Here is a 57,671-nt window from a genome sequence, read left to right on the forward strand (position 1 = left end):
GCTGATGTATCCATCTATGAGCGTACTTTTCGCCGTATATTTGAAGATTTTTACGGACCAACTACAGATATCGCTATTTTAGCCCTGCTGCCATCCTACCTGGAAAGAAGTGGTTCCTCCTTGATCTATATGATCGATGACTTGATGAAACAGAGCAAACAAGCAGAAAGCAATTATTTCCTTTATAATCATCAGGAGCTATACGATACACTGATACAACTTAAAAATAAAGGAACCAAAACCATCCTTTTTGGCGTTACTTATGCCCTGCTTGATTTTATTGAGCAATATGCTTTTGAGTTTCCAGAATTGATTATTATGGAAACTGGCGGCATGAAAGGTAAACGTAAAGAAATGGTTAAACAGGAAATTCACCAACTGCTTGAAGATGCTTTTAAGGTCAATGGGATCCATTCGGAATATGGCATGACCGAATTACTGTCGCAGGGCTACTCTTGGGGTCAAGGGATTTTCCATTTGCCTAAATGGATGAAAGTACTGATACGTGATACAAATGATCCACTGAGTTTAATCTCTTCCAATAGCACAGGCGGCATTAATGTCATCGACCTGGCCAATCGGTATTCCTGCTCATTTATTGCGACACAGGATTTGGGGAAAATATATCAAGATGGCTCATTTGAGATATTGGGCCGCTTTGACCAAAGTGATATTCGGGGCTGCAATTTATTGGTTCAATAAAAACACCCCAAAAGTTGAATAAAACTTTTAGGGTGCAGTTCAAGTATAGCGCTTCTTTTATTTATAAATACAACTGTCGAAAACCTATCCTTTATTATCTCAGACTTGGATCTTCGAATGTATTTCCAGCGCGCATATCGCCAGAGTCATACCCCTTCTTAAACCAGGCCATACGTTGGGCTGAGGTTCCATGGGTAAAAGATTCTGGCACAGCATACCCCTGTGCAGCAGTCTGTAACTTATCGTCTCCTACTGCTTCTGCTGCTTTCATTCCATCCATAATATCATTATAATCTATCTTTATATCCGTATATTCATTGAGATAATGTGCCCATACTCCAGCATAGAAATCAGCTTGAAGCTCTGTCATAACCGACATCTTATTATTTTCGCTCTCAGTTAGTTTTCCCCTGGCTTGATTCGTTTTAGGTAAAAGTCCCACCAGTTGCTGAATATGATGCCCTACCTCATGCGCTATCACATAGGCCATGGCAAATTCGCCCTTAGCCCCGAACTTATCAGAAAGTTCACGGTTAAAAGTCAGGTCCAAATAGATTTTCTGATCTCCAGGGCAATAAAATGGTCCATATGAAGCCTGCCCCATTCCACAACCATCTGTTTGCGTACCGCCATCATAAAAAACCAGCGTAGTCGGTGTATAATTTTGCTGCATTTGTTCCTTAAATAATTTGGCCCAGACATCCTCTGTACTCTGAAGCACGGTCAGGGAAAACTCTGTCAGTCTCTTTTCTTCAGTATTCAGTTCGCGCGGCTGTCCGGACTGCTCCGTTTGCGTTCCCATGTTTTGCGCTTGTTGCAACAACTGCATGGGATCTCCACCCATCAGAAAACCAATGACCAATACGATGATCCCCCCAATACCTCCTAATGCAATCTTTCCTCCACCAGACATCCCTCTACGATCCTCAAAATTGCCACTTTGTTTACCTCCTTGCCATTTCATATGATATATTTTATTTCAGTTAATAATCTTTTCCAATCTCGTTAGCGTACAAATTCAATACCAATATAGCAGTATGTCCTTATTTTTTTTCCAAAAAATAAGCTTTATTTTAGCAGTTAAGACTTACTACAATTTATATTCTTATTTTTGGGCTTTTATAGAAACAGATATGAAATTAGAAGAACAATTACTCGCGCGGGCTGGAGGAAAATGTGAGCTAACAGGCGCTGAAACGGATGTAGTAACCTATATTTTACCACCGGAAACCAGTTCGAATTTGGATAACACCCTACTGATTTCAGCAACCTTGGCCAACCAGCTCAACAAAACGGAACAATTAAATCCGGAAGACTGGAAATTTTTGCCTAACGCCATGTGGTCAGAAATCCCCGCTGTACAAATTGTCTGCTGGCGTATGTTAAGCCGTCTGAAAAATGAAGGCTGGGCTTCCGAAGCACTCGATATCCTCTATCTTGATGATGAAACATTAACAGAGGCAAAGAAAACCGGTGATCATGAAAACGATGGTTATGTTTCCTTTCATGAAGATAGCATTGGTCAAAGACTATTGGAAGGCGATACCGTTGTATTGACAAAAACGCTGGATGTAAAAGGTTCTTCACTCAAAGCAACCTTAGGCACCGTGGTTAAAAATATCCGTCTAGTAGCGGATAATATTGAGCAGATCGAAGGAAAAATAGAAGGCCAGACAATTGTCATATTGACAAAATATCTGCGCAAACAAAATTAAGAAGGATCAACCTTCCTCTTATAAATTTAGCCCCAAACTAATAGTCTATCGAAACTAGTTTGGGGCTAAATAATAATAAATAGCACAAATGCCCTACTTTGGATAATTACGCATAAACTCAAAACGATAGTTTGGATGCTGTTTTAAGCTGTCAATCAAATCTGACAATAATTTTTGCCCTTTTTTTGTTTGGTACATATTATCGTGCGTCAAAAGTACGACGTTATTTTTCGTATAGGATGTCCCTTTACGAAGTAAGTTTTTCATCTGTGTATATAGCTGATTAACTGTTAAATCTGGCTTACCGGTCACACCATTAATTTTCCATTCACAGTCCCAGCCCATAATTTTATAACCGTTTTGATGTAATAGCTCAGCAGTGGAAGCACCGCTTTTCAGATCAACCTTTTTACGGTTACCTACATACCAGATATTTCTTCCGGGAAGCCGGACAATTTTATGTTCCAACTCCATGGACTTCTCTGCCAATTCAAAATCTTCAAAAGCAGTCTGTGGATTTGAGTAAAATGTACTGTACTTATTGTGTGCATGCCAATAGCTGTGATTATAGCAATCTACCAACGGATTATTCTTATACCGTTCAGTATAGCCGTGTAATTTTTTACTCATTTTATCGTGCTCACCGATCAAAAATGCATTGATTTTAATGCCCTTCGCTGTAGCGATAGAATCCAAATATTGGCTACCATTAAGGGGGCCGTCATCAAAAGTAAGGTAAATGTAACGTGGTGAAATCGAGTCCGTGAGTAGAACCGTAGTATCCTTAACGCCAATATAAGAGCTGTTCTCCTCCATTTTGGTGATAGAATCTTTGCGTAGTGAATCCACTTTGGTAATGGAATCCTGCACGACAACCAGACTATCTTTCTTGTGTTGTACAGAATCGACAGAAACTTTTTCTTCTTTTTTACCGCTATTTTGATTACAAGACTGTAGTCCCAAACCAACAATTCCCAAGCTCATCCATATCAAGCTTGATTTAATTACTTTTTCCATTACAAAAATTAACTTACACGCCACATTCTACCCCAAACATACAATATCCACATCTTTCGCGAATATTTAGCATGATCGTGCGGCAAAATTAAGATAATTTTCGCGAATCAACGATTTAAATTCTTTGGTTTATTCCCTACACTTTATTTTATTGAACACATTGTTATAAAATTTTAGCATTGAAGCCCCAGGGAGGTGGAAAAGATAAAGCTACTACATAAATCATAAAAAAGCCCACCATAGGGTAGGCTCTTTTTTATTAAACGATTATGATACTCAAATTGGACATCTTCATCCAACTAATCTCTGTGCCTTCCTCCATGTCCATGATCATGTCCACGTCCATGCCCTCTACCTCCGTCATGATGTCTTCTATTTTCTTGCCAAGAATGACTACGTTTGACCCTACGCTCACTCGCAAAAGAATACCCGCCGTGGCTATGATGACTGTCACGGATAGACACCTGTCTACCACGCGAGTGACCATATCTGCTTCTATAACGATCATGATGACGCCAAGGATTGCGATCATTGATTACGACTTTATGTGCTCTATAAAAATCATAATGCCGATATCTTCTTGGTAGGCTTGCTCTTCTTACCCAGCCGCCATGGTCATAATAAACGTAACATCTCGCAGGCACATCGTAATACATATTATATTCTGGGATATAATAATAACGGGCATAATCATAACCAACTGGCCCCCAGCTTGGTTGACTTCCAATATTCACACTGATGCTGACCTGCGCATCTGCCGTCCTCGCCAAAAAAAGTCCAGCAGTAATAGCAGCGATGTAAAACAATTTCTTCATAAGTAGCTCCTCCCTTAGTCTTTGTATTTTCTCTTTCCATTATGACAACAAACTGCATGCAAAAGATTAAAATATAAATGTTAATTTTTGTTAACAAATACTTAATCTATTCTGCACGAATAGCTTAGTTTTAGTTCAACATTCATTAACAGAGAAACTTTTTACGGCACTAATTGTTCAATCCTTAGTACTTATCATACTTTAATTGAATTTTGGAATGAATACTTACAACATTGGAATCATTGTCGGAAGCTTAAGGAAACAATCTTATAATAAAAAGATAGCGACGTTTATTTGTGAACAACCGACTAACAGGTTTAACTACCACGTGATCGAAATCGGGGACCTTCCCTTATACAACCAGGATTTTGATGATGAGGGCAACCCGCCTGAAAGTTATGTCCGATTTCGCAAAGAAATCGCAGCACTTGATGCTGTTCTTTTCATTACAGCAGAATACAATCGCTCTGTACCCGCTGTCCTGAAAAATGCTATAGATGTGGGCTCGCGACCTTACGGCAAAAATAAGTGGGATGGCAAACCTGGTGCAATCATCTCCTCTTCAACAGGAGCCTATGGTGCTTTCGGCGCAAATCACCATATTCGACAATCTTTAGTGTTTGTTAACATTTATCCAATGCAACAGCCCGAAGCCTATCTCGGAAATATAAAAGATTGTATCGGGGAAAGCGGGAAAGTCGAACTCCAAAAAACAAAAGACTTTCTACTCGACTTCAAAAAAGCTTTTGAACATTGGATCATCAGAATAGCGCATACAAAAGGCCAAGATTAATCCCTTGGCCTTTTGCATGTTAGCGTTTATACCCTGCAATAGATTTACTCCTCGTTCGAATCATAATTCCAAGTAGATAGTTTGTCCTGCATTATGCGTGAGATCTTATTGAAATAGCGTTTTTGTTTGTAACCCATGACCCATTGCACCCCCTGTACTGCATTGGTACAGAAAATTTCATCTGCTCTTTTCATGATCTCAGGGCTAATTTGCGCTTCTACAACTTCAATTCCCTCTGCCCTGGCCATATCCATCACAACACGACGCAGGACACCTTCAATACAGCCTTCGGAAAGCGCGGGTGTATAAAGTATCTTTTCATAATACACAAAGATATTGGAAGTCAAAGACTCACAAAGGTAGCCCTCCTGATTTAAAATTAATACATCATCAAAGGCCATCTTTTTCTTGTATATACCCGCCAGCACATAAATTTGGGAATTGAGCGATTTTAATTTCGACAAATCACTATAAGGCTTTTTGAACTCACTATATAAACCTACGATCAAGCCGACTTTCTTATCCCTTAGATTGGGTTCTATGCGTTGTACTTGCAAGACAAATCCCGGTTTGTTTGTCGTTGGGCTATATAGTCCCCCACCCATTCGGAATACAATCAGCCGAATGCGAACCTGTTGCCCCAACATATTATTCTTGCGAATCAGCTCTTCTGATCTTGAACGAATAAAAAATTCATCGAAAAGATTTGAATCATCAAGATGTATCAATTCCATTCCCTGCTGTAAGCGCGCTACGTGAAAATTCAGGAAACGGATATCACCATCTTTATACAACATGGTCTCAAACAACCCATCACCATAGCGAAAGCCTCTATTTTCTATGCTAAATATTTCCTGTTCTTCCGGCACTACATTGCCATTAAAATTGATATAGTTTGTCGGCATCTTTATTTATTTTCTAAATTTTAATCATTTTCTACAGCCATGGAGTTTGCGGCGTAACCGCGCCACTTTTCTAAAGCTAAACGAAAATCTTCGGGATATGGTACCTCAAAATACATATTTTCTTTTGTAGTTGGATGAATAAATCCCAGTACCTGCGCATGAAGCGCCTGACGCGGAAGTAATGCGAAACAATTATCCACAAATTGTTTATACTTAGAGAAAACAGTCCCTTTTAGTATCTTATCGCCACCATACATTGCATCATTAAACAATGGATGACCAATAGATTGCATGTGGGTGCGGATTTGATGCGTACGCCCCGTCTCCAGCTGACATTCGATCAAAGTTACATAGCCTAATCGTTCCAACACTTTATAATGTGTCACAGACCATCTTCCCTTATCTTCACTTTCGTACATGGCCATAATACGTCGATCTTTCAAGTGTCGGCCAATGTAACCTGTAATCGTTCCATCTTCCTTCAGATCCCCCCACACCAGGGCAATATATTTACGGGTAATACTATGATCAAAAAATTGTTTGGCCAAAAATGCCATCGATTTTTCATTTTTAGCAATCACCAATAAACCGGATGTATCTTTGTCTATTCGATGTACCAATCCAGGCCGGTCTGAATTCCCCGGTAATTGCGGCAGCTGTTGGATATGAAAAGTCAATGCATTCACCAAGGTCCCGGTGTAATTATTATAGCCCGGATGGACAACCATCCCCGCTTCCTTATTGACGATGAGTACATCATCGTCCTCGTATTTTATGTCCAACGGAATATTTTCCGGATAGACTTCATTGTCCCGCGGTGGATCAGGCAATACCAACGTAATGACATCATCGGGTCTGACTTTATAGCTCGCCTTGATCTCTTTACCATTGACCATGACAGAACCCGCTTCAATGGCATGCTGAATTTTACTTCTTGTCGCATTTTCCACTCTATTCATCAGATATTTATCAATACGGAGTAAAGCTTGCCCCTTATCCACTTCAATTCGTAGATGTTCAAATAACTCCTGTTCTTCTTGATCTTGCGATCCCATTTGTTCTGTCATGCTACAAAAATAAACCAAATGAAACAATTTTTGTTAAATTTGTTTTCATTAAATATTATGCTCCCATTCAAAATCCATAGCCCCGAAACAGAAGTCACTTTACCTTTATGGGAAAAAAAGCACATTAAAGTGACCCTCAAGCGTGATGATCTGATCCACCCTTTTATTTCAGGCAATAAATGGCGAAAATTGAAGTATAATCTTCAGGAGGCATTACAACTTAATAAAAATCATATCGTTACTTTTGGAGGTGCATGGAGCAACCATTTACTGGCGACTGCTTGCGCTGGAGCTACTTTCCGGTTCAAAACAACAGCTTTTGTCAGAGGTGATGAACAGGCTAACAACCCTGTCCTGACCATGTGTCAGTTATTTGGAATGCAACTTATTTATGTGGATCGCGATTCCTATCGGGACAAAGAGGAGCTTTATCGTATGTATTTCGATCAGGATCCAACAACTTTCTATATCCACGAAGGCGGTTATGGCCTCCTAGGCGCCAAAGGATGTGCCGAACTTGTCGGTGAACTCCAACAGGACTATCAACATATCTTTACCGCCTGCGGTACCGGAACCACTCTCGCCGGAATTGCCAGTGCAATTGACAAGAAGGATCTCTTCACCCAAATACATGGCGTTCCCGTGTTAAAGAATGGCAGCTTTATCAATGATGAAGTCGCTCAGCTTTACCCCCACCTTCCGCCACCTATTTTGCATCTGGACTATCATTTTGGTGGTTATGCCAAAACAACACCGGAACTCCTCGCATTCACCCAACATTTTATGACCAACACGGGCATCATGATCGAACCCACTTATACCGGGAAACTGCTCTACGCAGTAGATGATCTCATCAGAAAAGACTATTTCACACCCGCGGATCAGCTCCTGGTTGTTCATACAGGTGGACTCACTGGACTCCTGGGGATGTATCAGCGGTTTGTTTTTAATTGACCTAGGTCAATAAATGCAATATTATGCCCCTAGTAGACATTTGACTGACATTTTTTTTATGATTATGTTGTAAGTTTGACCAGTTTAAAAATTAAAACTTATACACAGATGAAAATATTAGCATTTGCAGGAACAAGTAATAAAAACTCTATCAACAAAATCTTTGTAACGAGTACCTCGAAATATTATAAAGAAGCGGATGACAGCATAGAGCTCCTTGATCTCAATCATTTTGAAATGCCTATTTATTCTTATGATAAGGAAGTAGAATTGGGTATTCCACAGTTGGCCCATGATTTTGCTGCAAAGATGGATGCTGCAGATTTCCTACTCATTTCATTGGCAGAACACAATGGATCCTACACTTCAGCCTACAAAAATATTATAGACTGGGTTTCCCGTATCCCAAATCGCAAAACGTTCAATGGCAAACCAGTTTTCTTATTGGCAACTGCTCCCGGTCCAATGGGCGGATCAACTGTATTAAATGCAGCAGTCAATAGAATCACATGGGATGGTGCTGAAATTCTGGATTCATTCTCCCTTCCTGAATTCCATAAAAACTTTGAAGAAGGAAAAGGAATTATCAATCCGGCTTTGAGAAGTCAACTGGAGGCTAAGGTCCGTAAGACTAAACGTGCACTTGCAGAGAAATTAGTCGTTCAAGGTTAACAAAAGATTAACAAATAATCGTTGTAAAAGCCTCTTTTAATACGTAAATTCAAAGCCTATTAAAAGAGGTTTTTGATATGGCAAAGAAAATATTATTACTTGTTGGAGACTTTGTAGAAGATTACGAAGCAATGGTTCCATTTCAAGCCATGGGATCAATAGGAATAGCAGTTGATGCCATTGCCCCTGACCGAAAAAAGGGCGATGTGGTACCTACCGCGGTACATGATTTTACAGGTGACCAAACGTATAAGGAACTGCGGGGACATAATTTTGCGATCAATAAGGATTTTGATCAGGTCAATCCCGAAGAATATGATGGGCTCTATATTGCGGGTGGTCGTTCGGCGGAATATATCCGTCTTAACCAACGTGTATTGGAAATTACCAGGCATTTCTTTGAAAAGAATAAGCCTGTTGCAGCAATATGTCACGGGATTCAGGTATTGACAGCAGCAAAGGTTCTGACTGGGCGTACATTAACGGCGTATGTCGCCGTAGGGCCGGATATTGAATTGGCAGGCGGTATCTGGAAAAATATTCCAGCTGATCAGGCGGTTGTGGATGGAAACCTCGTTACATCTCCTGCTTGGCCAGGACATCAAGCTATTCTAAAAGAATTCTATAAATTATTGGATATAAACATTACAATTTAAGCGTATTTTAATGAAGAAGAATAAAAAGGTGTGGCTTTTAGTCATCCCAATTTTAGTGTTGTTGGGTTTTATTTTAAAAGATACTTTCAATCAGAAAAGTATAGAAGATCTTCCCGGCGGATTTAAAGAGGTAGCTTTTGTCCGGAATGAACAAAATAAAGGTGGAATTATACGAATCTATGCAGTGACAGTGGGTGATGTATTGAATGCAGACTATGCAGGTTGTTTGGAACTTTTGCCAGTCAATGATTATGGCAGTACCACGACTGTATACTATTTCGATCGTACGGCTCCTTATCCAACAAGCCTGACAATTGATACCCCACATTTTGACGGCAGCAAATATAAGGCGATTCAGATTTCCAAAAAATACGGAAAAAAGAAATAATCAGGCACAAGAATGCTATTTACCCCAAAAGTTTCACACTTTTTGGGGTATTTTTTTTAGACTAGATGAAGAGAAAATAAATTAATAATTCTTTAACACGAAAAAGTTCGTTTATCGCACCCATAGCTCTAGTTTTGCATCTTAAATTTATGTATATTTAGCTATGGCGAAAAAATTTATTCCTAGAGATATCAGTTGGTTAAGCTTTAATGGCAGGGTATTGCAAGAGGCTGCAGATGAGACTGTTCCTTTACCCCTAAGGATCAAATTTTTGGGTATATTTTCCAATAACCTAGATGAATTTTTTCGGGTGCGGGTCGCCGGACTCAAACGTGCAATTGACCTCAAAGACAAAAGTGCTAATCAATCTTTTTATGAAGATCCGCAGTTGATTTTGGAAGAACTCAATGTCCGGGTTATCAAACAGCAAAAGAAATTTGACAATACCTGGAACCGAATCCAAAAGGAAATGGCCAAGCAAAATGTCTTTATCAAAACAAGTGAAGAACTAAGCCCGGAACAACAACAATTTGTAAGCGAGTATTATCAGGATGATGTAGAATCAAATGTCATCCCTTTGATCCTCGACGATGTCCGTCCAATGCCCTATATTCGTGATAAGAGCCTCTATCTCGGTATTGCCATGGGAAAAAGTGAATGGCAATATGAAACTAAGTTTGCTTTAATTGAAATCCCTACAAGCCAAAACGGACGTTTTGTCCAATTACCTGCCCCCAAGGATGAGAAACATATTATTCTTCTCGAAGATGTTATTAAATTCAATCTGCCATTGATATTCTCCTATTTTGGGTTTGATGTATTCCATGCCCATGTTTTTAAGGTTACGAAGGATGCTGAGTTTGACATCGACAATGACGTCAATACAACACTGGTCGAGAAGATAAGCAAAGGGGTCAAGAATAGACGGAAAGGAAAACCGACACGCTTCATTTTTGATCAGGATATGAATCTAAAGCTTGTGGAGTTTTTGATCAAAAAACTTAATCTATCCAAAAAAGACAGTATTATACCAGGACAAAAAATCCATAATTTTAAACATTTTATGGACTTTCCGAACGTATTTAAATCCTATCATCAGCCGCAGGAACGAACTTCATTTCCACATCCCAATTTTCAAAATTATGAACGAGTCACCGATACTGTATTAAAAAAGGATGTACTGCTGTCATTTCCTTATCATGAGTTTCGGCCAATCATCGATTTATTACGTGAAGCAGCAATGGATCCAGATGTAAAAACAATACAGATCACTGCCTACCGCTTGGCTTCGAATTCCAAGGTCGCCAATGCATTGATCAATGCAGCACGCAATGGCAAGGAAGTAACTGTCATGCTTGAACTACGTGCACGATTTGATGAGGAGAATAATCTGGATTGGAAAGAAAAACTAGAACTTGAAGGTATCAAAGTCCTTACAGGGATTCCGAATAAAAAAGTACACGCCAAGCTTTGTGTCATCAAAAAGCGAACAGGTACTAAAACCATTCAATATGGTTTTGTCAGTACGGGTAATATCAATGAAAAAACTGCTAAATTATATGGAGATTATTGTCTCTTGACAAGCAATAGAGATGTCATTGCTGACATCAACAAAGTGTTCAACTACCTCAGAAGGCCTAAATCAAATCCAACAGAGATGATCAAAAACTGCAAAAGTTTATTGATCTGCCCCATCGATATGCGCAGGGAACTATTACATTTTATTGATCAGGAGATAACAGAGGCTAAAGCAGGCCGAAAAGCATCTATCATTATCAAAGTAAATTCTCTTAGCGACAAAGATATGATTAAAAAGCTCTATGATGCAGCGACTGCTGGTGTTAAAATAGATCTTATTATTCGGGGGATATATTGCGCAACAAACCAGAAAACATTCAAATTCCCAATAAATGCGATTTCTATTGTTGATGAATACCTAGAACATGCCCGGGTCATGTATTTTTATAATGCTGGCAAAGAGCTGATGTATATCTCTTCGGCAGACTGGATGACCCGTAATCTAGATCACCGTATCGAAGCCGCTGTAAAGATCACGAGTAAAAAGATTAAGGAAGATTTAAAAGAAATGCTCCACATACAGCTGGACGACAATGTCAAAGCGCGTATGCTGAACAATTCCCTCAGCAATCATTATATTGAGAATAAAAAGGAGGCTTGCCGCTCACAGATCGAAATCTACAAATACTTAAAAAGGAAAATAACCGAACATTAAAATAATTTCTGACAAAGCTCAGGCCCTCATTCCCTGAGCTTTGCTAATTCATTTTCTAATTATCGTCAATAACGGCCATCCAGCATCTATTTTCATACTAGAATTGAACATCTAAAGTTGTATCTTCATCCTATGAAACTCAACTTTTGTTTGTCAATTGGCTTTGCAATTTTTGCCTTCCAAGCGAAAGCTCAACAGGATATGCCGCACAACTTCGTCTATCTAAAAGAGTTTATTCCAACAATTATCCTGGATATGCGTTATTTTGGAAGTCATAATTTTACGGGCCGGCCTATACAGGGATACGAAAAACCAGTTGCCATCTTGACCAAACGTGCCGCATTAGCCTTACGGCAAGTCGAGAACTATCTGAACAAACGAGGTCTGGCACTAAAAATTTTTGATGCTTACCGGCCCCAGCGCGCTGTTGATCATTTCAAAGCCTGGTCACTGGCCACGAAAGATACCATCGCTAAACGTGAGTTCTATCCACTGCTGGATAAAAAAAACTTATTTAAGCTGGGCTTTATTGCCAGCAAATCTGGCCATAGCCGTGGCAGCACTGTTGACTTGACATTGATCGATCTTACTAATAATAGAGAACTTGATATGGGCGGCCCCTTTGATTTCTTCGGTGACATCTCCCACCACAACTATTCAAAACTTACAGCAAAACAAAAAGAAAATCGTAAAATACTGCGCGAGACCATGGCCAAATTTGGATTTAAAGCCTATGATAAAGAATGGTGGCACTACACCCTACAAGATGAACCTTATCGAAAAACCTATTTTGATTTTATTGTAAAATAAGTATGGCGTTTATAGATCAACAGGATGATGATAAAGATTTTTTCGTTTTTCATATCAAGGGAAACAAATCTAAACCAGTATTTAGCCCCCAGCAGCAGCTTATATTGGCAACAAAAAATTTCTACTCACTCTGTTTAATAAAAAAAGGGGAAACATCTTTTATCATTAATGACGAACGGATACAAGTCGGACAGCATCATTTACTGTTAACAAGTCCTTCATCAAAAGTCAATGGTACCTCCGTCATCAAATCTTGGGACTGTGAGATTTACCTGATTTTCTTCAATATAGATTTCACCTTCAAATTGAACTTTCGAAAAGATTTCTTTGATCTTACAAAAAAGTCACTTGCCTTGAATAACAGTCACATCTTCTCCCTTTCGGTGCAAGATGCGACAAATCTGTCCAATCTATTTAAACAGTTTATCCATTACGAGAAACAGGGACATGATTACGTTTTCAGATCACAGATTATCAGATCCCTGACCGAGGTCCTATTTTGTGAGATTGCTCGCCTGGCTAATCAACACGTCAATAAAATTCCTTTCGTACCATCACGGAAAAGAGAGATCCTAGCTAATTTCTACCTGCTGCTAAAGCAATCCTTCCGCCGGGAACATAAGGTGCAATTTTATGCCCTTGAACTTGGCATTACACCAAAACATCTCTCGGTGATCATCAAAGAATTTACGGGAAAATCAGCAATAGAATTAATACAGAATGTATTAGTGGAAGAGGCTAAATGTTTGCTCCGTCAGGGACTTTCGATCGGAGAAATCGCGAAGCAACTGCATTTCTCAGATCAGTCTTTTTTTGGAAAATTCTTTAAGCGAAATGTAGGCATATCGCCTAAAGAATTTCGTCAAAAGCCCGATTAAACAAAATCCTGGAGATCAAAGATGGTATTAAATTGTTTATCCGCAGCAGAAGTATCCTGCAGCTTATCTTCTCCCCAGGTTTGTCCTTTCAACCAAAGTGTCTGACAACCTACAGCCTTAGCAGGAGCCATATCTTTGCTATAAGAATCACCAACGACTAGGATCTCCGCAGCAGGCAACCCCATTGCTTCGACACCGAGGGCATAAATCGCGGGGTCTGGTTTACGTACGCCCACTACAGCTGACTCAACAACCGCCTTAAAATAAGATAAAACACCAAAATCAGCCAGCACAGCCTTTAGATTGCCGTAGAAGTTGGAAACCATTACAATAGGATATTGTTTACCTAGCGCAACCAATAATGGCTTTACCTGTGCAACCGTATCTTTGGCAAGAGAATAACCGTCAAACGCAATTTTGTTGGCCAATTCCCTATCCAGATCATAGCCAGCAGCTATAAGGTACTCAAACTGCACTTTCAATTTTGCTTCAAGCACTTCCAAGAAGTTAAACTCCGGTTTGATGATCGGCTGAATCGCCATCTGCCTTTCCGCGTAAGCATATGCTTCTTGAAATGAACTTAGGTTGACCGGAACTTGATACTTTTCGTAGCCAGACCATATTACAGCGCCCCAGTGTCCCCCATTTGTATCCAACGTTCCGCCGTAATCAAAAATAATTCCCTTAATTATAAACTTATCCATTGTTATTTCTTTTTAACTAAACTCATCCAGCCTAAACCGATAATGATCCAGACGATTTCCCGGATCCTGGTCACAATCCCCATAAAAATACCGACAGAAGCCGGAAGGCCTATGCTCATCACTGCCATCGCCAACCCGCCTTCGCGTGTCCCCAATTGCATAGGAAAGAAAAATACCAAATTGGCAAATAGAGAAGATCCAGAACTAATGATCATGGCATCGATAAAGTCTATATTGATATCCAGCGCCAGGCCTATAAAATAAATCTCCAGACAACCGACTACCCTGGCAACAAATTCCCAGAAGAGAGCTGTATAAAAGCGGCCTCTACGATTCTGGAATAAATTTTTGACCTGTTGATCCACATCGTTCAGGGTTTCAAACTTTGCCTCCAGCAGGCTATTGATTTTCTTTCCAACGAAAGGCAGCCTTGATAAAGCCCTTAATAACGAAACTGTAATTCCCTTTTTATAGAATTTAGTAAACAGCCAGGTACATACGATAGCCATCACAAAAATTACCGCACAGGCAACATCTACTAACGTGCTGGCAGGTACAAACCAAAGAATCAGAAAAACGGAAACTACCCAAAATAAAATATGGGATAGAATGTGCATAACACCATACAATAGAACGGATGAACCTGCCTTTGACCCACCAACATAATTTTTCAGCTCAATAATTCGGTAGGGCTCTCCCCCCAAAGCCACAAATGGCGTGATATAATTGATGGCGTAACCCGAAACAGTCAACTGCAATACTTTCCAGAAAGGAACATTGGTCTGCGGTAATTCCGGTTCCTGAATAATCGCTTTAAAAGCCATGGCATTCATCCAATAAAGAACAGCCCAACTACCCAATACCGGCAAAAACCACCAGCCGATTTTCTCCAGATTCGTCCAAATCTCTTGAACTCCCATTGCATGAATCATATAAGCTAAAGTGCCTATACCAATCAGCATAAAGAGTACCTTATAGATTTTACTCCCCATACGTTGGATCGTTTGTTAACTTATCAACAAAATAACCACTTACCTTTTCCTGTCTATTGCACATATAGACTAAGATCGGATTTAATACAAACATGTCAAAGAAAAAGTAAATCCATGGTTGACCGATAAACAACCAAACAAAGAGAAAGATAACCCTGGTATTGAACTGTACAATATTAGTGTATTTCATCAATGGTTTATTTTTTATTCTAAAATCAACCATCAATTGTTTTGGTAAATCATCTTCATAGCGAGATTTGACAATATGTAATAACTTCTGTAATCTTGGTGACAACTTCTCCTGATTTCGGGTGTAGCCCATGTAACCGTTCAACACAAATTTGCTGAAAAAATTCTTCTTCCAGGACAGCGCATCGTAATCAATTTTTAGATCCCGCGTATTATCTAACTCACTGCCAGCTTTACCTTTGATAAAAAAGAGGTGAACATTACGATAATAATCAGCCATCGCAGATTGTATCATATGAGACACACCGGCAAGGATACAAAATATCCACAGCCAGTCTGGCCAGCCTTCATTTATACTACGCAAACAAATGGCTATATGAATGGAAGCAAACCAAAAATCACCAGCAAAACCATCCAAAATACGACCAAAACGGCTTTTATTATCTGTCATTCGCGCCAATTGCCCGTCTGCGCTATCCAATGAGTTCGCGAAGATTAACAGCAACATCCCGATCACATTGATCCATAAATCTCCGTAATAAAATAGTATACCTGCCGCAACACCAAAGAAAATACTTATGATAGTCACTGCATTGGGTGTAATCCCGATTTTAGCGCATATTTGTGCAATACGAAATCCAATTGGCCTGTAAAACCAGATGTCTATTTTCTCCTCTGTATCGTTGGATTTTAACGATTGTTCGAACGCACTCAAATTCTCTTCGTCAACTACATTAACTTGTTCTCTCTGCATTTTGGTTCTTTTCAGTAAATTTATGGTAAACCATTTGCGCAATGGCTTCGGCTGCTTCAGCCCGACATGGCGCGAAGCTCGGCCAATCATTTAGATCAATAATATGAAAATCGCCGTTTGAATCGATAATCACATCACCGCCATAGATATGGACATCCAATACTTCTGCTGCGCGATTCGCCGCTTGCTTTAAGCTGGCCAAATCAAATGGGAAATGGACAACTTCATCATTAATTTGTTCATACAGATCATACTTATGATGATTATGTTCATAGGGATAAAAGTGAAAAAAGAAATCGGTATCCCTAACCGCATAAAACTTTAATAAATCTCCGGCCAAATGTTCGGAGATCACCGCCTCCTTAATCCCCCGAAGCGCATATTCGTTTAAGATATGCTGGGCTTCTTTGAGACTGGCCGCAAAGGTCACGTCTTCTTTATGGATAGCATGGAAATCACCACGTTTGATCCAGACGCCTTTTCCTTTCAATTTTTCAAATATTGACTGAATATCCGCGACTGTAGAGATCACAATACTTTTGGGATAAGGAACTCCGCCATCCAACAACTTGAGTGTCATGTTTTTTCGAAAACAGTTTTCAATACCAAAACCCGAATTCAATACATGAACACCATTATTTTGAAGAGATTGCAACTTCTTAACCAATGTTTTTGTTCTTCCCATAGTCAGGATATTTTCTTGTTTGACAGAATCAGAAGCCAAGAATTCATCCTCATTACAAATTTCAACTGCCGCGCCTTTTTCGGTCAATTTTAGCACAACTTCATTAAATATTGCAGCATCATTACCCACGTGATTGGGTGAAAAGCGGTTTTTGCGCGTCACGCCTAAAATAGAAATCATTTCGCTCATCTTACTAACTAACTTCCTCACTCAAAAATTGTTCCGCTACAATACGGTCTTTTAAGTGGTCGATATCCACTACTTTCTCAAATACAAACGCTTTAACGCGCAAATCGTTTTCCAAAAGCGCACGTTGAAAGTTACGCATTCTGGAGTTCCCTGCAGCAACAGAACGGAGTGCACAGTCCAGCGCAGCTTTGCGAAAGCAATAAATACCACCCGAAACAAATTTTGTTTCCGCTGTCGCCTTATCCAAAAATGCTTCTACGTTTAGTTCATTGTCTGTATTTACATAAAGTGGGCTTTCGTCATCTACAAATGGCGTGACAGCCATAAAAGCGTCTGCCTCCACCCTCTGATGAAAAGCCATTAGGTATCCATGAAATTCATGAGGTCTAAAAACAGTATCTGTGGTCGTCAGACAACAGGAAGTCCAAGCCGGATTGCTTTTGACTAATAAAGCAAAACTGTGCAAAGAACTAGGTGTATCCTCCTCGATCAGGATGATGGGAAGTTCAAATGCTGTATGCGTTAAAAATGTCTTCAATTCGGGTGATTGTCTGTTGATAATAACATGCACTTGCCGCGCACCTTCTTTAGCAAAAACGCGAATCAATCGTTCAATTAATGGAACTCCATGTAAGGGTAGCAAGGGTTTAGGTAAATTAAACCCCTCTTTTCGCAATCGAGATCCTTCTCCCGCCGCAATGATAGCAAATTCCATTCCTTCTAATTGCAAAATAAAATCATTCATTAAAAAAGTAAAACCCCCGTCACCATCTTAGCGTTTGCAAACGCAAAAGTTTACAGAGGTTATTGCCAGACAATTATTTAACAGCATCTCTACGCTATTTTTTTTCAATAGAGAGAATCTGTATCCAAGAAATAATTATCAGGAATAAAAAGGGGAAGAATTACTAAAGCAATTGTTCCCCTTTTTTTTAAAGGTAATTTATTGAATACTATCGACTAACTCTTGGTAATAATCTAATCCCAAGTGCGTAATCAAGTCCTCACCCATAATGTGGCGCAAGGTATTTTGTAACTTCATTAATTGTTTGAAGATATCATGTTCAGGAGGTAAACCTGGTGCAGTTTGTGGCGATTTCAAATAGAAAGACAACCACTCCTGGATACCTGACATACCAGCACGTTGTGCCAAATCAATAAATAACGCCAAATCTAAAGCAACTGGAGCTGCCAAAATTGAATCACGGCACAAGAAATTGATTTTGATTTGCATTTTGTAACCTAACCACCCAAAGATATCGATATTATCCCAAGACTCTTTGTTATCTCCGTGAGGTGGGTAATAATTGATCCGTACTTTATGGTATAAATCACCATATAATTCTGGATTCTTTTTCGCATCTAAGATTTCTTCCAATACAGATAATTTAGAAACCTCTTTTGTTTTGAAATTTTCTGGATCATCCAATACTAACCCATCGCGGTTACCCAAAATGTTTGTAGAGAACCAACCTTCGACTCCAAGTGCTCTTGCTTGAAGACCAGGAGCCACGATTGTTTTCATTAATGTTTGACCTGTTTTGAAATCTTTCCCAGCAATTGCGACGCCGTGTTCATGAGCTAATTCCACAATAGCAGGAACATCACATGTTAAGTTTGGCGCACCATTGACATAAGGAGCCCCTTCTTTGATAGCCGCATAGCAATAAATCATGCTTGGTGGAATGCGTTGATCGTCATTATCCAAAGCTTCCTCTAATTTTGCAATTGTTGAAAAAGCTTCGTTCGTTTCGATATAACGTTCAGTTGAACCACACCAGACTATTACCACACGGTCTAAGCCGTTTTTCTCTTTAAATTCACGGATATCACGTTGTACAGCATCAGCCAGTTCACGTCGCGTTTTCTCCGTTTTGATGTGTGTTCCATCTAAATTTTTTACAAAATTGCGATCAAAGACAGCTTTCATTGGCTGAATAGCTTCCAATTCAGCTTTTACAGCATCAAGTTGACCTTGCTCCAATACCTGTGCTTTTGACGCTGCCTCATAGACATTATCCTCATAGACATCCCAACCACCAAAAACCACATCTTCTAACTTTGCCAAAGGGACAAAATCCTTGATTAATGGATTTCTATTCTCTGTGCGCTTACCCAAACGAATTCTGCTCAATTGAGAAACAGATCCTATCGGTTTTGAAAAACCTTTGTTTATAGATGCCACACCAGCGATCAATGTTGTAGCCACAGCACCCAATCCTGGAATAAGAATACCCAATTTACCATTGGCATCTTTCACTTGTTGTCCCATATTAATTCTATATACTTAATTTGTTATTTAATTGATGTTTTATGATAAAATAATTCTTAAAATTAGCTTAAAAAAACATATTTCATATCGCTCGTCACTTAATTTATAAAATCGTGACAATTGCTTTTTCAAAACTCATTATGAGATAAAATAAATTAAGATAAATAAATGAGTAAACTAAACGAAGATCACCCATCTAATTGAAATTTAAGCTATTTGACCACTCCTTCAAAAATGAAATATAACTATAACTAATTTTACTCAATATATTAACATTAAAAAACTAATCCAAATACATTTCAAAAAAAGTTATTCTTTCTAAAAAATTGGTCAATTTTTCTTTTTCCATTCTATATAAATATGACAATAAAATTGGAAAATGGTTTCGGGAGCATTACCTTTAGGCTGATAATTGATGGAACCATCGTGAGCTCAATCAGCTAACAAACCGAAAATAATTTGCTCATGACAGCTACATCCTCATTAAAAACAAACTGAGTGTAATAAATTCATGTATACCATGATCAATCAACATTCCTAAATAACTATTTAAATGAAAACTACAGTTTCGTTTCTGGCTTTAGCCGTATTAACTGGAAGCCAATTACATGCACAGACGACTGCAGATTCTGCTTATGTTCGGGATCATTATGAAAAAAACGAAGTAACGGTTCCGATGAGAGATGGCAAGAAATTGTTTACCGTGATCTACAGTCCCAAAGACAAATCCAGGAAATATCCTCTTCTGCTGAATCGCACTCCTTACACGGTAAGCCCCTATGGACAAAACGAATACAAAAAGAGTTTGGGTAACTTTCCTGCAATGATGCGGGATGGATATATCTTTGTCTACCAAGATGTTCGTGGAAAATGGATGAGTGAAGGTGATTTTGAAGATGTTCGTCCCACAAATCTCAGTAAAGATAAAAAAGCGATTGATGAAAGCACAGACACTTATGACGCATTGGAATGGCTACAGAAGAACCTGAAGAACTACAATGGTAAAGCAGGTCTTTATGGTATCTCTTATCCAGGATTCTACTCTACGGTCGGATTAGTCAAGACACACCCAAGCCTCAAAGCTGTTTCGCCACAGGCTCCAGTAACCGATTGGTTTATCGGTGATGATTTTCACCACAATGGTGTCTTATTCTTACAGGATGCTTTCACATTTATGTCGACCTTTGGTGTTCCACGCCCCAAACCAATTACGCCGGATCAATTTAATAGTAAGATTCAGATCAACGAAGTGGATAAATATAATTTTTTCCTTGAAGCCGGAACTGCCAGAGAACTCAAAGAAAAATATTTTGGAGACTCTGTCCAATTCTGGAATAACCTCTTTAAGCATCCTAATTACGATGACTTCTGGAAAACCCGTGTCATCACCAATTATCTACAAGACGTGAAACCGGCGGTCATGGTTGTTGGCGGATTTTTCGATGCAGAGGATGCTTATGGAACATTTAAAACCTATCAATCCATTGAAGAAAAGAGCAAAACAAACAATTCAATTCTGGTTGCGGGTCCCTGGTATCATGGTGGTTGGGTACGTGCAGCAGGAGATTACCTGGGTGACATCCAATTTGAGAAAAAAACAAGTATCACCTATCAGGAAAAATTTGAACAGCCATTTTTCAGTCATTATTTAAAACAAGAAGGCAGTTTTTCTCCTGCCGAGGCCAATATCTTTATTTCCGGAAGTAATGAATGGAAACAATTCGAACAATGGCCACCGAAGAACGTTGAGACCAAAAAACTCTATTTTCAGCCGCAGGGTAAACTTGGTTTTGAGAAAGTCCAACGCACAGATTCATGGGATGAATATGTAACGGATCCCAACAAACCGGTTCCGCACCAAGGCGGATTAATCCAGAATCGCACCCGCGAGTATATGGTCGATGATCAGCGCTTTGCAGCCAGTCGTCCAGACGTCATGGTCTATCAGACAGCACCATTGACGGAAGATATCACCATTGTCGGGCCAATCAAGAATTTTCTAAAAGTAGCTTCAACAGGCACCGATGCGGATTATATTGTTAAACTCATCGATGTGTACCCCAAGGATGCGCCGAGTTTTGATGGGAAACCGATGGCGGGATACCAGATGATGGTCAGAGGAGAGATCATGGCTGGGAAATATCGAAATGGCTTTGACAAACCGCAGCCATTGACACCGGGCATGGTGGAAAAAGTAGATTTCGTTATGCCCGATGTTGCCCACACCTTTAAAAAGGGACATCGTATCATGGTGCAGGTGCAAAACTCATGGTTCCCATTGGCTGAACGAAATCCGCAAGTATTTATGGAACCCTATACAGCGACCAAAGCCGATTTCCGTAAAGCGACACAACGCATTTTTCATGATGTCAACAATGCGACGTACATCGAATTTGATATCTTAAAAGATTAAGGATAACTGATCACTGGATCCATTTATGGCGAAAATAAGCCAATCGCAAAGACGTGGGGCCCGATATTTTAAGATATCGGNNCGAAGCACTGTTTTTGCTGTCTCAAGATTCTTCCACGAATTTGTTCTCCCCTGCTTTTACCCCTGTAATCAACAGGAGGATAATGCTACCGGCAAGAAAATAAAAAGAGTAATTCCAGGAGGGGTCAACCTCGTGCAGTTTTCCAAAAATCGGTGGGCCAAATGCTGCAATCAGATAACCGACCGACTGTGCCATCCCCGAAATTTTAATTGCATTTGCCGTAGTTTTTGCCCTTAAGCTAAAAAAGAGAATGGACAGGCTAAAAGACAAGCCATTGGAAAGTCCCAGCAACACAGCCGCGACATAAATTCCCTCAAGCTTAAATGAAAAGAAGATCACTATACTACCTAGCATGCCAGCGGCAACAGCAACAGCCATCAACCGCTGGTCTTTCATCCGGTGTGCGATAATAGGTCCGACAAACATAATGGGAATCATTGCAATCTGGATCAAAAATAACAACCAACCGGTATCTTTGGAAGCCATACCATAGTCGATCAACACCTTAGGTAACCAGGAAATCAGGCTATAATAAACCAATGATTGAATACCCATAAATATACTGATATACCAAGCCAATCTCGATCTGAAAATATGCCCAACTCCAGTCTGCGATTGCTGTTTTTGGATAACAGCGACATCTTTAGATTTATCTAATTGATCAAAAAAGACAGCAATAATAGCCAATACGGCCAACACAACCCACAGTCCCAAGGAACCTCTCCATCCTATTCCTGTCCATTCCCCAATACGTAGACTAAAGCCCGATGCAAATGCCGCGGTCAGATTCATTGCTACGGCAAAAATTCCCGTCATCAGTCCGATATAATTCGGAAAACTGGTTTTAATATAACCCGGAGCCACCACATTGCCCACACAGATCCCTAATCCGATCATAACAGAACCCACAAATAAAGAGCCTAGATCCCCCCATACCCTGGCAATGACGCCAAGGGCAAGAATAATCAACCCAAACAACAAAAAACGATGCATCCCCTGAACATGGGAAAACTTACTCACGGCTACCGAGCAAGTCGCAAACATAAAAAGAGGAATCGCAGTCAACAGGCTGCTTTGAAAACTATCCAATGCGAGACTGTCACTGATCTGTCCCAATACTGGCCCTACAGCTGTGATCGGTGACCTAAGATTCGTAGATACCAAAATAACGACCATTACAGATAGCCAACTCCAGGGAGCCGCGTTTGACTTTTGCATATTACTATTCATAGAAATTACTTAATTCTTGTGCATAAAGCACCATTTTTAATAGATGAAACCAATCCGCAGTTAAGCAGCAATAAATCTTTGTAGATCTCTCTACAGTGATAATCTGTCGCAAAGATATATTCAGTTATTTAATTAAATTTGCCATTGATTTAATTCATAACGACATGGGCTGTTCGAATCACATTGAAACAATTGAGAGGATAAAAAAATCAAATTTTGTCTGGTTTGAAGAAAACTGGATTCATGATGACGCATTACATACGCATCGAAAAGCGCAGCTGATTTATGTAGAGCAAGGTTTTCAATACCTTACCGTGGCAGGAAAAATGTACCTACTTCCCCAAAATCACGTAGCGTGGGTTCCCTCAAATGCTTTACATAAGACCAATTCGCATTCGGAAAGCATTAAGCTAATGATCCTTTTTTTTGATATCGACGAAGAAGAAGATTCATTTTTTGATAAGGTCCAAATATTCGCGGCTCCAAGGGTATTAAGGGAAATGATTCTGTATGCGGAAAAATGGTCAAAATTGACGGAAGAAAATGAACACAAAAGAATTTTCCTCCGTGCACTCCTCAACGAACTACCTGCTTTTGGAGCCCGATTATTGCATTTAGAAATTACGCTACCCAGTGAAAATAGACTACAGACAGTTTTAGACCACCTCCATGATCACTATACCCACGCCATCAAGATGGAGGACATTGCATTATTATCCAATCTATCCTTGCGTACCATAGAGCGTCTATTTAAAAAAGAAACGGGAATGACACTTGTCAAATACCAACAATTGCTTCGGATCATTAAAAGCCTTGAGCTTTTAAGTATGGGCGAACTGACAATATCCCAAATCGCCTATAAAGTAGGTTATCAAAGTCTGCAGGCATTTACCAATAGTTTCTATGCTGTCCTGGGCTACCGGCCATCTGCATTTATTCAACATTAATCACTTATTTATACTATCCTGGGGGGCGAGTCTTGTGTCGTTTTAAATTTCATTCTATTTTTTCAAACTTTCGAGGACCATAATCTGCTCTATTGTAGAATCGCCTTTACCATATTTGGTAAAGGTTCATACCTGATTGATACCAACTTTTATAATAGTAGAGTAATTACAGGGAGTTAACAGGCTAAATAGGGTCTTATTTCAGCTCCAAGTACGACTTTGGTCTGATCTTGGTATAAAGCTAGATACCAGTAATCACCAACAAAAAAAGAAACCGTTATAAATTTTATAAAATGGTGGCCTCGGATCACAAAAGAACTGACACTATGGTCAATTTTCGCTTTGAAATGATACACTTGCAATAGCGAAATAGCGTACCTTATATAATCATTATCTTTAAAATCAGGATGACAACAAGAATATTGTAGCTTTTTAGCTACAAAAATAATTGCTCAATAAAAAAAATATTAAACAACACTTGCAGAAGTGTAAAAAACACACTATCTTTGTATCATCATAATTTAGGTTTATAATTGGTTATTTAAGGTTTTCATTCTCCCCGTTTGAAAACCTTTTTTTGTTACTATACATCATATTAAACATTATATGATGTTCCTCTTCCAATGCACCTGTTATAATATCATACATAAATTAAGATAGGAAATCTTTCAAAATAGCGTCCTTCAGAAAATCATTATTCAAATTAAATTCTTAAAAAATTCAATAATTCTTCAACAATAACGTATTTTTAACCGTATGTTCAAAAAATAGGAAAATCCTATTGGAGGCGTACACATAAAAATACATCGAAATATAACTAAACATATATGGCAGAACATGGGGATTTACAAATCGCAATATTAATCGATGCGGATAATGTTTCTTATCGAAAGATCGAAGAAATTCTGAACGAAGTCAAACGCTACGGTATTCCTACGATCAAACGGATCTACGGTGACTGGACCAATCCTTATGTCGAAAAATGGAAGGATAAGCTTCTTACCCATGCGATCACCCCGATTCAGCAGTACAGTTACACACAAGGCAAAAACTCCACGGACTCGGCACTCATTATTGATGCAATGGACATCCTCCACTCTGACAGGGTCGATGGATTCTGTATTGTATCAAGTGACAGCGATTTTACAAGATTGGCAACCCGTCTAAGAGAATCGGGCAAGTTAGTTATCGGTATTGGAGAGAAAAAAACGCCGAAACCTTTCATTGCCTCTTGCGACAAATTTATTTATGTTGAAATCTTTGAAAAGAATCCAAAGAAAGAATCTAACACAAAGAAAAAACAGCAGAATCAGCCCAAACCGGCACCTGTTGACAATCCAACCAGTATAGCAGTTCTTGACGAAGAGACACTGGAATTATTAAAAGATACTGTTGATGACACCGCAGATGAAAATGGATGGGCATTTTTAGGGGAAATTGGCAGTCTTTTCAATAAAAGAAAACCAGATTTTGATGCGCGAAATTATGGTTACGATAAGATGTCCCACCTTTTTAAAGCCTATACAGAAGATTTTGAAATTGAAGAACGTAATACGGACAAATCGAGAATAAAACATTATTACATTCGAAATATTATCAAAAGACCTTTATCAGCCGTCGCCCCTTCACCAACAGCTGAAGACAAAAAAACAGTATCGACTACTGATGCAAAATCGCAGGAAGTTTCGGCAAAACCTGTCAATCAAAATGCACGAAAAAAAGGCCGGCAAAATAAAAAGCCTCAAGATACAGTGGCAGCGGAAAATCCTCCGAAAGATGTTGCAGGAGTTCAACAGAAAGATGAACAACAAGTAGTAGAAAACATAGCTCAAAATGATTCTCCCAATCGTATGTTATTTCCAGCAGCAGGAAATAAAATTACAGCGGATGATGCAAAAAAATCGCAAATCAGAATTACGAAAGATTTTAAACCTTTATTTCCAGCGAAATCACAAAAGCTCCGGATCGTTATTGATTCCAATGAGTATGAATGCAATTTCACTTACCGTGGCCGTGGATTCCATGTCCTTAAACTAGGGAAAGAAGCAGCTACACAACTTGGACTCGCAGAAGGAATTCAACTGGAAATAACGAAACTCAACGAGCATACCTATGCACTCCAAAATCAACCGAGCTAGGATCACATTTTATTGAGCAAAAAAGGACATGATTGCTGATCGAAGAAAAGATAATTGTTCGGTCAGCGATCAATATAGGTTCTCTTTCCCCTCTCGCTCTCCGTTAAAATTCCCTGAAAACAGCTAGAATATCCTTACTATTTCCAGTTATATTTGTAACTATCCAAGGGGGCTCCATTTTTTTGGGAGGGATATCGATGGTCTAAAAAGAATCCTTTACGAACTAGATCGTTGGTCTGATTGCCGACATGTAAATCTTCAATGATGAAAATGAGTATATATTTTGTAATAACAATGTTTTTATCTATTCTTCTGTTGCTAGCCTGTGATCCTGTACGTACGATCCAGATTGAAGCAAAGAAAAAGGACACACATATTTTAGTATACTTGAAATCAACTAACAGCAAGCACGTCGGAATTTCTGCGAAAACAAATCCCATTGAAGTATCCCTGCATACGAATCCGCAATTCAGGCAGCATTTTTCAATTGGAAAATGGGATGGAACCTCGATTAAATACTTATTGGTCGATCAAATTGATTCGATAGTCATTCTAAACAGACAGCAAAAACAAGCTTATACAACGCCGATATGTATGCAGCAATATTTAATATCCAGAAGAAAGACATTTTCAAAGCATGTGATCCAGATAAAATAATCTGTCTATCTCCAATAAAATCGTCTATCTCGCACATGGACAAGCTGGTTCGCTGATGAATTTCCAACTAAACCAGCGTTTCGAAAACGGTGACCATCAAGCCTACTAACTGCTAAAAAGCTATCTTCCACCAGCAAATTCCATCGTAAAATGGTAATTTTCATCGATCGGAACAACTTTTCTATCAACCTTCCGAAAATCGCGGGCCTGTTCTGTCCACAGAAAAGGATAAAATGAAAACACTTGGTTGCCATCTAATTTCCGTACATCTTCAGCCCAATCCTTCCATTTGAATATTTCATAAAATTGACGGATATCCCCCTTCAGTGTCCAATAAATAAAATCAGAATAGCCACACTCTAAGCTTTCCCATTGCAAGGTATCCTGTGCAAAATAATAGACATGTCCTATGCCCTCGCCCAAAGCGCCGGCATTAATCGCAAAATAGCCACCTAAAACATCATCGGCAATTAACAAAAAACCACCTTTCTCCCCTTCTTTGTCAAAACTCTTTCCTTTGTTCCACTCCATAATACCCCGATTCAATTTAACTGACCCCGAACCCAAGATCCGTAGCCAACCGCCATCAATGAGTATTCCACCGGTTTGATGAATAATAGCGCCCATAGGTGATTTTGTAGTAATCTGAGCTCTTAAGAGCTCCTCATCTGCGCGTTTCGGATTTCTGGCCAGTACCTCATAGGAATTGCTAGCTCCCTTCATCCATTCTTCGACCAGATTCCATCCCGAATCTGTCGGATTAATCAACTCATTTAGACTCTTCATTCCTTGTGCTTTATGTTCAAAACACACCGTCCTTACCTGTTTTCCTAGCTCATCGATTATAGAAAAAAATAAAGTCATGCATCTCGAATTGCCGAAATTACCATAATTCTTCCTGTCATCCAAATCACATAAGTACGTTTGTTAAAGCCCAAAAGATGATCTGACCGTTACTTTACACATAAAAGATACGAACCTTCAAGCAATTTTCGTTAAATTTAATCCATGCAACATGAATTAGAAAAACTTCGGTATCCCATAGGCCGCTTTGCCGTACCAGATCATATTAACAAGCAATTATTGAGCGATTGGATAAAAACAATTGCAGACTTCCCGACCCGCCTAAAATCCGAAGTCATTGACTTGCCGGATAGCTCATTGGAAAAACGATATCGTCCTGATGGGTGGACGATCAGACAAGTGGTACATCACTGCGCAGATAGCCATATGAATAGCTTTGTCCGTTTCAAATTGGCCCTGACTGAAGATGATCCTACCATAAAACTTTATGAAGAAAATCGTTGGGCAGAACTGCCGGACGCAAAATACATTCCAATAGAAAGTTCAATTTCCTTATTGGAAGGGTTACATCAACGTTGGGAGATTCTTTTGAAAAGTCTAAGTGATGAGCAACTTGAACGGGCCTTTATTCATCCCGTTACCAAAAGATATATTTCCCTTAAAATAAATATTGGTTTATACGCCTGGCACTGCAACCACCATCTGATGCATATCGTCAATGCAAAAAATAGGTCGGTCTAACCGTGAATATATGTTTTCAGGAGCAGAGTCTACCCAACGACAAAAGCTCCTGAATCAAGTTGTGTGCGAACTACAATGATTGTACCCACATCATAACGATTAAAGCGCCCAATGCAAGACCTATAATCCCCGAAATCAAAAATGTCCGTAGATAGTAGCCAAACGTTTGGGTCTTTTTCTGGATGATATGGATTATCCCCACGATCAGGGAATAACCTAAACCTACGCCAAAAAACAGCATAAAGGCTAGATCGATCAGCATACCGGTGAAATCTAAATTCGCAGAAGATAACATCGTGCAGGTTATTTTTTCTTTTTAAACAGTTTACTAAAAAAGGATGAACTACTATTTCCCTTAGGTTCGTCCTGTGCGCCTGCTCCCCCACTTTTCTCATTCGCCCAAATCAACAATTCGGGTTCAATATCCAATTCGTGTTGTTGGGCGAAGTCCGACCAGTAGGCATGTTTTTCCTGGTCCATAAAGTTGGGATCATTTTTATAATAATCCAATAAGCTTTCTGTAGCAGACTCATAGACACTATAACGATTTGCCCGCTCAAAATAATGAATGGCTTTTTTACTGTCCTTTTTAAATTTTAAACCCGCATCATACATCAAACCGTAATAAATATTGGAATAGCTATCCGCTTTATCTTTCTTCAGATAAACAAGCAGACGGTCATAGTCATCTAAACTATAATAAATCGAAGCGATATTGCCATTATTCTCGACTAGTTTCAACTCCGCCTTTTTGTAATAATCCAACGCTTTTTCAAGATCTTCTTCCACATAGGTCCCACTAAAATAAAAATAACCCAGATTGGATAATGCATAGCCATCCCCAAGATCAGCCGCTTTGTTATAGGCCTCAAAAGCCTTTTTTAGATCCGATGTATAGCCTATTCCATGCTGGTAAAGATAACCGATGCTATTCCAAGAAGCTGCATACCCCTTTCCGGCGGACCGCTCATAGTATGCAATTCCTTTTTTCAGGTCCAGAAAACGCTTATTTTCATTATCGGTATCCGTATAGATATTACCAAGTTCATACATACTGCTTTCATTGTCTTGATCAGCTGAAAATGTAAAGTAACGGATAGCATTTTCTACGTCTCCATTTCTGCAGCAATCCATGGCCATGTGATACAATGTATAGCTATCATAAGTAGATTCAAAATCTACGCCCCGATCCGATTTCCACTGAGTGAAAAAATGGTCAAAAACCTCAAGTTCCTTTCCTTCCAGCTTGTCCAATGCCTTGATATAATATCCATATTGATCTTGGGACACCTCTTCCAATCCCTCATATCCTTTATTAAACAGTTTGCCGTCGCGCAACATCATTAGATCTTGATAATGTCTTACACTACCACAGATAAAATCGAAGGATTCACTTAGTTCTTTGCTATCAGTATCGTAGTAATAATACCCGCCCACCTGATCTTGCAGGATAAAATAGTCCATCAGCGCATAGCTGATTGTGGCATAATGTGCTGACAATGGAAGCAGCCAGCTTTTAGTCTCTGTGTGATAGATTCCTCTTTCCGATTCGGTTTCAATGATATAACAATTATAGGCACCATTACCAAAATCTGCACCTCCCTGTATAGATTTAATCGTCAGATCTTGCAGAAGAAAATTCCTGCTAGCGAGGTCATACAGAAAATATTTGCCCGCTGTAAGGTAATACAATGCACTGAGCCCATTCATGGCATTTAGCACAGCCACATCTTTTACCAAAAGGGAACCGTCTGCTGCATGGACTGATTTCTTTTTTTTATTGTTTAAATTGACCGCATAAAAATCAAACAACAATTCGTTCAAAACTCCTTCTGGATATTCGCCCAATAGAACACCCTGATTGGAATAATATTTACGTAGTTTGCTGTTCGCTATTGGTTGATAAATAAAGCCCTCGTAGTCTATTTCAAAAGGCTCATCAGAACCCGTCGTATTCAAGCCCTTACCTTCAGCATCGATAATGCCATATTTTCCATCCTGCTGTCCCTGGTAGAATCCATAAGCAAAATCGTCCAAAACCGCATAGTTCAAGGGAATAATTGTAGCTCCAGTCTCCACGTCCACCAAGCCATATTTGCCTGCTAAACTCACTTTTCCTACAATCGTACAACGGCCGCTCTGTACAGGCTCTGCAGAGGCGTACATACAAGGGATGGTCTCTTCGCCCTTTCTATTTATATAGCCAAACAAGCCTTCTTTCTCAACAACTGCAAAGCCATTATAATCAAAGTCTCCGATCTCGTCATAACAGGGTTCGACTTTCACCTCACCCTTCGCATTCCGGATCCCCCAACATCCGTTTTCTTCAAAAAACTGGTTATCAAGGCTATCAATCGCCTCCCTATTCCACCAGCCCAATCCATAGTTGCTCCACTCAGCTTGTAACATCGCTAAAAAGGAATCATAACCTGAGCGGCTCAAAATAGGATAAAGCTCTGATAACGACTGCCTCTCTATTGCTTTTTCGTAATACAGGTTCTTCTCATGAATTTCAAATGCAAAATCCTTTGCTTGTTGGCTATGTTTAACCTCAGACATATTAAAAACATCGCGCGCATTGATCTGGAAGTATTCAAATGGAAGTCCATGCAGAAAATCGAACATTTTTTCGATGGTCAACAGGACAGCAGCATTGGATATCAAGTTATACTCCTGCATAAGCAGATCGTAGAATTTCCTTAATTTTAAAACACCCGTTTCTTTTTCGGTATACACCAAAGTACCTTTTGCTTTTGGGTTTGCAGCAAACAAAGGGAGCAACAAATCTGGAATGACATAGTTCCATTCACCCAAATAAGCATGGAAATACTCCTGATCTTTTTTATCTGTGTTATAAATATAAATGCGATGTGCCATATTCTTTTTTATCCTTCAATATCAACCGCATTGTTTTTGGCGAAATCCAACCAAAAGTTGTATTTAGCTGCATCTGCAAACGCTCCATTTTTGTAGTAATACAAGAGACGATTGACGGCATAAGCATAGGCCGCGTTTTCATTTGCCTGTTCGTAGTAACGCAGGGCCTTTACCGTACTCTGTTTTACGCCCCAGCCCTCCTCATACAAAATACCATAATAAATTGCGGCATATTGTCCGTCTTTATCCTTTTTCAGATAGCGTAATAAATTGGCGTAATCTTTCTGTTGGTAATAAATTTCGGCTACCTGTGCATCGTTATTGATACCGTCTTTTTCAGCCAGCCTAAAATAGTGCAAGGCCTTTACATAATCCTGCTCCAAGTATTCTCCCTCATAATACCAATTGCCAAGATTGCTCATCGCCTGTGATTCCCCCAATGCCGCGGCTTTTTGATAGGCTTCCAAGGCTTTAGGAATATCAGGGGGCAGGCCGAGGCCCGTCGCATATATGAAACCCAAGTTCGTCCACGCCTGCGCATGATCCTGTGCTATGGCTTGTTTGTAGAAGCCGATTGCTTTGGGAATATCCAGGAAATCTTCATGATCTATATCGCTATGGATATTGCCAATAAGGCATTGGCAGTCGGCGCTCCCTCGCGAGGCACCGATAGTCAACAAAGGTATAGCTTCGGTTATCTTACCGGCCCAATTTAGTTTCCGTGCTTTTTCATATAACGTCTCGTTATCGAGATAAGATTCGTAGCCCGCCCCCTTTCGTTTTGTCCACGCTTGATAAAATTGTACAAAATAATTCTGGTCAGCTCCCTGCAAATTATATTTTTCGGCATACAAACGGCCAAATGCTGTTTCGGGGAATTCAGCGATATTTCGTTTTAGATCTACATAAAACAGTTTTTCTCCTTTAAATAAGAGTAAGAATTCGCCTTCGCTTCGCTCCGGATGCGGATCATGAATCGGCGCACTGACATAATCGTAAAGTTCGCTACAGAAATTTACTTTTGTATCAAAATAGCGCATCCCTTCGGATTGCTGGATACGCATAAAGTCCATATAGCAATATTCGATTTTTAGATAAGCCGGATCAGGTTCGAGTAGCCATTGATCAAGATATGCCTCATATATCCCCTGCCCTTCGGCACAGGCGACAACAAAGACATCTTTTCGAAAGTTTTTAATACTATCGACCAAGATTTTATCAATAGATCGATCGACTAAACGGAATAGATCATGCGCGAGTGAGTAAATCTGCCATTGTTTATTTTTCAGGTAAGCGATACTGCGATAATCATCCAGGACGATGATACGATCAATCTCTTCATCAAGCACATTGCCATTAGGTTTGATGATTGAAATCTTTCGCTGCAACTTATTGGGTTTGATCCAAAAATAGGCATTGGGAATAGCCTGTAGGCTATCTTCCAGAAAACTGCCCAAATAGTGACCATCCACACGAAAGTATTTCCGCTTCATGGTACCTTTTTGCCGCTTATAAAAAAGCTTAATGTAATCGTATCCAAAAGGTTCATCCGCGGATTCGGTAATAACCTGTGTTCCATCAACAGCAAAAAGAAAATAGTTATCACCTTGCTTTGCATTCAAAAAACCACGGGCAAACCAGTCCAAATCATCATAGGCAGCGGGTAATGAAAGTTGTTTGTTTGCAATATTCAATATACCACGTTTCCCTTCTATTTCAACCTCAGCATAATTAACCCCATCGATAACACGCGCGTCAAATGCCTCAACGTACTGACAGGATACGATCTCCTCTCCCCGCTCATTGATGTACCCAAATAGATGATCCAGTTCAACCACAGCAATCCCCGCTTCATTGAACTCAAATATCTCATCATATTTCGCAGCGACCAGAATATTTCCAAGAGCATCCTTTAATCCTTGTTTTCCATTTTCTTCAAAGACTTCGGTTCCCTCCTGCTTAAAAGCATGTTCTTCCCACAAGCCCAAACCATAGTTAATCCAGTCTGTCTCGAGCATTTCCAGAAAAGTGTCATAGCCTGATAATTGCAAGATCTTCTGAAGAGGATCCAAACTCTGCTTCTCAAAGGCCTGTGTATATAAAGCTCCCGTCGTCCTGATCTCATCAACCCAGTCACTTGCCTGTTCTGTATGTTTTTCTACATTCATATTGAAGACATCCCGTCCATCGATTTGAAAGGTATCGAATGGCAAACTTTCCAAAAATTCAAACATCTTGTTGACCGGTTCAGCATACTTCTTTTTGTAATGCAATTGATAAACATCAGCAAGCAGCGCATAAAAATAGCGTAACCTTGCAATACCGTCCTCCTTATTGGCATAGAGCTGTGTTCCTTGGGAACGGATACCCGAAGAAAATAGTGGGAACATCAGGGCAGGAATTTCATAATTCCATTCGGCCAGATGTGCTTCAAATGTTTCTTTTGTTTTAGGATTTACGTTATATATATAAATGCGATGCGCCATAACCTTATTGCTCGATAGTCTTAAAATAGATCGTGCTTACCTCAATACGATGACAACGGCAAGCACTGTACCTGATGCAGTAAAAATACAGCTATTATTAAAGATTCTGCTTAGCGGAAAACAGGGATTTTTCCTTTTTCGAATTTGGTTTGGGTTTTATGATGCCCTTGTGTATCCTACTTGCAGGAGCATCTTACCAAGAAAAGCAATTTGCGATTCGATGCATTCCTATTGATGACATCAATTTTCGGAAATAATATCCAGTCTATAGAAACCCGCTCGCTTATCATGCGGTGCTCCATAGAAAAAATTTCGAAAGTATACCTGCTGATCTCCTTTCCAAAAGATTTCTTTTAGGGTACATAGTTCAAAGTTATCGTTCCAGTCCAAGGGAATCTGTGCATAGGTCAGATAGACCTCATTTTCCTTTTTTTGCAAAAAGTAACTGGAACATTCCTGTCCGTTAAACATGCCATTCAATCTATATTTCTTATGCTTAGAGAAATAGACATAGTCTAAATTACCGATTTCTTCAACATCCCATTTCCCCTGGCGCAAATCAAGTGCCTGATCTGTTGTATGCCCTCCTTCCAACAACAAAATCTCTTCAGATGGAAAATATTTTACAAACATATTCTCCAACAGATCAATGGCACCTTCTGTTTTTCCCGCCGTTAGTAAGCGACCATCATTAAGTCGTACCTGAGCAATTAGATTTCCATCCACGAGTGTATCAATTTCCATGTCCTTACCTGGAATATAGTCTCCAAATACGACACGGCCTTGCAATAATTTTCTCGCAACTTTTACATCGCTGATTGAAGCGATGGTATCTCTCCTATAATCGGCCTGTTGCTGTTCCTTAAAAAAGCTGATGGAATCTATCTTATAAATTCTGATCATTTTATCCTGAAAGACAAGCGAATCGACGGTTGGCTTTTCGCTTACTATAGCCTCCTTTATTGGAGAAGAAACAGGATCTTTCACCTTGTTTTGTTGACATGCCATACATAGTGACAAAACAAGACCAGCGCAATAAAGTACTTTATTCATATTAACAGATAATTCACTATTAAGATATTTCAATCTAATATCGTATTTCAGTCACATAATAGGAAAGGTAAGTCAATTTAAGCGCTGTGACAATCGATATTCGACTTGTAAACGCTAAATATTGAAATTGATAAAGGCCCATGTTGTTTCATGAACCTGATGGATAAGGTAAATTGTCATATTTCGAAGTAAAATCCTGTTTCTTTGAGTTCTTCGTATTTTTCTTTATCAAAACTATAGATTTTTGCTGCTCTGGCATGTCTATCCTTTTGCATGTCGCTATGGTCGACCAACAGATCCATGCTCAATATCTTTTTGCGAAAATTACCGCGATCTATCGAACGCTGCAGAATTGTTTCATACAATTTGTGCAGTTCAGGCAAGGTAAAGTGTGCTGGCAGCAGTTCAAATCCGATGGGCTGGTAACGGATTTTACCTTTCAAGCGTTCGACCGCAACAGACAAGATCTGTTGATGATCGAAAGCCAAATCATCTACCTCCTCCAAACTAAACCATTGCACCGCATCGATATCAAGTCCGGCCTCCAGGGTATATTCGTTAGGTTTAACTAAGGCATAATAGGCAATACTGATGACTCGGCCCCGGGGATCACGGTTTAAATCCGAAAAGGTATAGAGCTGCTCAAGAAAGATATTGCTGAGCCCAGCTTCTTCGGACAGTTTACGTAGCGCACATTCATCCGCAGTTTCATCCTCCTGAATAAAGCCACCGGGAAATGCCCATTTCCCTAAGTAGGGTTCTATCGCCCGTTTGGTTAATAACAGTTTAAGCTGATTTTTTTCAAAACCAAAGATCACACAATCGACTGTAACTGCGGGCCTGGGGTATTCGTAGTTATATGTTTTTAGAGTACTGACCATCTTGTTATAAAATTACGTCGGTGGACTTTTTGATCTGTATGCCGTATTTTTCACGCAGTGATTCAAAAGCCTGCAGTGTAGACTCTTCGAAACCAGCAATAGGTGACATACAGTCGATCAGTAGGGTAATGCGGGACGTAATCGTTTTATCCTCCCCAAAATATTCCACTATCTGCATTGCAGATGCCAATACACAGTGACTTGATGCCTGTCCGGCAATATAAATGGCATCGTAGGCCTGTATAGCCTCGAGCACGGCATTATTGACAAATTTATTGTCGTCGTATTCAGCTTTAATGATACCGTACATTTCTGTGTAGGGATCCTGTCCTTTATAGACCAATATGGGTTTGACTTGACGTACAGCGCTGTGAAAATAGAGCATATTGGTAAATTGACTTTCCAATTGCGCCCCCGAGCTGCCCTCTAAACAATGATAGGGCCAGATGCAAAGCTCTTTTTTCCCTTCGGCCTCTAAATTTTTAAGATAAGCTAGAGATTGTTCAGCTGTGTCCGCATTAGCGACAGTCCAGGTTCCAGCCATAAGATCCCCGTGACGGATGACCGTAAAAGGTTTGGGCTGATTTCCTTGCTTATCCACCCACCAGTCTGCATGGAAAATCTGCAGCAGTGAATGACAGTCAAGGCTGCACATGACCTGCGTCAAAGAAGCCATATTGTTGTATATCCATTGGGTCAGCCGTTGTACATCAGCACGCGAACCAGCTACTGGTAGACTGCCAATGGATTCCATAAAATCGTTTTGTACATCAATCGCCAAAAGCAGCGTACGCTTTTTATCCGATGCAACAGGCAGGATTTGCTCCTGCCCTGCCAATGACAGTATGGACGGAATATGATCCCTTTTTTCGGATGCGATCTCTCTTACATCAACGATCTGTTCATATCTTGTTTTCATCTTCAATAATTATGTATTGTGTGTGTCCTAAACCTAACCTTTTCCTATCAGCTCTACTTTTTACTAGCCTTTGAAAGTTGGAATCGCAGCAAACTTATGAGCAGACTGTTGTTGACGTCTACGGATCAGTTCATCTATCGTTGAATCGCCGGATGTTCCGGTCAGAATAAATCCGTCAATCTGTGCATAGCTCATGCCCAATTCTTCTTCATCTGTCTGTCCTTCCCATAGACCTGCTGAAGGACTCTTATATTGAATGGATTCGGGGACACCTAGGTATTTTGCCAGTGTATATACTTCCTGCTTGGTCACCATGGCCAAGGGATTAAGATCATAAGCGCCATCTCCCCATTTGGTAAAGTAACCTACGGTCGCTTCGGCCATATTGCCGGTACCGATCACAAAACGGCTTCCCAATTGTGCAAATTGATAGAGGTAAGTCATGCGGACCCGAGGCCGGATATTGGCTAAGCTCAAGACACGGTTGGATTCGCTTGAAGCAGTAATATAAGCTTCGTTATTGATCGTCAACGCATCCACCGCTGGCTTGATATCAAAGATATGGTACGGGAAATCAAATTTTTCAATAAGCTCCATACCATGCGCATGGCTTTTACTATTGTTCATGTCACTACCGTAGGGCATCATGACCAAATGGACATCTACTTTTGCTAAATGGCATAGGCAAGCAACCACACTACAATCAATCCCACCGCTCATGCCAAGTACCAAACCTTGACGGTTTGCCCCATTCACTTGTCCCGCAATCCATGATGCCATTTGTTGTGCATACTGTTCAACGTTTTCATCATTGATGAAAAACGGTTTTCTTAGGTTATTTTCCATATACTCTTATTGATTCTGTTTGTAATCTATTTCTTATTTCCTTAAAACTAGCCGTACTGACAAAGGTCCCATTCACAAAACATTCTTTGAGCAAATTGCTATCATTCAATTGTTCGATAGTCGTTGGATTGAGATCGTCTATCAAGCGAAAATCATTGTTTTCAAATACAACGGCAACCATGCCCTTTTGGGATTTTTTAAAATTACCGGTATCTGTGGCCGGTCTTTTTTGAATAGCTTTAAACTGACCGTCAACGATTTCGGCCGTTCCCTTTAAAGCGAAGCCAAAGGTATCTCTTGTAACATACTGATAGGTATAGGATCCTATTCCAAGTATTGTGTTGGTCGAGGCAAAGCCTTTCGCCATCAAACCTTCACAGATCTTAGTTGCCCGTTCCACGGTGATGGAATCGCCATACACAACGCCAATATGTGGATCAAGTTCTTTGAAGCCTTTCGCATTGACCGTCCCGCCAAAGAGTTCAAATAAACGTTCGACAATCCCTTTTTGAACTGTTTCGTGGTCAGCCTCCGGATCACCACAAATAATCTTAACAGGATCGCCACTATCCGGCCGAATGACAACTTTACCTTCCCGTCCCATGATCAAATCTTTCAGTTGTGGCAATACATGATCCACAACATGCCATAGGTCATAGGTATCGGACACAATAGAAATGTTTCCGCTGGGATAAACCTCTGAAATCAAATGCCGAAAAGCTTCAACCTCCTGTTCACCGTAAGAACACATCACACTATGCTCTGTTGAAGGCGTGTACATCATGATATCACCTGTGGCGTCGTAATAGGTCTTTAGGTAATCCCGAACTGAGAGTGTTGCCGAAACACCGAAACTCAGTAAATGCCCGCCGGCATTGCGATAAGCCGTTTCAGGCGATCCCATACCGCGCATAGAGAAGTCTCCAGCTTGGGTGAATACTTTATTGACATCGCCCGTTTTTTCAGCAAAACCTGTCAACAATCTCTTGTATTGATCGGCGATAGTTGCAGCGGTCATTGGTGACCAGATATAAGCGGAGAGTTGCGTTTCAAGATAACCTGGCAACCAGAAGAAATCTGGATGGGTATTCTCGATCGTAAACATAGGCACCCCTATCGGCACGAGACACCCCTCTTTCAAGGCTTTCACCTTAATCGGAAGATAACCCAAACGATGTAAAGCGCGTATGTGTTGTGACTGATGTGTGCTGGCAAAATTGCTATTGGTCATCGCAAACACTTCACGAATGGCTTCTTCATACTGCGCAACAACTGTATCTTCAGGTTGGGCGAAAAAATATTCATCGAAAGAATTACTGATCTCCGCCAGAGCACCCTGCAATCCAAAGAAGGCAACATGGCTTATTCCTGCGATCCGAGACATCCGGGGAGTCCAGGTCTCGTATACCCATTCTGTATGTGCTGGATATTGATCCTTATGACACAGTTTGTAACCGTCCGTCCAGAGAATCGGATTTTTGCTCATTGCGCTAAACATAGCTTTCAGTTGTTAAGTTGATATAATTTAATTTCGGATGCGTGGTATTCATCATAGAATCTGTGGTGAAAACAAGGTCGATCGGTGAATCTTCCTCCAACAAAGTACCTTTGAAAATCCTTGGCTCACAATGTGCCACCAACAGGTAGATTTCACTTGCCCCCATCTCCTTTAGAATTTTTCCCGCCCAGAGAAATGTTCCGCCTGCAGAACATAAATCATCGACAATAAGGCATTTGGCACCTTTTGCGATATTGCCCGCTTTTAATTCCATCGCTTCGATACGTCCCGTTTGTGGATTGCGTTGCTTTTCAAAGACACAGGCATCTTGATAACCACTATTTAAATAGCGTGCTGCCGCCCCCTTATCCGGAAATACAATTCGGTCATTATCTGAAAATTCTAGTTTTTCCATCAGTTTCGGCAACCAATCTAGCGCAGGATAAATCGCTACACTATTTTCTAGTAATATGAGGGTTGTTTCGGAATGTGGCTCTACAACATATACTTTATCAAACTGTAAACTATTGATAAATGCAGCGACATATTTTAGGGTAAACAGGTCGCCCTCAATTTTACGATCCATACGACTATAGGGCATATAACGAATCCACAATTTACAACTCGCCCCTTCTTCCTCAAGTCGCTTCTTGACAAAAAACAAACGGATCAAATCGCCATCTTCCTGATAGGTAAATTCTAGCAGATTATCCGCTTTGATCAACTGATCGAAATCCTTCACTTTCGTTTCCCCATTCGGAAACTGTTCGGTGATGAGCTGATGTTTATTTAATATAATCATTTTTCTTTTTTTACAATCATTCTTATTGAGTACTTTTTACTCAACAAATATGCGTATTATTTTCACTTTGACAAAATTCATTGAGTATTTTTTACTCAATTAATCAAAATAAAAACACAAAAATCTAAATACCAACACAATAACTTTAACTAAAAACACCATATTTATTAGTGACGCGCAATAAAAAATCACAGTTTTACCTGCTGTGGCACCTAAACATAAGCAAACAAACTCAAAAATCCACTTGAAAATAAGAAACACAAAACGACCAAGAGGCCGTATAAAATTAGCTGAATATAGGGATAGTATCTTTCGTTGAAAACCGGATCTTTGTCCTTAAGACAAACAGTCAAGCGAATTAATCACAATCGTTGGCTGCCAAAAGAACAGAATATTCGCATGAACAAAGCAAATTTAATCAATAAGGATATTGATGCTATTTTACAAACTGAATATCAAGACATCACGCAGTTGGTCGAAGATTATCAGGACGTTCCGGTCAGTGAGGAAAATCAGGAAGCTTTATATGCCTATAACCTGCTTTACATGAATATTCATTCCTTATCGGAACAGGAATATCTTGATGCGTTCAATCAATTGGGTGAAAAATACCCCAATTACGGTCTAGCAGGAGAAAATGACCATAGCAGAACAATTGCCGAACTAGAGAGGTTGAAACAGGCGTTCAACCAACTATGCTTACAAACCGAGCAAGGGCAATATTTACTTCAACTCAAACTCAAGAATATTGATCTGGACATTCAAGTATATCGAAAACTGATGCAATTGCCGATTACTCCTGTCATTCAAGCAGAAATAGATCTACTGGAATCAAACTCCTATAAACTTATAGATGAGATCGAAGCAATTTTAACACAATATGTTGATGAATAAGTTGTACTTCATTCGAACATCACTCTTGCGAGCATCAACATATGTATGCTATTTGTTCATTAGTCTAAGCGCACTCCTATTGCCACAGGAGACTTGGGCGACTTCTTCTGATCAACTCCAACAGCAACCGTTCAGTCCCTATTCGATCAGTGACGATAGCTATTTACATTATAATCTACAGGTAAACGATAGCAGCTATCTTGCTATGGCACTGAATCTGCACAAGCTGTTCCCGGGCACGAATGTGGAGTCATAACATACTAATAATCGCTTAAATAACGTTATCAAATCATTACCAGGCAAGTAAATCCGTAAATTAAGCCGGTACGTTTTACGGCTTGTTGGAATAAACACTTATTGGAGTTTTAATCATGCCATCTTAAAGCATTACAATCATGAAAAAAATAGCTGTATTTGTCCTATTAATCATTTGCACGCTGCTGATCGGGCGATTTTATTTCCAGATTAACGCACCGAAAGCTCAAAATGGATCATTAGATAAAAAAGTTAAAAGTAGCACGATGCTACCCCTGTTAAAAGATGGAGATATGATCTTTCAGTCATCCATCTCACCTCAATGTAAAGCTGTACAACTAGCCACGGGTTCTCCTTACTCTCACTGTGGTCTTATTTTTCACGAGGATGGAAAACCTTATGTACTGGAGGCTATTCAACCAGTGACGGTAACAGGCTTGACAGACTGGATCGCTAGAGGAAAAAACAAACATTATGTCATCAAACGGCTTAAAGAAGCAGACAAAGTACTATCGGCGGAGGTTTTAGCCAAAATGAAGAGAATCGGTGAGGGATTTTTGGATAAAAACTACGATGCTACATTCGAATGGTCGGACAATAGAATTTATTGTTCGGAACTGATCTGGAAAATCTACCAGCGGGGGGCCGGAATTGAAGTAGGCAAACTGGAAAAACTCAAAGATTTTGATCTCAGTAGCACCGAGGTTAAAAGCAAACTCAAAGAACGTTACGGCAATCAGATCCCTTTGGAGGAAACAGTAATTTCACCTGCATCTATTTTCAATAGTGAGCTTTTGACAACGATAGCCAGCAACTAAACAAGCCTTACACAACATCGTCGCCGAGCTAGTTTAGCTTCTGTAATTTAACGGGTGTACCACCATTCAATTTACTCTGTTCTGCAGCGTCAATAAAAGCACAAATTGCTAAGGTTTCCCGCTCATCCACCGGACTTTGCCCAGTTTGAAAAAAAGGAAGTATACGATCCAGCAAGGGACCATAACCCATAAATTGCCCCAGATGAACAATCTGGTCTTTCAGAAAGACTGTGCCACCAAAATCATCCTTTCCTTCCCGAATACCGCGAACCGAGGCAATACGGCCATCATCCCATTGACCAATGTACATGGAAGTCCCCCTTTCTTGTACCGTTCGCACCGTTATACAGTCCGGTCCCATTAAAGCAAACAACATTTCCACCGCATGAATTCCGTACCAATACAGATCCTTGTGCGACGGATCCGTGACAGCGGGACTATAGACATCAGCTCCAACAACTTTACTTTTATCAAGCTCCTGCAGGCCAACAATGTAACGTAATGAACTGGAGGAAAAAACAGGGCAACCGCACTTCCGGGCTGCTTCAAATATTTTTAGGGCATCGGTATACGAATTGGCTATAGGCTTATCGATAAACAAGGGTTTTCGAGCTCCGAGGACCTCAAGAGCCTGTTGTAAATGCAGGTTTCCATCATTCGTCTCCAAAAATACATAATCCACTTGTTTGAGTAACTGAGCAATACTGGAAACAACTGAGACGCCATATTGCTGAATTTCGGTCGTGATCTTGGGAATACGCTCCGCGCTAAGCGCGATTGTTTTACTGCCATAAGGATAAGCCGCAACAACCGAAAATTGCCCATATAAACTATTGGCACTGGCCGTATTGATCGCTTTTGTAAAAGCAATGGAATGCGTACTGTCCAAACCGATAATACCGATTTTTTTCTTCTTCGTCTTTGGTAACAGCAGGTTGAGTCTTTCCTCCGAAAAATCCGCTCTTGTGTGAAAAGAAAGCCCCAACGGCAATAATGAAAGTAAGAAATGCTTTCTATCCATTGGACTCATTCAACAAGGAAACAGCACTATTCACCAAAGCCGAAATCGCCGTCTTAAATGCTTTTTCATCAAGATTGAACTGTGGATTGTGAAGCCCATATTGGGTATTGATGCTGTCATTATTCGTGCCCACCAACATAAATAAAGCGGGGTACCGGTATGAATAATAAGCAAAATCTTCTGCTGCCATCCAGATTTCCAAATCTTGCACGACTTCATTTCCCATGCTTCTTTGTAGGATATTTTTTACTTGCTGGGTCAATTTGGGATCATTGTTCAATGCAGGATAACCATGCCGCACTTCCACATTTACTGTCGCTCCCAAGGCCTCGGGCAATGTCCGTGCAATTGTTGCAACGGTCTCCAACGCCTCCTTGCGCCAGGTTTCATTCATCGTACGAAAGGTACCAGCCAACTTCACCTCCTCGGGAATGACATTCGCCGCACCATCGCCGATAAAACGGCCAAAAGTCAATACAGATGGGATATCAGGGTTTGCCTTACGACTGACCAGCTGCTGTAAAGTGGTCAGCAACTGAGCGGCAATCATAATTGGGTCAACGGCACGATGTGGCTCGGCCGCATGACCGCCACGTCCTTTAATGGTAAAATAAAACTCATCGCTTGAAGCCATAAAGCGCCCCGGGCGTAAGCCTATTTTCCCTAAAGGTACACGTGGACTGACGTGCAAACCCAAAACAGCTTTAATCTTTCCACCGAAAGACTCCAAGATACCAGACTGCAAGATCTGGATCGCACCTCCGGGAATCTTTTCTTCCGCAGGCTGAAACAAGAGCACAATTTTTCCTGAAAACTCGGTTTTATATCCCTTTAAAACAGTGGCGACACCCAATAGATTTGCCGTATGAAAATCGTGACCACAAGCGTGCATAACACCTTCATTTGTGGACTTGTATAGCACATCATTCTGCTCGTGAATAGGTAATGCATCAATATCAGCCCTCAAAACCACGATATCGTCACTTAAGGACTTTTCGCCCTCAAGCACGGCAACCACACCTGTATTGGCAACAACTTTAAACGGAATATCGAGCCGGGTCAACTTCTCCCGGATATATGCACTCGTCTCATATTCCTGAAAAGACAGCTCAGGGTGCTGATGGATATGCCGGCGGATCGCAACAATCTCCGGGAAAATAGCTTCAATTTCAGCGTCTAATTCTTTCAACATAGCATTCTTCATCGATGTATTGGTAAAAAGATATTTCAATTACGATACTTTCATAAGGAATCGTCCAACAAGTTAAGTTAAAAATAGCGCACATAAAAATACAGCACCATCACTGTAATAATGATCCACCAGAGGGTTGGATTCCGAAAGCCACGGTAAGAAGCTCGATCCCCTTCGGGCATCTGAAACGAATCGCGTGTCAATATCAGGTTTTTCAAACGCGCTTCCGGAACGGCCGGTGTACATAAACTGACCAGTACACAGGCGATCATGCAGGTCCAGAACACAATACCGGTTCTGTTAAAAAATGGCATGTCAGGAAGTAAATACTCCAAGAGCAACGAAAGTGGAATGGTCAATAAGCCAGCCGTTAATGCGCCCTGTGCCGTAGTCCGCTTCCAAAAGACCCCCATCAGAAACATGGTAGCTATACCCGGTGTAAATAAACCATACAGATTCATCAGGTAGAGAAATACAGGTTTGTCGGAATAACTAATCAATACGACAGCACTCATAATACCAAGTACAATGATGACGACTCCTGCACGTTTACCAAAACGGATCGCTTGATCATCAGTGGCGTTCTTATTGATGTATTGGCTGTAAATATCTACTGTGAGTATAGTTGTACAGGAATTTATAGCGCCTGAAATATGGGACATAATCGCAGAGATGAGACCAGCCATGACCAGACCGATCAGCCCTTTAGGCAACAGTGTTTCCACGAGCGTTGCAAATAACAGATCCGGCTGATCCAAATGCGGTAAAAATTTGGGTGCTACCAAAGCGGGGACGGTTATGATCAGCGGCACCAGAAATTTGAGGTAATCACCGAAAATAACCCCCATACGGCCATGCCATTCATTTTTTGCTGCCAATACACGCTGAACAATAAATTGATTGGTCGCACAGTAGAATACGCTGATACAAAGCAAACCGCCTAGATACATTGTCCAGGGAAAGTCGGGATCAGACGCCGGATAGAACATCTTCCAGTCTTTGGATGATTCCACGACGGACTGAAATCCGCCCGCCGCATTAATGGTAGCGAAAGTCAGGACGATACCGCCGAGCACCAGGATAACTAGCTGTACCATTTCGGTCCAGATAACGGCTTTCAGCCCTCCTAATACGGTATACAAGCCCGTCAAAATCGCCATCCCAAAAATACTATACAAAATGGGAATACCAAATAAAGCATGTAAGGAGAGTCCGCCCAGATAGAGCACCGCACCGATCTCCACAAATACATAGGTAAATAAAATCAAGATTGCATAGAGTACCCGTGTGGCATTTCCATATCTTTTTTCAAGATATTCTGGAATTGTATAAAAACCATTGCGGATGTAGAAAGGCAGAAATATCCAAAGCAGCGCATTAAAACCGATCAATATGGCACCCCATTCCAAAGTGATGGCCACAAACCCTCGGCTATAGGCCGCTCCCATGGCGCCGACAAGATGATGGCTACTGATATTTGCGGCAATAATACTCCCTCCGATCATCCACCAGGGCAACTTATCACCAGCCAAAAAATAGTCCCGTTTGGACGAAGAACTTTTTTTCGAAGCATATAATCCCAATACGACGATACCGACTATGTATACCGCAAAAATAATGACATCAATCCAATCTAGTTTCATCGGTCAGTAATGTTTGAATTCCTAATTTCGTTTGTTCAATAAGTATCTCGAGGCTACCCCGTTCGTAAGGACTCTGCCATACGGCATAGATATCTTTATCATAGAGCTGCGCTGGCGCGAGGTAGCCCACATAACCATTGGCGATATTGATAAAGACAATGGTATGATTGGGAAATTCGGCCCGTATAATTGACTGGTAACAAGAGTATGCTTCATTGGCCTGAGCCACCAAAATCGCGTCCCCCATTTTCCAGAGCCATACCGGAATGTTTGCTTCGCGCTGATCGGCAATGGTTTTGCGGGTATTGTATTTTCGCCAAAGGCGGTCTTTTATAACCCGATCCGAACAGCTTTCGTACTCCTCGAAAATAGACTCAAGGCTCGGTAAGTTTTTGTAGGGTACTTGAACCGTATGCACAAGTTGCTTAAATTCAGTCGATAGCACCTGTTTTTGAAAACTCCAACAAGCTAAAGGTGCTCCCGAAATTAACGCTTTGTCAAACGCCCAACGCTGAGCTGCATGATCCTCCTGAGCCAACGTTGCAAGCACCGCATAGCCCAACTGTCGACCATTGGCTTCGACCAAAGCAGGATCTTTGACATATTGACGCTTGGGAGCCAGATCACCTGATGCGCCCTGTAGGAACAAACAGGGAACTTTCACGACCGCTTCCACCGTATGCCGCATTTCACCTATAAAATCCGGAGAAAGCAGTTCATTTTCGTGGGCAAAGCTCGTCGGATGACAGGCATAATTGCAGATCAACGCTTTCAATTTTTCGGTGTTATCGTATACACGTCCGAGCAATAAGGTATGATCAGCTTCTTTTATAGGATTAAACCCGATGAGGTATTCGCCATTAAGTTCCAGATCCCGATTACAGGCCAGATCACATACCCCATAACTCCAATGTAAACTTCCTTCGAACAATTCATCCTTTGCCCGCTGGATACAGCTGATCGCCTGCGCTTTTAAGAATTCCAGATACGGTGGAATCAACTCACCTCCGGGTTGATGTATATCCGTAGAACAGATACTGGGGCCAGCATGCGTATGTGAAAGTGTAAAGACCAGCTGTGATGCTGTCAGATTGAAATGATCAAGCAATGCAAAACGCAATGTCCGTTCGTCTTCCGCATTTTTCCACCAGCCCAGATCGGCTGTCAATATAATGGCAGGTGGAGAATCAATAGGCGCCATATAGAGACAATGCATCAGCAAGGGTTGGTGCACACCAACAGCCCGATCAGCAGTAGCAGCCCCCCAATTGCGTGAGTAGATCCCTAAGGTAGGTGTAATATCGCATTGGGCAAGTCCAATTTTGGCCTGTAAACCACCTGTTGTTTCTTTTCTTGGATCCTTTTGTTCCATGATCTAAGGTCTAATTAATGAGAGTCCCCCATCCAGTACGATACTTGTCCCCGTCATCTGTCTACAATTGTCGGAGCATATCCAAAGTACCTGTTTGGCGATTTCCTCCGCTTCGAGGATATCCCCCAGCGGCACTACCGCGGCAGCCTTTTTTTGAAGCGCGGCATCCTTGGACCAAACCACTTTACTCAACCCCGCGTTGACATAACCGGGTGCAATTTCGTTGACACGGATTCCATCAACAGCATATTCGAGCGCCATGGCTTGACAAAGCATCCGTAAGCCAGCTTTGGAAACACTGTATGCGGGCAGGTTCTGATGCACGGCATGCCCTGCCCAACTACCCAAAAAGACAATATTCCCGCGAACACCAGTAGCAACAAATGATTTCGCACAGGCGTTGGCCAGAAAAAAAGCACCGTCCAGATTGACCGCCATTTCATTTTTCCATGCCGCATTGCTGAGCTCCCGAAAATTTTGAATCGTGACACAGGCCGCATTGGCAATACAGATCGCTATTGTTCCGAGCTCCCGCTGTATACGATCAACCCAAGCCTCTACCTGATCAGCATCTGAGACATCAACCTGATCGTAAAATAAGTTGGCCTGAGATTCATCGAGCAAAGGCCAGCGTTCTTTCGCGAGCGCTGGCACAAAACGATCCGCAATACAGACAATTGCCTCAGCCGTCAGGAAAGCCTCGGCTATTGCCCTGCCAATATCACCAAGTCCACCACTGATCAAAACTACTTTGTTTTTATATTCTGCTCTCATATCTACTTAAAATCTACCAGTCACCAACACTGCCATCTTTGTAAAATGTACGCTGTAAAATTTCCTGTTGGAACGGGTGTTTTTTCACTTCTTCTTCATTGATTTCAATCCCCAAACCGGCGCGTGTATTCGGGAGGACAATGCGGCCTTTTTCTTGCACCGTAAATCCTTCACTGACGACATCTTGCCGCCATTCAACATCTTTGTGAACACTTTCACAGATAATGTACGAAGGTGTTGCGAAGCCCAACTCGATAGAGGCAGCTGTGCTCACAGGTCCCTGTGGATTATGCGGCGCCATGGATACGCGATAAGCATCCGCCAAAGCAGCTATTTTGCGGGCTTCAGATAATCCACCGCAATGTGTAATATCAGGCTGAATAACACTTACCGCACGTTTTTCAAGCATCTCTCGAAAAGCATGCACACCGATCAGGCGTTCGCCGGAAGCGATAGGTGTCGCTACTGCCCGTTGGATCAGGGCAATATCCTCCATGGTTTCGGGCCAGCATGGCTCCTCAAAAAAGTACAGACCATAAGGTTCCAGCGCTTTTGCAAATTGCATTCCCATGCGTGGACTAGGACGTGCATGACAATCTACCATAATATCGATATCATCACCTACGGCATCGCGCATTGCCTTTACACAGGCTTCAGCATATTTAATCGGGCGAAGCCCTTCCAAGGGCATCGTTTCCGGAACAGCCATGGATTTAAAAGCCGTAAAACCTTCATCAACAGCTTTCAAGGCAAGATCGCCAAACCGTTTAGCGTCATCCGGTGCTGTTTCGTAAAAATCTTCCATTCGGCCACCCCCCAAATGACAATATAGGCGGATATAATCCCGTACACGGCCACCCCACAATTCATGACAGGGCACGTTATGAATTTTACCTAAAATATCCCATAGGGCGATATCAATACCACTGATCGCCGTTCCGCGGACAATTCCGTTCCCATGCCAAAAATGCTGGCGGTACATCATCTGCCACAAATATTCAATGCGGCGTGGATCCTCGCCAACCAACAGCTGAGAAATATCTTTAATTGCACCAACGACACTTTGTGTATGCCACTCCAACGTCGCCTCACCCCAGCCCCAAAGTCCGGGCTGATCGGTTACAACTTTAACAAAAATCCAATTTCGCATGCGCGCATGGCATACAAAGGTTTCGATAGCGGTTATTTTCATAGTCAGGGTTACAAAGTTTTTATTACACGTGCTGTCGCTTCTAAGGTCCGGTCGATATCATCTTCCGTATGCGCAAAGGAAATGCTTCCCTGCTTAATTGCAGCTGGGAAATTAAAGATTCCTTCTTTTATGAGATTTTTGCGGTAGCGGATATCCAATTCGAAATCATGATTATCCAGAATATCGTGAAAATTAAGCGGCGCATGATCCATAAAGTAAGTACAGAAGGCCGAGCCTTGACGAGCGACAAAAAATGGTATGCCTAATTTAGGAAATATTTCCTGATATCCCTGTTCCAAACGTGCGCCCAAACGTTCAACATGCTTATAGACTTGGTGTTCAGGACTAGAAAGTTTCTTCAATGTTGCAATTGCCGCAGCCGTAGTCAACGGAAAAGCATTGAATGTTCCCGCAATCATGACCCGCTTGGCTTTATCTGGATCAACAAAATAATCCATATACTTTTTCTTTCCCGCTATTACGCCCAAAGGATAACCATTCGCTACCGCCTTTCCAAAGGTGGAAAGATCTGGCTGAACACCACAAATGGATTGATAACCACCTAAAGCATGTCTAAATCCGGTCTTTACCTCATCAAAGATCAACAAGAACCCCTGCTCATCTGCAAGCTTACGAAGTCCTTCCAAGTATCCCGGTTGCGGCTTAACGATACCGACATTCTGTAAAATAGGTTCCAATAAAATACAGGCTACCGAATACTTCTGAAGCACATAGCGAACACTATCCAGATCATTGTAATTGATGACATGTACCAGATCACTATGGTTTTTGGGAACCCCGGCACTCAGTGAGTCAAATGGGTATTCACCGGGACTTTGATAAGATCCGATATCAGCTTTTTGACTGATTACATTGCAGGCCACATCATTATGCCAACCATTGTATCCGCCCTGCATGACGATGATATGATCGCGTCCCGTTACCGCACGGGCGATCCGGATCGCATGATAAGTGGCCTCGGATCCCGTTGTCGTGATCTGCACGCTCTCGGCATTGGGCACCGATGCACAAAACAGTTCCGCAAACTCCCCTTCCAATAAAGTGGGCCCTGCTCCCATCAGCACCTGTTGTTCCTGAAGCGTCTTCAATACCGCAGCGTTGACATCTGGATCATTATGACCAAGAAAGGAAGCGGCAAATCCAGCCTGATAATCGATATAACTATTTCCGTCGATATCCTCCACATGGCTACCATTTCCCTTAACGAAGCAGATATTGGGATCCGACTTTCTGTTCAACGATACCACACCTCCTGGTATCCATTTTGCATTCTCGCGCAGTATTGCGGCTGATCTTTCGTTTTCTTGCATGCTTATTAAAAGTTTTGCTTTTATTATTTTTATAATTGGGGTGACTGCTTCGTATCTAATCCGTGATACAGCAATCTTGTATTTAAATACACACTGTTTTATGTATACCAAATTACAATATTTTTGTATACATTTAAAATAAATTTTAAAATAATTCAGATGAACATACTTATTGACGACCTACATTTTCCAGAAGGCCCCGCCTTTGATCATCAAGGCAATATATGGCTGGTAGAAAAAAATGCCGGCAACCTGATCCGCTACCGGGACAACAAGTACGATCGCATACAGGTTGACGGGCATCCCAACGGAATTGCTGTTGCGCCAGACGGAACAATCTGGTTCTGCGATGCTTTACAAAACAGCATTCGTAGGTACAATCCCACCGACAACAGCTGCGATACAATCCTGAATAAGCTGGACAACAAAGTATTAAAAATGCCCAATGACTTATGTTTTGACAGCAAAGGAAACCTGTTATTTACCTGTCCGGGAAGCGAATTGGCAGATGGAACGGGCTATATCTGCTGCCTACGAACCAATGGTATAGCGCATGCCGTCCATCAGAACATGTACTACCCGAACGGACTAGCCTTTGCCCCCAACAGCAGCAAATTATATATTGCTGAAACAGGCAGTAAATGGATCTGGAAAATGAACTGGAATGCCTTATCATGCCAAATGGATTCCATTGAAAAATTTGCACTTGCAGGTGGACAGATCGGACCCGATGGGATCGCATTTGATGAGGAAGGCAATTTATTTGTTGCCATATATGGCTCATCGCATATCTTAGTGCTGGATCAAAGCGGTACAGCCACTAAAAAAATTCAAACATCAGGAAAAAACCCAACCAATTGTGCACTAGACCCATCGGGAGCGATAGGATTGATTATTACAGAAGCAGAAAAGGGTCAATTGCTTCAATTGAGTCACACTAAAAAGGGGATACTATAGTCTATATCCCCTTCTATTTCGTATATTCCGGCAGAACTTTACACAAGCTCCAAAGCCTCTTGCTCGCCTCGATCGAGGTGATGCACCAAAGTCTCATAAGCCTTGTTCCAATCATTCGCTTTTAATGCATCCACAATCGCACGATGCTCTTGCTCGGTATCCAGGTAATCCTCCATCTGCCCAAGAATAGCACCCAATTTCATGTGAAATAAAGGAATATTGCTATTTTTATAAATCGCAATTAGCCTGGAATTGCAAGTACCCTCGATAATACGTTCATGAAAGCGCACATCGGCCTCACAGGCTCCACCATAATACCCTTTGCTGACCATATCCGAAAAGTCATTGCAGATCAATTCCAAATCATCAATCAGTTCTTTATTCTTTTTTGAAAATAAAATCTTTAAAGCACCGACTTCAAGCAATTCACGCAGTTCACGGATATCCCGCACATCCTCGACGGTCATCTTTTTCACAAAGCAACCTCCTTTTTCACCAAATTCCACCAGACTCTCTCCCGCCAAACGCATAAAGGCTTCGCGAACAGCCACTCTGCTTACAGCCAGCTTATCGGCCCAGGCACTTTCGACCAACCGCGCCCCACCAGCGAGCTGGCTTGATAAAATCTTCTTGCGGACTTCCAAATAAACCTTATTGGCAAGCGAATCCTCTTTCATATTGTATACAATTTTCTACAAAAATAAGAATACAAAATCATTTAAAAAATTTAAACAATATATTCCTTTACTAAAACGCCCCTTCACGGGCACCATACTGTCTCCCCGGTGACAAATAGAATAGTTCTGCCTTAGATTTCCAACTGGTCGTATGATTCCCTTTGAGGATATTTATATTAAAGCTACTATTTTTCGATGGATTTTTCACATTCCAGAAACCATCTTTCAAGCCCACGACAATCACTTCGTATTCCTGATCCGCAGGAACAGCGATTTCAACCGCCTTATCGAGATACCAATCGGGTTTCGCAATAACGAGCACACGATCTGCAATCCGAATCAGGTAATAGTCTTCCTTTTCCTCGTAATTCACCGGTAATTTTGCTTCGGCACTTTCCGCCATTTGAAAAACCGTCGCGTAACTCACCTGCGTACTTTTAGCTTTTGGGCTAACCAAAACCCGCGCACCCCTCGCCTCAGGCCAGGGCGATTTCACCTGATACAGGTCCCCAAATACAAAAGCCGTGGAATCACCGGCATAAACTCTCACTTCCCGATCGACCACCGCAGGCTTAAACATATCGACATAGGTCGTCCCGCCCACATTCTTAAACTGACTATTCAAAACAAACCCTGCTTCATTAACGACCGGTTTATTCAGCGTATTTATTTGCCAGTAGGGCTGAAATTCGCTATTATTGGTTTTCAATTCATCCAATAACACAATAGCAGCAGGCACATCTTTCCGTTTCAGATTCAAAAACAGAAAACTCTTTGCGTACGACTTTACTTTAGACGAATAGGCAGCAGTAAGGTCCACATTAAAATAACTGTAAGCAGGTTGGATAGGATCCGCACCAAACGCCGAAGCCCTGATTTCTCCGGTATGGTACCAGGAGTCACCGAGCACCTCCGCTACGGTACGCGGAAAGCGCTGACTAAAGCGTGTCCCACCATCATTAGTTTTGGTCCGGAATAAGAGCGGTTCGGCTGGATCGCGAACCAACAGCATACTGTGCGCCGCAGAGCGCTTATTAAAATTAAAGTCATAAGGTGATCCATAAGAAAGATATAAACCCAGATCCCCCACCTGAATACCGTGATGATAAATCTGCAAGGCACCGGCATCCGCATGTTGATGGTTTCCAAAATGATAACCACCACCTTTTATCTCCGCAACGACCTCCTTACTTGTTTTCTCTTCGCTCCATCCCGTCCGGGCGACCATAGACCCCAAAACAGCCCCAAAATCTTTGGTCAATGGCAGCTTTGAGCGATCGAAATCCGCTTTAAGCTTCGGATCATTTAACAACAGAAACAGCACCGGATTGTCAGGCAAACCACCCTGTTTCAAAAATTCAGCCTTGATCATTGCATTTCCCGAATAGGCATAACAGAGCAACATTGTTTGGGGGTTCTTCCAATAAAAATCATCACTGGAATTATACTTCACATTAAACATATCGCCATCACGCAGCATTTTCCCGTCGGGCGTACGCATGTACAACCAATAATAGGGCATATTCTTGATGTTATCATCAAATACGGGATAACCCAACATACGGTAATACAACCAGGCAGCATGCATTTCCCAGCCAAAGCGATAACCACCATAATCAACCCCCTGGTTGTGCCGTGGGGACTGATATTCGAACTTACGCATCGGCACAAGCTGCTCCAGAACACTATAAGCAACATATTTATAGGGCTCAGGATCTTCATCATATACGGCCAAACTCCAGGACAGCATATCCCGGCAGATCTGCGCTTCGTTACCATGGCCGTTAATAATACTTTCCAGTCCGTAAAATGGCGGCCAGCCCACCTCCATATCCATGACCAATCGCTTAAAATCCTTCCGCATCTGACTTTTAACACCGGCATCCATCAGTGGATAACACCAATCATAGACCAGTGCCCCTGTATAGATCGCACGCCCCAATTCGCGGGTAATATCACCGTGTGTTACATTCCCAAATTCCAGAACTGACAAATAACGCGAGACCAGATCCACAGCTTCCCTGCCAACTCGTTCATCCTGCGTCATAAGGTAGTAAAAAGCTTTCTGCTCAATGATGTGCTCTAGCCCTTCATTGTAAAATATTTCCTGATGTTCATTGGTCGGAAAGGTATAGGGAGCCAAAGCCGAGACTTTCACTTTATTCCATGCCGGACCATTCTCTTCAGATAAAAGCCGCGCCCTGACAACAGGCAAGCTTTCTTTATTCACCCACAACCTTGGCCTTTCTTGCGGCGGCGTAATTTTAGGCTGATAATGTACAGCCTCTAAAGGTGCCACAGGCGGAACATAGGGCCTGATGCGTAAGCCCTGCAACATTAAATTTGCAGGCAGCCAGATTTTTAATTTTTCCGTTGTATTCAGGAGCTCAAATTTTCCAAGCTCCTGATGCCCACCTTTCAGTTTATCATACACGATACGTTTTGTCACCCGCTGTCTACCCAACTGAAAATAGGCGACTTTTGTCAGTAAGCCCGTTTCATCCTCCTGTTTTAACCGCTCCAGATCCCGGGGCCGGGCATCTGACTCCAGCACATACCACCCTGCCTGCGGCACCTTAACCGCAACTTCAATATCTGCCAAACGATCAGGGTAACCTGAAACGGGAACGGTTTTCAACACCAGCCCCCGCTCACCTTTTCCTTTTGGTTTTTCATAAACGACGGTCTTTTTATTTAAGTCACCCCGACTCAAATCAACTAGAATCTCTTTTTGCTGCGCATGGGAGGCCGACGTTGACACCAACACCAAAAACAACGAAAAATATATTTTCATCCAACTCATTACCAATGATACAATATAACTATTTAGCCAACAGGTGGAAGTATTTTTACTCCCAACCTGGATTTTGTGTCAAATTTGGATTCACATCCCTTTCTGCCTGCGGAATAGGCCACAGATAATAATGGTCCGGGAACCCCCGCTGTCTGATCTGCGTCCCGTTAAAATCTGTCATCCAAACTTTATCCACGACATCTTTTGCGATTTTCCATCGTCGAATATCCGAATACCGCTGCCCTTCACCGGCCAGCTCTACCATACGTTCGTGACGTATCTTCTCACGCATCAGTTCCTTACTCAAGCCAGAAGGCAGATCAGGCATTTTAACTCTTTTACGAACCCCATTCACTGCATCATAGACCGTTTGATCAGGCGCACCCAGGGTTTCATTCTTTGCTTCAGCATACATCAAAAGCACATCCGCCAGGCGAATCAACGGAAAGTTTTGCGGCATATTATCCTGAAGCGTATAAACAGAACCTGTCTCCACAAATTTGCGCCATGCATAGCTACCATTTGTCCACACGGGCACATAGGCATTCGGGTCGGTGCTCGCTACTGGAAACTTGTAGAGATAAGTCACGCCACCTCTCCCCACAAAAGTTGACCATGGCACAACAATGGACTGCTGCAAGCGCGGATCGCGTTTTTCAAATAGCTTACGCACTGAAGCCTCGTCTTTCCAATCCTCCGCACTATTGGGGTTAAAAGGCTGCCCTTTTGCATTGGTATAATTCGCAAAATTAAAAGCCGTTCCATCTTCCATATCAAAAGCATTGACAAGCTGAGGTGTGGGTCTTGTCCTTTGGGACCCTGTCGTCGCACCTCGGGCATTACCGTAATTACGGTCGGTCGCTATACCATGCCCCTGCTCAGCAATATATTGCACATCAAAGATCACTTCACTATTGTTATTGCCGGCAACCCGAAACAAAGTATGGAAATCAGCAAGCAACTTGCGGTCACTTTTATCCATCAGCTCCTTAAAATCAGCAGCAGCTTTTGCATATTCCTTCGCCCAAAGATGTGCTTTGCCCCGCATGGCGAGGGCAGCCCATTTGGTCACACGCCCCTTATTTGAAGCATCATAAGTATCCGGCAATGTCTCATAAGCCTCGGTCATGTCTTTAACAATAAACTCGTACACCTCTTTCTCTGTATTCCGGGGCTCATAAGATTCATCCACATTAATAGGAGTTTCATACAAAGGAACTCCACCGAAATAATCCCATAATTTAAAATAAAAATACCCCCGGAAAAACTTAGCTTCGCCAATACTCCGTTTTTTTATAGCGTCACTCATTGCGATAGCAGGAATATTCTTCAGGGCCGTATTTGCACGATACACTCCTTTAAAAAATATTCCCCAGGAGGTGAGGTAAAAACCTGCGTTGGCAGGAAAAACACCCGTTGTCAATCCTGTTGCGAAAGACTGATAGGATATATCGGTAAAATCATCCATCATCCCATAAATCACGATACTATTAGTAAATTCCCTATTGGCATGGTAAAGGGTATTCACCTCCATGACAGCATCTTGCTCAGACTTCCAAAAACTCTCCTCCGAAAGACCGACCAGTGAGTTTCGGTCCAAAAAATCACTACAAGAACTTAGTAGCGCCAATGCAAATGATGCAATTATTATTTTGTTAAATTTCTTAATCATGGCTTTTCGTCTTAAAATGTTACATTTAAACCAACTACCCATTGTTTCATTAAGGGATAAGAGACACTGGCGTTCTCCGGATTATAACCTTTGAACTTTGTGAATGTAAAGTAATTCTCCAGATTAGCGAATACACGTAACCTATCCACTTTAAATTTTGCCGAAGCCTCTTTTGGCAAAGCATAGCCCAGCTGTAGCGATTTTATTCTCAAAAACGAGGTATTATGCAGCCAGTAGTCACTGTATACGGTATTTAAAGCACTGCCCGAAGTACGCAGTCGCGGATATTCGGTAGAATGGTTTTCAGCTGTCCAGCGGTTTAATATTTCCGCATTCTGCAAGAAACCTTCATTGATGTTGAAGGTATTAAAACCATCGTTACCCCAATATTGCTTCACACCACTAACACCTTGTGCCACGACGTTCAGATCAAACCCCTTAAAACCTGCATTCAGACTCAATCCGTAGGTAACTTTAGGCAATCCCGAATAATTCTTGACAACCCTATCCTCCTCATTGAACACCTTGTCGCCGTTCACGTCTTTGTACAACATATCCCCCGGTTTAGGTTCTCCGCCCACATATGTCCCAAAAGTATAACCATCAGTCTTCAATTGATCAATTTCACTTTGGTCCTGTATAATTCGATCAAATTCAAGCATATAAAAACTATTGAAAGGCTTTCCTTCCATCGTAATATAACTTTCATTGATTGATCTATTGCCGTTGAACTTAATCACTTTATTATTCAGGAAGGACAGGTTACCATTCAGACCGTAGGACCAATCTGCACCTATTTTCCCAAAATATCCAAGCTGAAGATCAACCCCTCTGTTACGCATCTCGGCAATATTCTGCCAGGGTGGCGAGAAATTACCCATAACCATCGGAATAGGGATCTTTGTCAGGATATCCGAGGTGTTACGATCAAAATATTCCGCGCTAAAAGTCAACCTATTATTTAACAAAGCAAGATCCAAACCGACATTAGCGATCGTTGTCGTTTCCCACTTAATTTTACTGTTCGCAATTTCCTTTGGCGCCACCCCTTGCTTCAGCTGACCACCAAATGGATACAAATAGGAACCGTACACGACTTGATAAGTATAATCGCCGATTCTATTATTCCCCAGCTTACCCCATGAACCACGAATTTTAATTTCATCAAATACAGCTTTCAAAGGTTGCGCAAACTCCTCTTCCGTTACACGCCAGCCCGCTGAAAAGGATGGGAAGAACCCCCATCTATTCTCCTTTGCAAACCGGGAAGAACCGTCATAGCGTGCATTTGCTTCAAATAGATATTTTCCTTTAA

At 41.2% G+C, this 57,671-nt stretch carries 52 protein-coding genes (1 of these 52 running past the window's edge); 19 read left to right on the top strand and 33 right to left on the bottom strand.

Features of this window, described 5'->3' with window-relative positions:
- Positions 1–702: acyl transferase (locus tag B4A24_RS14440; RefSeq protein ID WP_293945837.1), on the top strand; the 702-nt coding region annotated here is incomplete at its 5' end.
- Positions 703–796: 94 nt separating this feature from the next.
- Here the strand turns inward: B4A24_RS14440 and ypfJ are convergent.
- Positions 797–1,666 carry a KPN_02809 family neutral zinc metallopeptidase gene (gene ypfJ, locus B4A24_RS14445; RefSeq protein ID WP_293945838.1) on the bottom strand — a complete coding sequence of 290 codons (870 nt, stop codon included), beginning with the start codon at positions 1,664–1,666 and terminating at the stop codon, positions 797–799.
- Positions 1,667–1,835: 169 nt separating this feature from the next.
- On the opposite strand from ypfJ, the gene B4A24_RS14450 reads away from it, so the two are divergent.
- A complete protein-coding gene (locus tag B4A24_RS14450) occupies positions 1,836–2,417 on the top strand; it encodes a PhnA domain-containing protein (protein WP_172395212.1) in 582 nt (193 codons plus the stop codon).
- 93 nt (positions 2,418–2,510) lie between these two features.
- Here B4A24_RS14450 and B4A24_RS14455 read toward each other — a convergent pair whose 3' ends face one another.
- Positions 2,511–3,434, bottom strand: a complete 924-nt coding sequence (locus tag B4A24_RS14455) for a polysaccharide deacetylase family protein (RefSeq protein ID WP_293945839.1) — start codon at positions 3,432–3,434, stop codon at positions 2,511–2,513.
- A gap of 299 nt (positions 3,435–3,733) precedes the next feature.
- A complete protein-coding gene (locus tag B4A24_RS14460; RefSeq protein WP_293945840.1) occupies positions 3,734–4,249 on the bottom strand; it encodes a hypothetical protein in 516 nt (171 codons plus the stop codon).
- A 217-nt stretch (positions 4,250–4,466) separates the two neighbouring features.
- Between B4A24_RS14460 and B4A24_RS14465 the strand changes: the two genes are divergently transcribed.
- Positions 4,467–5,042 carry an NADPH-dependent FMN reductase gene (locus B4A24_RS14465; protein ID WP_293945841.1) on the top strand — a complete coding sequence of 192 codons (576 nt, stop codon included), beginning with the start codon at positions 4,467–4,469 and terminating at the stop codon, positions 5,040–5,042.
- 44 nt (positions 5,043–5,086) lie between these two features.
- On the opposite strand, the gene B4A24_RS14470 is transcribed toward B4A24_RS14465, so the two are convergent.
- A complete protein-coding gene (locus B4A24_RS14470) occupies positions 5,087–5,947 on the bottom strand; it encodes an aminotransferase class IV (protein ID WP_293945842.1) in 861 nt (286 codons plus the stop codon).
- A 20-nt stretch (positions 5,948–5,967) separates the two neighbouring features.
- On the bottom strand, positions 5,968–7,014 hold the full coding sequence (locus B4A24_RS14475; RefSeq protein WP_288811506.1) for an RluA family pseudouridine synthase: 1,047 nt from the start codon (positions 7,012–7,014) through the stop codon (positions 5,968–5,970).
- 18 nt (positions 7,015–7,032) lie between these two features.
- Here B4A24_RS14475 and B4A24_RS14480 point away from each other — a divergent pair, with 18 nt between their 5' ends.
- From B4A24_RS14480 to B4A24_RS14510, 7 genes are all read left to right on the top strand, one after another.
- A complete protein-coding gene (locus B4A24_RS14480) occupies positions 7,033–7,968 on the top strand; it encodes a 1-aminocyclopropane-1-carboxylate deaminase/D-cysteine desulfhydrase (protein ID WP_293945843.1) in 936 nt (311 codons plus the stop codon).
- Between the two features lie 108 nt (positions 7,969–8,076).
- Entirely contained in the window at positions 8,077–8,640 is a 564-nt protein-coding gene (locus tag B4A24_RS14485; protein ID WP_293945844.1) for an NADPH-dependent FMN reductase, read from the top strand.
- A gap of 77 nt (positions 8,641–8,717) precedes the next feature.
- A complete protein-coding gene (locus B4A24_RS14490) occupies positions 8,718–9,296 on the top strand; it encodes a DJ-1/PfpI family protein (RefSeq protein ID WP_120260819.1) in 579 nt (192 codons plus the stop codon).
- A gap of 10 nt (positions 9,297–9,306) precedes the next feature.
- A complete protein-coding gene (locus tag B4A24_RS14495; RefSeq protein ID WP_293945845.1) occupies positions 9,307–9,684 on the top strand; it encodes a hypothetical protein in 378 nt (125 codons plus the stop codon).
- Between the two features lie 163 nt (positions 9,685–9,847).
- Positions 9,848–11,917 carry a polyphosphate kinase 1 gene (ppk1, locus tag B4A24_RS14500; RefSeq protein WP_293945846.1) on the top strand — a complete coding sequence of 690 codons (2,070 nt, stop codon included), beginning with the start codon at positions 9,848–9,850 and terminating at the stop codon, positions 11,915–11,917.
- Between the two features lie 132 nt (positions 11,918–12,049).
- Positions 12,050–12,727, top strand: coding sequence for a M15 family metallopeptidase (locus B4A24_RS14505; protein WP_288811496.1), 678 nt, complete (start codon positions 12,050–12,052; stop codon positions 12,725–12,727).
- 2 nt (positions 12,728–12,729) lie between these two features.
- On the top strand, positions 12,730–13,605 hold the full coding sequence (locus B4A24_RS14510) for a helix-turn-helix transcriptional regulator (protein ID WP_293945847.1): 876 nt from the start codon (positions 12,730–12,732) through the stop codon (positions 13,603–13,605).
- Here B4A24_RS14510 and B4A24_RS14515 read toward each other — a convergent pair.
- From B4A24_RS14515 to B4A24_RS14540, 6 genes are all read right to left on the bottom strand, one after another.
- Positions 13,602–14,309 (bottom strand): HAD family hydrolase, encoded by a 708-nt coding sequence (locus B4A24_RS14515; protein ID WP_293945848.1) that lies wholly within the window; start codon positions 14,307–14,309, stop codon positions 13,602–13,604. The two genes, B4A24_RS14510 and B4A24_RS14515, sit on opposite strands and share 4 nt — an antisense overlap.
- Positions 14,310–14,311: 2 nt before the next feature.
- Positions 14,312–15,301 (bottom strand): lysylphosphatidylglycerol synthase transmembrane domain-containing protein, encoded by a 990-nt coding sequence (locus B4A24_RS14520; protein WP_293945849.1) that lies wholly within the window; start codon positions 15,299–15,301, stop codon positions 14,312–14,314.
- Positions 15,291–16,244 carry a CDP-alcohol phosphatidyltransferase family protein gene (locus B4A24_RS14525; RefSeq protein ID WP_293945850.1) on the bottom strand — a complete coding sequence of 318 codons (954 nt, stop codon included), beginning with the start codon at positions 16,242–16,244 and terminating at the stop codon, positions 15,291–15,293. The genes B4A24_RS14520 and B4A24_RS14525 overlap by 11 nt, the downstream gene beginning before the upstream one ends.
- A complete protein-coding gene (locus B4A24_RS14530; protein ID WP_293945851.1) occupies positions 16,225–17,109 on the bottom strand; it encodes a hypothetical protein in 885 nt (294 codons plus the stop codon). The genes B4A24_RS14525 and B4A24_RS14530 overlap by 20 nt, the downstream gene beginning before the upstream one ends.
- 13 nt (positions 17,110–17,122) lie before the next feature.
- Positions 17,123–17,863: a nucleotidyltransferase family protein gene (locus B4A24_RS14535; protein ID WP_293945852.1), complete on the bottom strand. Its 741-nt coding sequence runs from the start codon at positions 17,861–17,863 to the stop codon at positions 17,123–17,125.
- Positions 17,864–18,061: 198 nt separating this feature from the next.
- Positions 18,062–19,390 carry an inositol-3-phosphate synthase gene (locus tag B4A24_RS14540; RefSeq protein WP_293945853.1) on the bottom strand — a complete coding sequence of 443 codons (1,329 nt, stop codon included), beginning with the start codon at positions 19,388–19,390 and terminating at the stop codon, positions 18,062–18,064.
- Between the two features lie 553 nt (positions 19,391–19,943).
- Between B4A24_RS14540 and B4A24_RS14545 the strand changes: the two genes are divergently transcribed.
- Positions 19,944–21,803 (top strand): CocE/NonD family hydrolase, encoded by a 1,860-nt coding sequence (locus B4A24_RS14545; RefSeq protein WP_293945854.1) that lies wholly within the window; start codon positions 19,944–19,946, stop codon positions 21,801–21,803.
- Between the two features lie 103 nt (positions 21,804–21,906).
- Here the strand turns inward: B4A24_RS14545 and B4A24_RS14550 are convergent, their stop codons facing one another.
- A complete protein-coding gene (locus B4A24_RS14550; RefSeq protein ID WP_293945855.1) occupies positions 21,907–23,115 on the bottom strand; it encodes a CynX/NimT family MFS transporter in 1,209 nt (402 codons plus the stop codon).
- 164 nt (positions 23,116–23,279) lie between these two features.
- Here B4A24_RS14550 and B4A24_RS14555 point away from each other — a divergent pair, with 164 nt between their 5' ends.
- The 3 genes from B4A24_RS14555 to B4A24_RS14565 all read left to right on the top strand — a co-directional run bounded on the left by B4A24_RS14555 (position 23,280) and on the right by B4A24_RS14565 (position 26,857).
- Positions 23,280–24,062: an AraC family transcriptional regulator gene (locus B4A24_RS14555; RefSeq protein ID WP_293945856.1), complete on the top strand. Its 783-nt coding sequence runs from the start codon at positions 23,280–23,282 to the stop codon at positions 24,060–24,062.
- 827 nt (positions 24,063–24,889) lie between these two features.
- Entirely contained in the window at positions 24,890–26,200 is a 1,311-nt protein-coding gene (locus tag B4A24_RS14560; RefSeq protein ID WP_293945857.1) for an NYN domain-containing protein, read from the top strand.
- Positions 26,201–26,494: 294 nt separating this feature from the next.
- Positions 26,495–26,857: a hypothetical protein gene (locus tag B4A24_RS14565; RefSeq protein WP_293945858.1), complete on the top strand. Its 363-nt coding sequence runs from the start codon at positions 26,495–26,497 to the stop codon at positions 26,855–26,857.
- Positions 26,858–26,977: 120 nt separating this feature from the next.
- Here the strand turns inward: B4A24_RS14565 and B4A24_RS14570 are convergent, their stop codons facing one another.
- Complete coding sequence (locus B4A24_RS14570; protein WP_293945859.1) at positions 26,978–27,643, bottom strand: DUF2625 domain-containing protein; 666 nt, start codon at positions 27,641–27,643, stop codon at positions 26,978–26,980.
- A gap of 222 nt (positions 27,644–27,865) precedes the next feature.
- Between B4A24_RS14570 and B4A24_RS14575 the strand changes: the two genes are divergently transcribed.
- Positions 27,866–28,402 carry a YfiT family bacillithiol transferase gene (locus tag B4A24_RS14575; RefSeq protein WP_293945860.1) on the top strand — a complete coding sequence of 179 codons (537 nt, stop codon included), beginning with the start codon at positions 27,866–27,868 and terminating at the stop codon, positions 28,400–28,402.
- 70 nt (positions 28,403–28,472) lie between these two features.
- Here B4A24_RS14575 and B4A24_RS14580 read toward each other — a convergent pair whose 3' ends face one another.
- The 9 genes from B4A24_RS14580 to B4A24_RS14620 form a co-directional block, all read right to left on the bottom strand.
- On the bottom strand, positions 28,473–28,697 hold the full coding sequence (locus tag B4A24_RS14580; RefSeq protein WP_293945861.1) for a hypothetical protein: 225 nt from the start codon (positions 28,695–28,697) through the stop codon (positions 28,473–28,475).
- Positions 28,698–28,705: 8 nt separating this feature from the next.
- On the bottom strand, positions 28,706–31,279 hold the full coding sequence (locus B4A24_RS14585) for an SEL1-like repeat protein (RefSeq protein WP_293945862.1): 2,574 nt from the start codon (positions 31,277–31,279) through the stop codon (positions 28,706–28,708).
- Positions 31,280–31,287: 8 nt separating this feature from the next.
- The gene (locus tag B4A24_RS14590; RefSeq protein ID WP_293945863.1) at positions 31,288–33,765 is read right to left on the bottom strand and encodes a tetratricopeptide repeat protein; all 2,478 of its coding nucleotides are present in this window, start codon (positions 33,763–33,765) and stop codon (positions 31,288–31,290) included.
- A gap of 240 nt (positions 33,766–34,005) precedes the next feature.
- A complete protein-coding gene (locus tag B4A24_RS14595) occupies positions 34,006–34,818 on the bottom strand; it encodes a hypothetical protein (RefSeq protein ID WP_293945864.1) in 813 nt (270 codons plus the stop codon).
- Positions 34,819–34,994: 176 nt separating this feature from the next.
- The gene (locus B4A24_RS14600; RefSeq protein WP_293945865.1) at positions 34,995–35,699 is read right to left on the bottom strand and encodes an NUDIX hydrolase; all 705 of its coding nucleotides are present in this window, start codon (positions 35,697–35,699) and stop codon (positions 34,995–34,997) included.
- Between the two features lie 4 nt (positions 35,700–35,703).
- A complete protein-coding gene (locus tag B4A24_RS14605; protein ID WP_293945866.1) occupies positions 35,704–36,618 on the bottom strand; it encodes a hypothetical protein in 915 nt (304 codons plus the stop codon).
- A gap of 63 nt (positions 36,619–36,681) precedes the next feature.
- Positions 36,682–37,464 (bottom strand): NAD(+) synthase, encoded by a 783-nt coding sequence (nadE, locus tag B4A24_RS14610; protein ID WP_293945867.1) that lies wholly within the window; start codon positions 37,462–37,464, stop codon positions 36,682–36,684.
- Complete coding sequence (locus tag B4A24_RS14615) at positions 37,454–38,950, bottom strand: nicotinate phosphoribosyltransferase (RefSeq protein WP_293945868.1); 1,497 nt, start codon at positions 38,948–38,950, stop codon at positions 37,454–37,456. Before B4A24_RS14615 ends, nadE begins: the two co-directional genes overlap by 11 nt.
- 4 nt (positions 38,951–38,954) lie before the next feature.
- The gene (locus tag B4A24_RS14620; RefSeq protein ID WP_293945869.1) at positions 38,955–39,764 is read right to left on the bottom strand and encodes a phosphoribosyltransferase family protein; all 810 of its coding nucleotides are present in this window, start codon (positions 39,762–39,764) and stop codon (positions 38,955–38,957) included.
- Between the two features lie 399 nt (positions 39,765–40,163).
- Between B4A24_RS14620 and B4A24_RS14625 the strand changes: the two genes are divergently transcribed.
- The 3 genes from B4A24_RS14625 to B4A24_RS14635 all read left to right on the top strand — a co-directional run bounded on the left by B4A24_RS14625 (position 40,164) and on the right by B4A24_RS14635 (position 41,731).
- Positions 40,164–40,658, top strand: coding sequence for a hypothetical protein (locus tag B4A24_RS14625; RefSeq protein ID WP_293945870.1), 495 nt, complete (start codon positions 40,164–40,166; stop codon positions 40,656–40,658).
- Entirely contained in the window at positions 40,651–40,914 is a 264-nt protein-coding gene (locus B4A24_RS14630) for a hypothetical protein (protein WP_293945871.1), read from the top strand. Before B4A24_RS14625 ends, B4A24_RS14630 begins: the two co-directional genes overlap by 8 nt.
- A 139-nt stretch (positions 40,915–41,053) precedes the next feature.
- Positions 41,054–41,731: a YiiX family permuted papain-like enzyme gene (locus tag B4A24_RS14635; RefSeq protein ID WP_293945872.1), complete on the top strand. Its 678-nt coding sequence runs from the start codon at positions 41,054–41,056 to the stop codon at positions 41,729–41,731.
- A gap of 28 nt (positions 41,732–41,759) precedes the next feature.
- Here B4A24_RS14635 and B4A24_RS14640 read toward each other — a convergent pair whose 3' ends face one another.
- From B4A24_RS14640 to B4A24_RS14670, 7 genes are all read right to left on the bottom strand, one after another.
- Entirely contained in the window at positions 41,760–42,752 is a 993-nt protein-coding gene (locus B4A24_RS14640; RefSeq protein WP_293945873.1) for a Gfo/Idh/MocA family oxidoreductase, read from the bottom strand.
- Positions 42,745–43,956, bottom strand: a complete 1,212-nt coding sequence (locus B4A24_RS14645; protein WP_293945874.1) for a M20 metallopeptidase family protein — start codon at positions 43,954–43,956, stop codon at positions 42,745–42,747. The genes B4A24_RS14640 and B4A24_RS14645 overlap by 8 nt, the downstream gene beginning before the upstream one ends.
- A 65-nt stretch (positions 43,957–44,021) precedes the next feature.
- On the bottom strand, positions 44,022–45,587 hold the full coding sequence (locus tag B4A24_RS14650) for an SLC5 family protein (RefSeq protein ID WP_293945875.1): 1,566 nt from the start codon (positions 45,585–45,587) through the stop codon (positions 44,022–44,024).
- The gene (locus B4A24_RS14655; protein ID WP_293945876.1) at positions 45,568–46,959 is read right to left on the bottom strand and encodes a hypothetical protein; all 1,392 of its coding nucleotides are present in this window, start codon (positions 46,957–46,959) and stop codon (positions 45,568–45,570) included. Before B4A24_RS14655 ends, B4A24_RS14650 begins: the two co-directional genes overlap by 20 nt.
- Positions 46,960–46,962: 3 nt before the next feature.
- Positions 46,963–47,733: an SDR family NAD(P)-dependent oxidoreductase gene (locus B4A24_RS14660; protein ID WP_293945877.1), complete on the bottom strand. Its 771-nt coding sequence runs from the start codon at positions 47,731–47,733 to the stop codon at positions 46,963–46,965.
- A gap of 13 nt (positions 47,734–47,746) precedes the next feature.
- Entirely contained in the window at positions 47,747–48,925 is a 1,179-nt protein-coding gene (gene dgoD / locus B4A24_RS14665; protein ID WP_293945878.1) for a galactonate dehydratase, read from the bottom strand.
- 8 nt (positions 48,926–48,933) lie between these two features.
- Positions 48,934–50,256 (bottom strand): aspartate aminotransferase family protein, encoded by a 1,323-nt coding sequence (locus B4A24_RS14670; protein ID WP_293945879.1) that lies wholly within the window; start codon positions 50,254–50,256, stop codon positions 48,934–48,936.
- 159 nt (positions 50,257–50,415) lie between these two features.
- Between B4A24_RS14670 and B4A24_RS14675 the strand changes: the two genes are divergently transcribed.
- Complete coding sequence (locus tag B4A24_RS14675) at positions 50,416–51,213, top strand: SMP-30/gluconolactonase/LRE family protein (protein ID WP_293945880.1); 798 nt, start codon at positions 50,416–50,418, stop codon at positions 51,211–51,213.
- 38 nt (positions 51,214–51,251) lie between these two features.
- Here the strand turns inward: B4A24_RS14675 and B4A24_RS14680 are convergent, their stop codons facing one another.
- The 4 genes from B4A24_RS14680 to B4A24_RS14695 all read right to left on the bottom strand — a co-directional run.
- Positions 51,252–51,890, bottom strand: a complete 639-nt coding sequence (locus B4A24_RS14680; protein WP_121123730.1) for a GntR family transcriptional regulator — start codon at positions 51,888–51,890, stop codon at positions 51,252–51,254.
- Between the two features lie 70 nt (positions 51,891–51,960).
- Positions 51,961–54,684 (bottom strand): hypothetical protein, encoded by a 2,724-nt coding sequence (locus tag B4A24_RS14685; RefSeq protein WP_293945881.1) that lies wholly within the window; start codon positions 54,682–54,684, stop codon positions 51,961–51,963.
- Between the two features lie 55 nt (positions 54,685–54,739).
- Entirely contained in the window at positions 54,740–56,356 is a 1,617-nt protein-coding gene (locus tag B4A24_RS14690) for a RagB/SusD family nutrient uptake outer membrane protein (RefSeq protein WP_293945882.1), read from the bottom strand.
- Between the two features lie 11 nt (positions 56,357–56,367).
- Positions 56,368–57,671, bottom strand: the final stretch of a protein-coding gene (locus tag B4A24_RS14695; RefSeq protein ID WP_293945883.1) for a SusC/RagA family TonB-linked outer membrane protein. The gene runs 1,813 nt beyond the window's last position; 1,304 of the gene's 3,117 nt are visible here — the last part of the coding sequence; its start codon lies beyond the right edge, outside the window — the gene reads right to left on this strand; its stop codon occupies positions 56,368–56,370.

The organism is Sphingobacterium sp. UBA7249, assembly GCF_002472835.1.
GTDB lineage: Bacteria > Bacteroidota > Bacteroidia > Sphingobacteriales > Sphingobacteriaceae > Sphingobacterium > Sphingobacterium prati.

What these genes read in the sequence shown, in the direction of transcription:
- ypfJ (WP_293945838.1), bottom strand. Translation starts at nt 1,666, where the DNA reads ATGAAATGGCAAGGAGGTAAACAAAGTGGCAATTTTGAGGATCGTAGA.
- B4A24_RS14450 (WP_172395212.1), top strand. Translation starts at nt 1,836, where the DNA reads ATGAAATTAGAAGAACAATTACTCGCGCGGGCTGGAGGAAAATGTGAG.
- B4A24_RS14455 (WP_293945839.1), bottom strand. Translation starts at nt 3,434, where the DNA reads ATGGAAAAAGTAATTAAATCAAGCTTGATATGGATGAGCTTGGGAATT.
- B4A24_RS14460 (WP_293945840.1), bottom strand. Translation starts at nt 4,249, where the DNA reads ATGAAGAAATTGTTTTACATCGCTGCTATTACTGCTGGACTTTTTTTG.
- B4A24_RS14465 (WP_293945841.1), top strand. Translation starts at nt 4,467, where the DNA reads ATGAATACTTACAACATTGGAATCATTGTCGGAAGCTTAAGGAAACAA.
- B4A24_RS14470 (WP_293945842.1), bottom strand. Translation starts at nt 5,947, where the DNA reads ATGCCGACAAACTATATCAATTTTAATGGCAATGTAGTGCCGGAAGAA.
- B4A24_RS14475 (WP_288811506.1), bottom strand. Translation starts at nt 7,014, where the DNA reads ATGACAGAACAAATGGGATCGCAAGATCAAGAAGAACAGGAGTTATTT.
- B4A24_RS14480 (WP_293945843.1), top strand. Translation starts at nt 7,033, where the DNA reads ATGAAACAATTTTTGTTAAATTTGTTTTCATTAAATATTATGCTCCCA.
- B4A24_RS14485 (WP_293945844.1), top strand. Translation starts at nt 8,077, where the DNA reads ATGAAAATATTAGCATTTGCAGGAACAAGTAATAAAAACTCTATCAAC.
- B4A24_RS14490 (WP_120260819.1), top strand. Translation starts at nt 8,718, where the DNA reads ATGGCAAAGAAAATATTATTACTTGTTGGAGACTTTGTAGAAGATTAC.
- B4A24_RS14495 (WP_293945845.1), top strand. Translation starts at nt 9,307, where the DNA reads ATGAAGAAGAATAAAAAGGTGTGGCTTTTAGTCATCCCAATTTTAGTG.
- ppk1 (WP_293945846.1), top strand. Translation starts at nt 9,848, where the DNA reads ATGGCGAAAAAATTTATTCCTAGAGATATCAGTTGGTTAAGCTTTAAT.
- B4A24_RS14505 (WP_288811496.1), top strand. Translation starts at nt 12,050, where the DNA reads ATGAAACTCAACTTTTGTTTGTCAATTGGCTTTGCAATTTTTGCCTTC.
- B4A24_RS14510 (WP_293945847.1), top strand. Translation starts at nt 12,730, where the DNA reads ATGGCGTTTATAGATCAACAGGATGATGATAAAGATTTTTTCGTTTTT.
- B4A24_RS14515 (WP_293945848.1), bottom strand. Translation starts at nt 14,309, where the DNA reads ATGGATAAGTTTATAATTAAGGGAATTATTTTTGATTACGGCGGAACG.
- B4A24_RS14520 (WP_293945849.1), bottom strand. Translation starts at nt 15,301, where the DNA reads ATGGGGAGTAAAATCTATAAGGTACTCTTTATGCTGATTGGTATAGGC.
- B4A24_RS14525 (WP_293945850.1), bottom strand. Translation starts at nt 16,244, where the DNA reads ATGCAGAGAGAACAAGTTAATGTAGTTGACGAAGAGAATTTGAGTGCG.
- B4A24_RS14530 (WP_293945851.1), bottom strand. Translation starts at nt 17,109, where the DNA reads ATGATTTCTATTTTAGGCGTGACGCGCAAAAACCGCTTTTCACCCAAT.
- B4A24_RS14535 (WP_293945852.1), bottom strand. Translation starts at nt 17,863, where the DNA reads ATGAATGATTTTATTTTGCAATTAGAAGGAATGGAATTTGCTATCATT.
- B4A24_RS14540 (WP_293945853.1), bottom strand. Translation starts at nt 19,390, where the DNA reads ATGGGACAACAAGTGAAAGATGCCAATGGTAAATTGGGTATTCTTATT.
- B4A24_RS14545 (WP_293945854.1), top strand. Translation starts at nt 19,944, where the DNA reads ATGAAAACTACAGTTTCGTTTCTGGCTTTAGCCGTATTAACTGGAAGC.
- B4A24_RS14550 (WP_293945855.1), bottom strand. Translation starts at nt 23,115, where the DNA reads ATGAATAGTAATATGCAAAAGTCAAACGCGGCTCCCTGGAGTTGGCTA.
- B4A24_RS14555 (WP_293945856.1), top strand. Translation starts at nt 23,280, where the DNA reads ATGGGCTGTTCGAATCACATTGAAACAATTGAGAGGATAAAAAAATCA.
- B4A24_RS14560 (WP_293945857.1), top strand. Translation starts at nt 24,890, where the DNA reads ATGGCAGAACATGGGGATTTACAAATCGCAATATTAATCGATGCGGAT.
- B4A24_RS14565 (WP_293945858.1), top strand. Translation starts at nt 26,495, where the DNA reads ATGTTTTTATCTATTCTTCTGTTGCTAGCCTGTGATCCTGTACGTACG.
- B4A24_RS14570 (WP_293945859.1), bottom strand. Translation starts at nt 27,643, where the DNA reads ATGAAGAGTCTAAATGAGTTGATTAATCCGACAGATTCGGGATGGAAT.
- B4A24_RS14575 (WP_293945860.1), top strand. Translation starts at nt 27,866, where the DNA reads ATGCAACATGAATTAGAAAAACTTCGGTATCCCATAGGCCGCTTTGCC.
- B4A24_RS14580 (WP_293945861.1), bottom strand. Translation starts at nt 28,697, where the DNA reads ATGTTATCTTCTGCGAATTTAGATTTCACCGGTATGCTGATCGATCTA.
- B4A24_RS14585 (WP_293945862.1), bottom strand. Translation starts at nt 31,279, where the DNA reads ATGGCACATCGCATTTATATTTATAACACAGATAAAAAAGATCAGGAG.
- B4A24_RS14590 (WP_293945863.1), bottom strand. Translation starts at nt 33,765, where the DNA reads ATGGCGCATCGCATTTATATATATAACGTAAATCCTAAAACAAAAGAA.
- B4A24_RS14595 (WP_293945864.1), bottom strand. Translation starts at nt 34,818, where the DNA reads ATGAATAAAGTACTTTATTGCGCTGGTCTTGTTTTGTCACTATGTATG.
- B4A24_RS14600 (WP_293945865.1), bottom strand. Translation starts at nt 35,699, where the DNA reads ATGGTCAGTACTCTAAAAACATATAACTACGAATACCCCAGGCCCGCA.
- B4A24_RS14605 (WP_293945866.1), bottom strand. Translation starts at nt 36,618, where the DNA reads ATGAAAACAAGATATGAACAGATCGTTGATGTAAGAGAGATCGCATCC.
- nadE (WP_293945867.1), bottom strand. Translation starts at nt 37,464, where the DNA reads ATGGAAAATAACCTAAGAAAACCGTTTTTCATCAATGATGAAAACGTT.
- B4A24_RS14615 (WP_293945868.1), bottom strand. Translation starts at nt 38,950, where the DNA reads ATGAGCAAAAATCCGATTCTCTGGACGGACGGTTACAAACTGTGTCAT.
- B4A24_RS14620 (WP_293945869.1), bottom strand. Translation starts at nt 39,764, where the DNA reads ATGATTATATTAAATAAACATCAGCTCATCACCGAACAGTTTCCGAAT.
- B4A24_RS14625 (WP_293945870.1), top strand. Translation starts at nt 40,164, where the DNA reads ATGAACAAAGCAAATTTAATCAATAAGGATATTGATGCTATTTTACAA.
- B4A24_RS14630 (WP_293945871.1), top strand. Translation starts at nt 40,651, where the DNA reads ATGAATAAGTTGTACTTCATTCGAACATCACTCTTGCGAGCATCAACA.
- B4A24_RS14635 (WP_293945872.1), top strand. Translation starts at nt 41,054, where the DNA reads ATGAAAAAAATAGCTGTATTTGTCCTATTAATCATTTGCACGCTGCTG.
- B4A24_RS14640 (WP_293945873.1), bottom strand. Translation starts at nt 42,752, where the DNA reads ATGGATAGAAAGCATTTCTTACTTTCATTATTGCCGTTGGGGCTTTCT.
- B4A24_RS14645 (WP_293945874.1), bottom strand. Translation starts at nt 43,956, where the DNA reads ATGAAGAATGCTATGTTGAAAGAATTAGACGCTGAAATTGAAGCTATT.
- B4A24_RS14650 (WP_293945875.1), bottom strand. Translation starts at nt 45,587, where the DNA reads ATGAAACTAGATTGGATTGATGTCATTATTTTTGCGGTATACATAGTC.
- B4A24_RS14655 (WP_293945876.1), bottom strand. Translation starts at nt 46,959, where the DNA reads ATGGAACAAAAGGATCCAAGAAAAGAAACAACAGGTGGTTTACAGGCC.
- B4A24_RS14660 (WP_293945877.1), bottom strand. Translation starts at nt 47,733, where the DNA reads ATGAGAGCAGAATATAAAAACAAAGTAGTTTTGATCAGTGGTGGACTT.
- dgoD (WP_293945878.1), bottom strand. Translation starts at nt 48,925, where the DNA reads ATGAAAATAACCGCTATCGAAACCTTTGTATGCCATGCGCGCATGCGA.
- B4A24_RS14670 (WP_293945879.1), bottom strand. Translation starts at nt 50,256, where the DNA reads ATGCAAGAAAACGAAAGATCAGCCGCAATACTGCGCGAGAATGCAAAA.
- B4A24_RS14675 (WP_293945880.1), top strand. Translation starts at nt 50,416, where the DNA reads ATGAACATACTTATTGACGACCTACATTTTCCAGAAGGCCCCGCCTTT.
- B4A24_RS14680 (WP_121123730.1), bottom strand. Translation starts at nt 51,890, where the DNA reads ATGAAAGAGGATTCGCTTGCCAATAAGGTTTATTTGGAAGTCCGCAAG.
- B4A24_RS14685 (WP_293945881.1), bottom strand. Translation starts at nt 54,684, where the DNA reads ATGAAAATATATTTTTCGTTGTTTTTGGTGTTGGTGTCAACGTCGGCC.
- B4A24_RS14690 (WP_293945882.1), bottom strand. Translation starts at nt 56,356, where the DNA reads ATGATTAAGAAATTTAACAAAATAATAATTGCATCATTTGCATTGGCG.